Below are 41,573 nucleotides of genomic sequence, written 5' to 3' on the forward strand. Positions count from 1 at the left end.
CCCACGATCAGCTGCACGTGCTCGCGGGCGGTGTCGGCCGCCGCGGGCTCGGTGGAGTAGCCGAAGCCCTCGACGGTGCCGTTGACGGCGCGGACGCCTTGGGTGCCGCGCAGGTCGGCGGCCATCCGGGTGGCGAGGTCTTCGGTGGTGCGGTCGGCCCTGACGACGAGTTGGGCGCGCACCAGGTCCGCCCCGGTCGACTTCTCGAAGTCGACCTCGACGCCGGCGAAGAGCATCTGCAGTGCGATCGCGCCGGCGACGGCGACCATGACGCCGCTGACCGCGCGGGCGGCCGTGCCGCCGCTGAGCTGGAGCCTGCGGACCGCGAGCTGCCAGGGCACCGGCCCGCCCGTGAACCGCTTGACCAGCGCCTCCACCAGCCAGGGCAGCAGGGTCGTCAGCCCGATGAGCACCAGTACGGCGCCGGCGGCGATCGCGTACAGCTCCGCATCGGTGCCGGCGGGCCGGTCGGTGTCCCGGCTCACCAGCAGCAGCGCCAGACCGGCCGCCGGCAGCAGCAGTCGCCACCACAGCCGCCGCGGCTTGTCGCCGGTGTGCCGTACGACGCCCAGCGGCTCGATGGTGACCGTGCGCAGGGCGAAGAGGGTGACCCCGACGGCGGCGGCCGGCACCGCGACGACGACCAGCGCGCCCAGCGCGGGCAGCGGGACCACGTCGGAGGGGAAGGCCCCCATGCCGAACAGCCTGAAGGAGGCGGCGGAGGCCCGGACCACCGCGAACAGCCCGATGCCGAAGGCCAGTCCGAGCAGGGCGCCGAACAGCGCCTCGCCGGCGGCGATGCGCCGGGTCATCCGGACGTCGGCGCCGACCAGCCGCAGCGCGGCCAGTCTGCGGTCGCGGCGCTCACCGCCGAAGCGGACGGCGGTGGCCACGAAGATGGCCACCGGCACCAGCAGCACCACGCAGACGAAGACGATCAGGATCACCAGCACCGGGTTGAGCCCGGTGATCGCGGCGTACATCCCGTACCCCTCGACCCGCGTACCGCCGTTGTCGACGGTGAGGGTGGAGCTGCCGAGGTAGTAGCGCAGCTCGCCGGGGTCGAGCAGGCCCTGTTCGCCGACGGTGCCGACGATCCGGTGGTCCAGCCGGTCGGCGAGCGCCTTGCCGTCGGCGGAGCGCAGCAGTTCGGCGAGGGCCGGCGAGACGACCATCTCGCCCGGCCCCGGGATCCGCTCGACGCCCGGCGGCAGGACCGGATCGGCGCCGTCCGCGCGCATGACGTCGCCGGTGACCTCCACGTCGCGGTACTCGGTGTTCGCCGAGGCGAGCACCACGGTGGAGTCGGTGGGCACGGCCGGCGCCGCTGCGGCCGGGATCCAGTAGCGGGACTCCTCCCGGTCGTCCTGGTTCTCCACCATGCGGGGCACGGAGGCGGCGAAGAGCAGCGTCGCGACGCCGACGCCGACGCCGAGCGCGGTCAGCACGGTGCGGGTCCAGCCCTCGCGGCCACCGGTCGCCCCGAAGCGCAGGCCGAGGGCGAGGTCGCGCGCCCAGTCCCGTACGGCCATCCGCCGTCGTGCGCTCATACGGCGTGCTCCAGGTCCCGGGACTTGCCGTCGCGCACCACGATCTCGCGGTCCGAGTAGGCGGCGACGCGCGGCTCGTGGGTGACGAGGACGACGGCGGTGTTGGCGGCGCGGGCCGCTTCGGTGAACAGCTCCATGACGCGTTCGCCGTTGAGGGAGTCGAGCGCGCCGGTGGGCTCGTCGGCGAAGAGCACGCGCGGGGAGGTGACCAGGGAGCGGGCGACGGCGACGCGCTGCCCCTGTCCGCCGGAGACCTCGCCGGGGCGCTTGCCGCCGACGTCCGCGACCTCCAGGCGCTCCAGCCACTCCCGGGCCACGGCCTCGGCGGGCTTGCGCTTGGCGCCGGCCAGCCGCAGCGGCAGGGCGACGTTCTCCAAGCACGTCAGCTCCGGGACCAACTGCCCGAACTGGAAGACGAAGCCGAACTCGGTGCGGCGCAGCAGGCTGCGCTCGCGGTCCGACAGGTCGGTCAGCTCCCGGCCCTGGTAGCGGATGGAGCCGGAGTCGGGGCGGACGATCCCGGCCAGGCAGTGCAGCAGCGTGGACTTGCCGGAGCCGGAGGGCCCCATGACGGCGACGACCTCGCCCGCGTGGATGGAGAAGTGCGCGCCGTCGAGCGCGGGCGTGGACCCGTACGTCTTGTGCAGGGCCTCCGCGGCGAGCAGGGAGCCTTCCGGGGTCATGCGCCGACCTCCTTGGCGAGCTTGTCGAGGCGGGCGGCGGCCAGTTCCAGCCAGCGCAGGTCGGCCTCCAGGTGGAACAGGGCGTGGTCGCAGATGAGCTGGTCGGCGAGGTCGCCGCGGCGCTTGCGGTCGGTCAGGACGCGCATCGTCCGGATGTGCTCGGCCCGCTGGGTGTCGAGGAGGTCGGCCGCGCTGCGCCCGGTGAGCAGGGCGAGGACGACCTTGGTGTAGAGGACGGACTGGAGGTACGGCTCGGGGGCCTCGGGGCGCGTCAGCCACTCGCCGACGTCGGTGATCCCGGCGTCGGTGATCGCGTACCGCTTGCGCTCGGGTCCGTCCCCGGCCTCTATCCCGTCGACCTCGACGAGGCCGTTCTTCAGGAGCCGGGACATGGTCGAGTAGACCTGGCCGTAGTGCAGGGGCTTGTCGTGACCGAACTTCTCGTCGAAGGCGCGCTTGAGGTCGTAGCCGTGGCGGGGGCCCGATTCGAGAAGCCCGAGGAGGGTGTGACCGATGGACATGCCGATGACTATACACACCCCGTATACATCGTGTGTATACACGGAAGGGATAGCCCCTGAGCTGCGACGGAGCTTTCGCCTGTCGGAATGACGCGCCGTCCGCCGCGACGGACACCCGGAGCCCGCAGCGGCTGGCCACGCCCGGATATCACCGACACGACAAGTGGGAATCGACTGGGAGTTGGCCGGATCGCACCCCTACGATCGCAAGGTGATCTACCTCATTGGCGGCCCTCCCCGCGTCGGCAAGAGCACCCTCGCCTGGATGCTCCTGGAACGGGCCGGACTCCCGAACCTGCCCACGGACACCCTGGTCTCGATGCTCCAGCACGCCGCCCCCGAGCACGGCGTCCGGCACGGCGACCACCCCGACAAGGCGGTCCCGGCCCAGCCCTTCCTCCACGCCTTCCTGCGCGCGGTGGCCGAGAGCCTGGACGCCACCGACCCCGCCGACGGGTACGTGGTGGAGGGCGACGTCGTCACCCCCGCCACGGCTGCCGCCCTGGCCGCGGACGGGATACCCGCCACCGCGGTCTTCCTCGGCAGCACCACCCTGACCGCCGATCTCCTCTCCGCCGCGCCGGACGACTGGCTCGCCGGCTCCCCCGCCGCCGAGTACGAGCGCACGGCGGCCTGGATCAGGGAGCGCAGCATCGCCCTGCGCACCGAGTGCGAGAGCGCGGGCCACGTCTTCGTCGACACCGGCCGCGCCCACCAGGAGGCGCTGGAGTTCGCCTACGAAGCCCTGACCGGACACGCCTGAGCGCACGGCTCGAACGCCCGTCGAGCACCTCACCCGAAGGGCCGCATTGATCGGGCGAGCGAATCACACTGACCAGATTGATCAATTTCACCGGCGATCGGGGTTGTGACAGGGTGGCTTTTGTCCAACCCCTCAGCACCATGGAGTGACCTGTGCTCACTGTCGGCGACCAGTTCCCCACCTTCGAATTGACTGCCTGCGTCTCCCTGGAGAGCGGCAAGGAGTTCGAGGTCATCAACCACAAGTCCTACGAGGGCAAGTGGAAGGTCGTCTTCGCCTGGCCGAAGGACTTCACCTTCGTCTGCCCGACCGAGATCGCGGCCTTCGGCAAGCTGAACGACGAGTTCGCCGACCGCGACGCGCAGGTGCTCGGCTTCTCCGGCGACTCGGAGTTCGTCCACCACGCCTGGCGCAAGGACCACGCCGACCTGCGTGACCTGCCCTTCCCGATGCTGGCCGACTCGAAGCACGAGCTCATGCGGGACCTCGGCATCGAGGGCGCCGACGGCTTCGCGCAGCGTGCCGTCTTCATCGTCGACCCGAACAACGAGATCCAGTTCACCATGGTGACCGCCGGTTCCGTGGGCCGTAACCCCAAGGAGGTCCTGCGGGTCCTCGACGCCCTGCAGACCGACGAGCTGTGCCCCTGCAACTGGAGCAAGGGCGAGGACACCCTCGACGCCGTCGCCCTGCTGGCCGGTGAGTGACGCATGTCGCTGGACGCCCTGAAGTCCGCCATACCGGACTACGCCAAGGACCTGAAGCTCAACCTGGGCTCGGTCATCGGCAACAACGACAAGCTCTCGCAGCAGCAGCTGTGGGGCACCGTCCTCGCCACGGCGATCGCCTCCCGCAGCCCGATCGCGCTGCGCGAGCTGGAGCCCGAGGCGAAGGCGAACCTCTCCCCCGAGGCGTATGACGCCGCCAAGGCCGCCGCGGCGATCATGGCGATGAACAACGTCTTCTACCGCACGCGCCACCTGCTGTCGGACCCGGAGTACGGGACGCTGCGCGCCGGGCTGCGGATGAACGTCATCGGCAACCCGGGCGTGGAGAAGGTCGACTTCGAGCTGTGGTCGCTCGCCGTCTCCGCCGTCAACGGCTGCGGCCAGTGCCTGGACTCGCACGAGCAGGTGCTGCGCAAGGCGGGCGTGGACCGCGAGACGGTCCAGGAAGCGGTCAAGATCGCCTCCGTCGTCCAGGCCGTGGGCACCACCCTCGAAGCCGAGGCCGTGCTCGCCGGCTGAGCCGACGCGACGCACCACCGCGAAGGGCCCGTACGACTCCGGTCGTACGGGCCCTCCTGCTTCCGCGGCGCCGTCAGCCGCGGCGGGCGGCCAGCGCGTGCACCGTGCCGTCCTCCGTGAGCGCGACGAGCAGGTCACCGCTCACGGCGAGCGCCGACGCGACTCCGGCGCCCAGGTCGTACGAGGCGAGCTGACGGCCCGTCGCCCGGTCCAGGACCAGCAGCCGGCCGTCCCACGTGCCGACGTAGACGTGCCGGTCGGTCACCAGCGGGTGCATGGCGGGCGATCCGTCCCCGACCGTGCAGCCCGCCGCCGCCCGCCACGGGTCGTCCAGCGGGCTCTCACCGCGCAGGTACCCCGTCCTCGTCTGCCACACCGGCTTCGACGGGTCGGCCGCCGCGGTGTCGTAGGCGCGCACGACGCCGTCGCGGCCCGCGACGTACGCCGTGGTGCCGTGCACCGCGGGACCGGTCAGCGGGGCGCGGCCCGGCTCGCAGACGCTGCCGCCGCCCGCCTTCGCCTCCCACCGCACGGCGCCGGTCTTCGGGTCGTGCCCGCGGGTGCCGTACGCGGTGTGGGTGACCAGCTCCCCGCCGTCGGCGGTCAGCGCGGGCGACGAGTGGCTGTCGATGTCGCCTGCGGTGTCCTTCACCCACAGCTGTCGACAGGTCGCGAGGTCCATCGCGAGAACGGTGTTGGACGAGGACGCGTGCAGGTACGCGGTGTTGCTGCCCGGCACCCGCACCGCCGTGCTGTGGCTCTGGCCCCAGGACGCCGCCGCGGAAAAGCCGCCGGGCAGCGGTTCGCCGGTGCGGGCGTCGCGGCAGCGCACCGCGTCCCAGTCCTGGTAGACGGCGACGGAACGGCCGGCCCCTGCGCCCTCGCCCGCGACGTCGAAGACGCTCACCGGCCCGCCCGCGCGGCCGTAGCGGCGCACGGTGTCCCCGGCCTTCGTCTCCCGGTCGACGCCCTCCCACGCCACCCGCCCGGTCTTCGCGTCCAGCGCGTAGATCCGGCCGACGCCGGTGGTCAGGTACACCCGTCCGCCGCTGAGCGTGGGCGCGGACTCCGCGTCGCCGTCGAGGTAGCTGCGCCACAGCTCGCGCCCGGACGTCAGGTCGTAGGCGAGGGCCATGCTGTACGGGGAGTCGAAGGCGCGCGAGGTGACGATCAGCCGGCCGTCGGCGACGACGGACCCGTTGAGGTTGAACTGCTCGCCGGTGTGCCGGATCCAGGCCGCGTCGAGCACCGCTCCCGGTGCGTCCTTCGACGCGGCGCCGCCGCTCTCGTCGCCGCCCTGGCGCAGCCAGTCCTGCCCGCCGCGGGGCTTCGCCAGGTCCTTGTCGGGCACGACGCGGAAGGTGGCGCGCCGGCGCGGGAACTCCTCGCCGCGGGTGTCGCGGATCCGGACCTGCGCGGTGTACGTCCCCGGGCGCAGCCCGGTCAGCTCGCCGCTCGCCCGCGTCCAGGCGCCGCGCGCGGCGGGGCAGGGCTCGGCCTTCGCGGCGCCCGGGGCCCGGTAGCAGTTCTCGATCCGGGGCCGGGCCGCGTTCGCACCGAAGCGGACGGTCTCGGTCCGTACGACCTTCTCGCGCCGGTCGCGCACGGTCACGGTCGCGGTGGCCGGGGTGCGGCCGTCGTCCTCCGCGTACACCTCCACGGGCACGCCCGCCTTCGCGCCGTGGACGGCGCCGTCGGCGGGGCTGACCAGCGCGGAGTCGTCGTCGACGTCGAACTGTCGGTGGACGCCCGCCACATGGCCGGTGTCCTCGTCCTTCTTCGTCCTCGGGTCGTCGGTGACGCCGCTGAAGTCGAGGACCTTGTAGTCGGGGCGGGCGCCGTCGATGCCGTACGTGCCCTGGTTGTTGACCTCGACGGAGCGTTGGAAGGCGCCGCGGCGGAACTCGGACTGCTGGTTGTGGCCGGCGGCCGTCATCCGCACGTCGTACTTGGCGAGTTCGTCGACGATGGGCTGCATGCCGGCGCCGGGGCCCCACTGGGTGAACAACGAGCGGTGCGCGAAGACGAGGACCTGCTTGCCGACCGCGTTGCGGGCGAGGTCCCGCTTGAGCCACTCCAACTGCGGCTTCAGCCCGCTGGAGTCGTAGTTGTCCTCCAGGACGACGACGTGCCGGCCGTTGCGGTCGAAGCTGTACCACTCGGGGCCGAGGTTGCGCCGGTAGTACTCCATGCTGCCGGCATAGCCCTTTTGTGCCCCGGCCGCGGTACCGCCGAAGTCGTGGTTGCCGATGACCGGGTAGAAGGGGTGGCCGAGGCGCCCCTGCTCCAGGCCCTTGCGGAAGAGGTCGTAGCCGCCCTGGCGGCGGGGTTCGGCCGCGTAGTCGGTGACGGTGAGGTCGCCGGTGGCGATCTGCATCGTGGCGCCGTCGACCTCGGACATGGCGCGGACCTGGCCGGTCCACTGCGGCAGGACCCGGCGGGCCTCGTCGTCGGTGCGGTTGCCGACCTCGGTGTCGGAGTTCATCACCCACGTCTCGGTGGGGTTCGCGGCGTTGCGGTCGGGGACGAGGGCGAAGTCCACGCCGCGCGCACCGGTCTCCGGCACCCGGTGGAAGAAGCGGGGGATCCAGTCCTCGCGCAGGACGGGGGTGTACCCGTCGGGCGAGACGACGTGGACGAGGTCGGTCTCGCGCCGCTCGGGGTCGATGGCGATGGTGTACGTGCCGTCGGCGCGGCTGGTGGCCCACGCCGCGCCGTCGGTGACGTCGACGCCGCCGATCGGGCGCTCGCCGCGGTCCCGCCTGCCGTTGCCGTTGGCGTCCTTGAAGACGGTGCCGGTGACGGTGACCGTGGCCGGTTCCGGCTCCGTGCCGGGGGCGGCGACGGCGGCTTGCGGTGCGAGGGAGGCGAGGGCGAGGGTTCCGACGGTCACGACGCGGACGCGGCGTCGGGCGGCCGGGTGCCCGCCGCGTACCAGCCGGGGCAGGAACCAGGCGGCGAGCAGCAGCGCGAGACCGGCCGCGGCGACGAGGGCGACGGCGGGCCAGGGGAAGACGGGCCGCTCGTGCGCGCCCCGGGCATCGACGAGCGGCGTCGCCGCGGTCGCGTCCGCGGTCGTGCCGTCGAACTCGCTGACGACCTGGGTGAGTCCGGCCGCTGCCAGCAGTGCGGTGAGGTCGAGGGAGGCGACCTCGCAGTCCCAGGTCAGCTCCACCACGACGCCGTCGTGGACGCCGCCGGCGTCGCCGGGGGTACCGGTTCCGGTGGCGGTGCAGCCCTCGGTCGGGGCGGTGAGCAGGCCCGCGGCCCAGGCGCCGGCCCGGTCGGCGGGCACGACGTCCCGGTGCACCACGAGCCGGCCGCTGCTGGTCGGGTCACCGCTGGTGACGACGAGTTCGGCCTGGTCGCGGGCGATGTGCGCGGCGGCTGGCTGGGCTGCGGGGCCCAACAGCAGGAGCAGCAGCCCGAGACAGAGCCCGGCGGCCGTACGTATGCGTCTCATAAGGCCGGACGCTAGCCAGCGAGCAGCCCTTTCCAGCCAAGGTCGAAACGACCTTCACCGCGGCGCCCGGAACTGTTCAATCAGGCCACCGGGATGTCATCTCCGCGTCGCCCGAACGGGGAGAGGGGTGCGTCACGCCCCGCTCTTCTTGAGTTCGGTCAGCAGTGCCCGCGCGTCCGCCACCAACAGGTCCCCGCTGTCGGCGAGGTCCGGCAGCGGCTCCGACTCCGGCTGTCCCGTCGGGCCCGGCGGCTCCGTCCGGTACATGTCGAGGGACATCCGCACCACCGCCTGCCCGTCGAGGACCTGGAGCGTGACGTGCCCGTCGCCCTTGATCAGATAGGCGCGTTCGCCGAGGTCCGGCACTTGCCGGGAGGTGCTGTGCATCATCTCGGACTCGGTGGCGACGACCCCGTCGAACTCCGGCCCCGGGTCGGTCTTCTTGTGCAGGACGTACACGGCGGACGCGCTGACGCTGAGGCCCGTCCCGGGGTCCTTCTCGGTGGAGGGGCCCTGGAAGAAGGCGTAGCAGGACGCCCGGTCCAGCGCCTCGTGCACGCGGGTGTCCGGCTCCCGCGACTGGACCTCGCCGTAGATCGCGGTCAGCGCCTTCAACTCGGTCTTGGGGCACAGGTCGTCGACGGTGCCGTACGGGCCGGTGCCCGGGCCGCCGTCTTCGGCGGCGTGGTACGCGTAGAGCCCGCCGGCCCACAGGGCGGAGGCGACGACGGCGCCGCCGAGCCCCCACAGCCAGGGGCGCAGCGGCGGGCGGCTGCGCGGTGCGGGCTCTTCCGGCAGCGGCACCTCGAAGGCGTGCCCGCCGTCGCCGCCGACGAGTTCGGGTTCGGAGATCATGCGCCTTCCTCCGTGGCGGGCCTGGTCGGGGCCGCGGTCGTCGGGGCGGCTGCTGCGCCGGCCGGAGCGGGGACCGCCCCAGGCGCGGCGGCGTCGGTGACGGATGCGGCGGGCGAGGCGCCGACCGCCGTCGAGCCGTGCGGCGGCGGGGCACCCCGCAGCGACTGTTCCTTGCCGTACGCCCGTAGGTAGCCCACGACCGTGTTGGTGACGGCCACCAGCGGCACGGCCACCACCGCTCCCCCGATGCCGGCGGTGATGCCGCCGACCGCGACCGCGAGGACGACGGCGAGCGGATGCACGCGTACGGCCCGGCCCAGGATGAAGGGTTGCAGGATGTGCCCTTCGATCTGCTGCACCGCGAGCACCACCGCGAGCACCAGCAGCGCGGTGAACACGCCCTGGGTGACCAGCGCGACGACGACCGCGAGGGCGCCCGAGATCACCGCGCCGACCAGCGGGATGAAGGCGAACAGGAAGATGAAGACGGCCAGCGGCACGGCCATCGGGACGTCGAGGAAGTAGATGCCGAGGCCGATGAAGATGGCGTCGATCAGGGCCACCAGCACCGTGCCGCGGACGTAGGCGGTGAGGGTGCGCCAGGCCCGCGGCCCGGCGCCCGCGACGCCCTCGCGGGCCTGCGCGGGCACCAGCTTGAGGAACCAGTTCCAGATCCGCTTGCCGTCGTACAGCAGGAAGAGCGTGGAGAACATCGCCAGCACCATGCCGGTCAGGATCTCCACCATCACGGTCACGCCCTGCAGGCCCGCGGAGGTGATCTCCTGGGTGTTGGAGCTGATGGTCTCGCTGAGGTTCTCCGCGATGTCGTTGATCTGGCTCTCGGTCACGTGGAAGGGGCTGTCGAGCAGCCACCGCTTCAGCTCTTCGATGCCGTCCCTGACCCGCTCGGAGAGCGTGTCCAGGTTCTCCATGACCTGCCACACCACGAACCAGCCGACCAGGCCCATCACCACGAACCCGGCGACGGCGGTCAGCGCGGTGGCCGGGCCGCGCGGCATGCCCCACCGCTTGAGCCGGGCCACGGTGGGCTGGAGCAGCGCCGTGATCAGCAGCGCCGAGGTGAAGGCCAGGACGACCAGCCGGACCTCGCTGATGACCCGCATCAACACCCAGAGGGTGCCGGCGATGACCAGCAGCCGCCAGCCGGCCTCTGCGGCGACCCGCATGCCCCACGGCACGGCGGAGACGGGGTCGGGGCGGGCGGGCACGGCGGGGGCGTACGCGACGGGCGCCGACCCGGCCTCGGACGCGGGCACGGCCCCAGGGTCGGTCTTCGCTGGTTCGGCCGCGCCGTCGGTGACGGCTGTCGAAGGGCCGGCCGTCTTCGCGGCGCCGGCGTCCCGTTCGGCCACTGCCTCGTCCCGTCGGGCGTCCAGCCGTTCCGACACCCGGGTCAGGCCGGCGCCCAACCCGGCGAGCCACCGTGGCAGTCGTGACATGTTTCCCCCCATGCTTCCCGGAGCCCCGGAACCGAGAACGCTACAACACGCGCGGAGCCCCTCACCGAAGGACGGTGAGGGGCTCCGTGGAGTTGAGCGCGCTGCCGGTCTCAGTACCAGCGGTTGGCCTGCCAGAACTGCCAGGCGCCGCAGGGGCTGTCGTACCGGTTGTTCATGTAGTTCAGGCCCCACTTGATCTGGGTGGCCGGGTTGGTCCGCCAGTCGGCGCCCGCGGAGGCCATCTTGGTGCCGGGCAGCGCCTGGACGAGCCCGTACGCACCGGAGGAGGGGTTCTGGGCGGTGTAGCGCCAGCCCGACTCCTTCTCCACGATGTTGCTGAAGCACTGGAACTGGTCCGCCGGAATCATCTGCCGGGCCATCTCCTTGACCTCGGCGATGCTGTACGAGGACTTGGCGGCGAAGCTGGAGGCGTCGCGCTGCTCGTCGCGGCTGGCCCGCTCCTTCGCCTCGCGCTCCTTCTTCTCCTTCGCCTCCTTCTCCTTCTTCGCCTGGGCGTCCGCTGCGGCCTTCTTCTCCTTGGCGGTCTCCGCCGCCTGGAGGCGCGCGGACTCCTCGACGGCCTTCTTCGCCGTCGACTCGGCTGCTGCGGCCTGCGCATGGGCCTGGTCGGCCAACGACAGGGACTGCACCTGGGCCTGCTGGCCCATGGGCACCTCTGCGAGGAGGGTCGTCGCGTCGGACGCGGTCGTCTCCAGGTTGTCCGAAGTGGACGGGGAGGAGTTGCCCGAGGCAACGCCGACGACGGCTCCGACGGTGGTGACCGCGGTGGCAGAGGCCACTGCGAATCCCCGGACCGAGATCCGGCTCACACGGTTTCCTTCCAGCATCGCCCGCACAGGTGACCCCGCGGGCGAATCGTGCCCCTGGCACGGGCCTCCGTTGGCGTGGGTCACAGGAGGCGCTGGCCCGTGGCCGGTTCCCGGTGTTTCACGGGAGCGGCCGGTCGATCTCTCGGGCGGCACACGACGGCAGGTGTGGAGTTGTGGGTGTTGCGGTGCACCACGAGTGGTACGGGTGTGCCGTGTGCGGGGCCTGACGGAAGCAAGACTTTGCCGGAACTCAACGCCGCAAGGCAATTCTCCGTTGCGTGTGAAAGCTCACATGTGCCCTGCGGCGAGTTTTTCCGCCGTTCGGCGGTACGGAACGACGCCGCCCCGCTAGGCTCTTGCGCCTTCGGCGGGACGGCGTCGCAGATGCACGCAGACCTGTCAGAACCGTCAGATCTGGCTGTCCTCCAGCATTTCGGTCACCAGTGCGGCGATCTGGGAGCGCTCCGAGCGGGTGAGCGTGACGTGGGCGAAGAGCGGATGGCCCTTCAACTTCTCCACCACGGCGACCACCCCGTCATACCGTCCGACGCGGAGGTTGTCCCGCTGGGCGACGTCGTGGGTGAGCACGACGCGGGAGTTGGCCCCGATCCGGGAGAGCACCGTCAGCAGCACGTTCCGCTCAAGGGACTGCGCTTCGTCGACGATGACGAAGGCGTCGTGCAGCGAACGGCCCCGGATGTGGGTGAGCGGCAGGACCTCCAACATCCCGCGCCCCAGCACCTCCTCGATGACCTCGCGGCCCGCGACGGCCGAGAGGGTGTCGAAGACGGCCTGCGCCCAGGGGCTCATCTTCTCGGCCTCGGTGCCGGGCAGATAGCCGAGTTCCTGGCCGCCGACCGCGTACAGGGGGCGGAAGACCATCACCTTCTCGTGCTGCCGGCGCTCCAGGACGGCCTCCAGGCCGGCGCAGAGCGCGAGCGCCGACTTGCCGGTGCCGGCCCGGCCGCCGAGCGAGACGATCCCGACATCCTGGTCCAGCAGCAGGTCCAGGGCGATGCGCTGTTCGGCGCTGCGGCCGTGGATGCCGAAGACGTCCCGGTCGCCACGGACCAGCCGGACGTTCCCCTCGGGGGTGACCCGACCGAGCGCCTTGCCGCGCTCGGACTGGAGGACGAGGCCGGTGTGGACGGGCAACTCGGCCGCCTCGGGCACGTACAGGCTGTCCTCGCCGTACAACAGGTCGACCTGGTCGGCGCTGAGCGTGAGCTCGGACATCCCGGTCCAGCCGGACTCGGTGATGGCCAGCTCCGCGCGGTACTCCTCGGCGAGGAGGCCGACGGAGGACGCCTTGATCCGCAGCGGCAGGTCCTTGGAGACGACGGTGACGTCGTACCCCTCGGCCTGGAGGTTGCGGGCGACGGCGAGGATCCGCGAGTCGTTGTCGCCGAGGCGGAAGCCGGCGGGGAGCACTCCGGGGTCGGAGTGGTTCAGCTCCACTCTCAGACAGCCGCCGAGGTCCCCCAGGGGGACGGGGGCGTCCAGGCGTCCGTTCCGGATGCGGTGCTCGTCGAGCAGGCGCAGGGCCTGGCGTGCGAAGTACCCCAGCTCCGGATGGTGCCTCTTGGCCTCCAGTTCGGCGATGACCACGATCGGGAGCACGACCTCGTGCTCGTCGAAGCGGGTGAGCGCGTTCGGATCGGCCAGCAGGACGCTGGTGTCGAGAACGTACGTGCGCCGGTCGGGCGTGCGGCGCTTGGTGCTGCTGTTCACCACGGAAGGACGTACCCCCTCGGAAGAGGTCGACGGTGCGATGCCGTCGCGGGCCAGGGTCCACCTGTCTCGGGTGTCAGGGGACCGCCCCCGCCGTCGGGCGGGGATGGGAGCCGGGCTTCGGGCCGCAGTGCGCGGGCCGAGCGCCGGCCCTCTCCGTGGTCCGCACGGCGGGTGCGTTCCGTCGAGTGCAAAGGGCCTCCCGGGCGGGCGGGTGGGCCGCCCACTGAGATACGACGTTCGTGGACCGGACGTCGACCTGGAAGGAATATGCCCTCGATCAAGCGCCGCCATGCCGGATCACCGGGCGACGCGTGGGTGAACAGTAAGTTCAGCCGCCGTAGCGGCGGTGGCGGGCGGCGTAGTCGCGCAGCGCGCGCAGGAAGTCGACCTTGCGGAAGGCGGGCCAGAAGACTTCGCAGAAGTAGTACTCGGAGTGGGCGCTCTGCCAGAGCATGAAGCCGGACAGGCGCTGCTCGCCGCTGGTGCGGATCACCAGGTCGGGGTCGGGCTGGCCGCGGGTGTAGAGGTGCTCCGAGATCAGGTCGATGCTGACGGTCTCGGCCAGTTCGTCGAAGCTGGCGCCCCGCTCCGCGGCGTCGAGCAGCAGGGAGCGGACCGCGTCGGCGATCTCCTGCCGGCCGCCGTAGCCGACGGCGACGTTCACGAGTATGCCGGTGTGGTCGAGGGTCGCCTGCTCGGCCTCCTTGACCACCGTCTGGGTGCGGGCCGGCAGCAGGTCGAGGGTGCCGACGTGGTGGACGCGCCAGCGGCCGTCGGCGGCGAGGTCCCGCACCGCCTGCTCGATGATGCCGAGCAGGGGGGTGAGCTCCTCCTCGGGCCGGTCGAAGTTGTCGGTGGACAGCATCCAGAGGGTGACGACTTCGACGTCGGTCTCGGCGCACCAGCCGAGCAGTTCCTGGATCTTGTTGGCGCCGGCCTTGTGTCCCTGTTCGGCGGTGCCGCCCGACGCCTTCGCCCAGCGCCGGTTGCCGTCGAGGATGACTCCGATGTGCTTGGGCACCTGGGAGTGGTCGAGTCGGCCTTCCACCCGGCGTGCGTAGAGCCTGTACACCAGGTCCCGCAAGTTCACAGAGTCCACCTCTCGGTCTTGATCGGGCTCACCGACCCGGTCCGGGGCTCGTCGGACCTGGGAGTCGGGGACCGCGGGGTCTCCCCTGGGTCCGTGCGTGGGCGACGCGCACCGGTCCCGGCCCGCGCCCGCGCGGGGGTGCCGCGGGGTGCGGCGTTCGGGCCGTGCGGCGATCCCCTGAAGGCGCCACAGTACTGCGCACGGGCCACCCCGGCCCAACCCGGTCTGTCACAAGTCCGTGATAAGGAGGGATACGTGACTGAATCCTCCGCACATCTGCCCTATCTCGCCGACGCCGATCGGTACGGGACCATGGAGTACCGGCGCAGCGGTCGCTCCGGGCTGAAGCTGCCCGCGGTCTCCCTCGGCCTCTGGCACAACTTCGGCGACGACCGCACGCTGGACTCCCAGCGGGCGATCCTGCGCCGCGCCTTCGACCTGGGGGTCACCCACTTCGACCTGGCGAACAACTACGGACCGCCGCCCGGCTCCGCCGAGCTGAACTTCGGCAAGATCTTCGCCCAAGACTTCGCTCGATACCGTGACGAACTGATTATTTCCACCAAAGCCGGATATTTGATGCACCCCGGTCCGTACGGCGAGTGGGGCTCCCGGAAGTACCTGCTGTCGTCGCTCGACGCGTCCTTGCGGCGGATGGGCCTGGACTACGTCGACGTCTTCTACTCGCACCGCTTCGACCCGGACACCCCGCTGGAAGAGACCATGGGCGCGCTCGCCTCGGCCGTCCAGCAGGGCAAGGCGCTGTACGTCGGCGTCTCGTCGTACAACGCGGCGCAGACCGCCGAGGCGGCCCGGCTGCTGAAGGAGATGGGCGTCCCGGCCCTGATCCACCAGCCGTCGTACTCGATGATCAACCGCTGGATCGAGGACGACGGGCTGCTCGACGCCCTGGAAGCGGCCGGCATGGGCTGCATCGCCTTCGTACCGCTGGCGCAGGGCCTGCTCACCGGGAAGTACCTCAAGGGCATCCCGGAGGGCTCGCGGGCCACCCAGGGCAAGTCCCTGGACCCGGATCTGCTGTCGACCGAGGTCGTCCGGCGTCTGAACGGTCTGAACGACATCGCGGCCGGCCGCGGCCAGTCGCTGGCGCAGCTGGCGCTGAGCTGGGTGCTGCGGGATCCGCGGATGACGTCGGCGCTGATCGGCGCGTCCAGCGTGGGCCAGCTGGAGGAGAACGTCGCGGCGCTGACCGGGGCGCCGCTGACGAAGGAGGAGTTGGCGGCGATCGACGAGTTCGCCGTGGACACCGAGGGCGCGAACATCTGGGCCCGTCGGGGCTGACGGCCCCTGATCCGCCCCGGGCCGGTGCCTGCGGGCGGAAAAGAAACCGGGCCGGTCCGTGGGGGGGGATACGGACCGGCCCGAGGGGGGGTTTCCACCATAACGCGTCGGGGGCGGTGTCCGGCGCCACGCCACGGGGCGCCCTGCCTGCGGTGTCGTCCCGCTTACTGCGAACGGCGGGGCGCACGCGGGCGCAGGGCCCGTGGTTGCTGGCGAGTGGGCCCAGGACAGCCCGGGTGCGGGTCGATGAGCCCCCCGAACGGGTGATCCCCCGAAGGGGGAAGGCGCAAAAGGCGGCGGGTTGACGCGTGTCGCGCGCGCCGCGCCGCGCGGGCTCACGCCACCTTCGGCTCTTCCTTGTTCGCCACGATCTGGTCCTTGTAGACCTCGCCCCAGAGCCCCAGCGGCACCAGTGCGGCGTTCAGGGACTCGCCCATGCCGGTGAGGGAGTACTCGACGCGGGGCGGCACCTCCCGGTACACCTCGCGGTGCACGACCCCGTCCGCCTCCAACTCCCTCAGTTGCTGGATGAGCACCTTCTCGCTGACGCCGTCGAGACTGCGGCGGAGGGCGCCGAAGCGCATGGGTGCGTGGGCGTGCAGGGCCCACAGGATGAGCGGCTTCCACTTGCCCCCGACGACGTCGACCGCGGCGTCGAGACCGCACTGGTACTCCGGCTTGCGACTGGCCACGTCGACTCCCCGTCAAAGCTGACTGCGTTCCCGTCCGGCCAGTACACCACGAACCCCCTGCGGCCCGGTGGTGGGCTTGTCGCGCAGGTGGGCCAACGGCGAGGTTGTCCGGGGGCGCGGCGCGGCGCGAAACGGCCGGGGGTCAGCGGTGCAAGGGCGCGGGGGACGGCGGGGGACCCAGCTTGAGGAGGGTCACGCCGTCCCGCTCCGCGACCTTGCGGTACCCGTAGCGGCGCTGCGCCACCTCCAGCTCCGCCGCCTGCTGCTCCGGCGGATACGGCCAGTGCCCCGCCTGATAGGGCCACGCGGGCGCCGGCCGGCTGTCGTGCACGATCCACTGCGCCGTGGGCCGCGGCAGTTGCGCCCGGTCGTACCGGTACAGCCGGGAGTGCACCGGAAAGGTGGGAAAGAGGACCACGTCGCAGCGCGAAGTGAGCTGCGGCACGAGCCGGTTGGTCGCCGCCACGGTCGCACCGTCCGGAATCCGCGCCAGCAGCTCCCGCGCCGCCTCGACGTGCGCCCCGGTCCGCCACGTCGCCCGCTGCGCCAGTTGCGCGAGGGGGAAGCTCGGCAGCAGCACCGCGGTGACGGCGAGCGCCGTCGCCAGGGACGCCCGTACGTGCCGGGCCGCCAGCGGGTGGTCCACGGCGCGCCAGCGGCGCAGCGCGTCGATCAGCCCGGCGGCCACGATCGGCATCAGGACGGCGCTGTAGTGGAAGGACGTGCCCCAGTGGAAGGCGTTCTGGGAGAGCATGCGCCAGGCCAGGGTCGGCACGGCGAGCAGCGCCAGCGGGGAGCGCAGCGCGAGCAGCGCGGAGGGCGCGAAGACCAGGATCAGGGTGGTCGCCTTGACGTCCGGGCGCAGCGCGTCGAGCGGGGCGAAGGCGATGGTGGTGAGCAGGGAGGCGTGGGCGCCCTCGCCGAGGTTCTCGCCGTGCGCGTAGCCGCCCGCCGGGTTGAACGCCGGCAGCAGCAGCTTGATCTCGACGACGAACGCGACGAGCCCGGCGAGCGCGGTGAGCAGCCCGAGCCGCCGCGGCCCCTTCCAGGCGACGTACGCGCCGAGCGCGGCGAGGGTGAGCCCGAGGTCCTCCTTGACCAGGACGAGGGGCGCGGCCCAGGCGACGGCGGCGCGGAAGCGGCCCTGGCCGAGTGCGACGACGGCGTACGCGATGAGCGGTACGGCGAGGGCGACCTCGTGGAAGTCGAAGGCGACGGCGGAGGAGACGCCCCAGCTGAGCCCGTAGGCGAGGGCGACGGCGTGGGCGGGCCGGCGGCCGAGGGCGCTCTGTGCCCAGCCGGCGAGCGGGACGACCGCGACGGCCAGCAGCGCGGCCTGGGCGAGCAGCAGCGTGATCGGGGAGGGCCAGATCCGGTAGAGCGGCGCGAGGACGGCGAGGGCGGGGTGGAAGTGGTCGCCGAGGAGGTTGAAGTCCTCGCCCCGCAAGGGGACCAGCGGCGGCTGGAGTTGGGCGTAGGCACGCACGGCCTGCTCGAAGATGCCGAGGTCGAAGCCGGTGGTGCGGATCAGCAGGTGACGGCGTACGGACACGGTCGCGTAGAGCGCGAAGAGCGCCGCGGCCCAGGCCCAGGGCAGCAGCGCGGCGGGGAAGCGGGCAGCGGGGCGGGAGTCGGGCTCCGGCGAGGGCGCGGGGATCCCGGGGACCGCGGGGGTGCGTGCGCGTGTGCGCAGCGCACCGCGCCACCCCACCCATCTGTCAGTAAATGTCCGCATGCATCCGGATGCTAAGGGCCTGCCCCGTGATCCCCGGCGAACCTGCGTACGCCGTGTGCCGCGTGCCGTACGGCGTCACGCGGGCGCGGCCAGGGCGCCCAACAGGACTCCCGTCAGCGCGCCCACGATCATGAACGGTCCGAACGGGATCGCCGTGCCGCGCCGGGCGCGCCCGGCGACCAGGAGGCCGAGCCCGTACGCCGAGCCGAACAGGAACCCGGCGAACGCGCCCGCGAGCAGCACCGTCCAGCCGTACCAGCCGAGGACCACGCCGAGCGAGAGCGCGAGTTTGACGTCGCCGAAGCCGAGGCCGTCGGGGTGGAGCAGGAACAGCAGGAGGTAGCCGCAGCCGAGGGCGAGCCCGCCGAGCAGCGCGGTGCTCCAGGAGCCGGCCGCGCCCGGCAGCGGCGACACCGCGCCGAGCAGCAGCGCGGACGCCCCGGCAAGCGGCAACGTCACCTGATCCGGCAGCCGGTGCACCCGCAGGTCCACCAGGGCGAGCAGCACCGCGAAGGGCGTCAGCAGCAGCCAGACGGCGAGTTCGGGCCGCGGGCCGGTCGCGGCGGCCAGGACGACGCACGCCAGCACGGTCGCCCCGGGGGCGCCCAGCACGACGGACCGGGCCTTGGGCCCGCACCCCGGCGGCCCGCACGAGGGCCCGCCGAGCCAGCCGGCCGCGGGGCCGGTGAAGCGGTGTCCGACCGGGCAGGCGTCGCGCCACGCCTGTTCGGGTTCCACGGCGAGCCGGAACGCGGCACGGGGCACCAACAGCCCCGCACCCGCGCCCCACAGGGCGGAGACGGCGATCAGGGAGGCGTACGACAACACGGCAGAGAGGTTAAGCCGGCGCGTGCGCGGGGGTCGTGCGCCCCGGCCACTTCCGGTCCGCCGGGCTGCCGCTACCGTCCCCTTCATGGGGCGAGGACGTCAATGGCGGTGCGGCACGGGCACGTTGCGGGTGCCGGGGGGCGAGGCGGGCGGGGTCGCGGTGGAGATCGCCGCGTCGTACGGCACGCGGCGGCGCGGTCTGCTGGGGCGGGACGGCATCGCCGGTGCGCTGCTGCTGACCCGGTGCAACTGCGTCCACACCCTGGGGATGCGCTTCGCGATCGACGTGGCCTATCTCGACCGGGAGCTGCGCGTCGTCGATCTGCACACGCTCGTCCCGGGCCGGCTGGCGCGCCCTCGGCTGCGGGCGCGGCACGTCCTTGAGGCGCGGGCGGGCGCGTTCGCCGAGTGGGGCGTCGTGGTCGACGCCGTCCTCACCGTGTCCACGACGCCCGACGACTCGTAGGCCGCGCCTCGCCGTGCGGCGGGCTGTGTTGCGGCGTCTGCGGCCCGTCTGTGGCTTGTCGCGCAGTTCCTCCCCCTGTGCCCTGCGGGCACGGGGCCACCCCACCTACGCCTCAGAGGGCGTGGGGGACCCCCAGCGCCCCAAACACCCTCGCCGTCTCCCTCCGGGAATCATGACCACCGCGGCCCGGTGGTGGGCTTGTCGCGCAGTTCCCCGCGCCCCTGTTTCGCTTCCCCTGCGATTCACCTGCAGGCCGAGGAGTTTGGGGCGGCGGGGGTCCGCCACGCCCTCTGGGCGTGGGTGGAGTGCCCCCGTGCCCACAGGGCACAGGGGGAGGAACTGCACGATCAGCCCACCGCCGGGCCGCAGGTGACCGACGAGGAGGGCGAAACCGGGGTGCGAGGAACTGCACGGCAGCCACAGACGGGCCGCAGACGCCGCAGACAGAGCCCGCCGCACGGCGGGAGCGCGTCAGGGGTTCCAGGGGGTGGGGGGCGTCGTGGAGCGGGAGCGGCGGGACACCGCCGTCCAGGCGGCGAGGCCGAGCACCAGCGCCGAGCCGAGGCCGATGCCCGAGTAGCCGACGATCCGCATCGTGGCGCTGCGGTCGGCGTCGCCCGCGGGGCCGCCGGCGCGGGCGCCCAGCCGGTCGCCGGGGGTGACGCCGAAGCCCGCGGCCAGCGGGTCGCCGTCGTACGGCGGGGCCTCGGCGGGCTCGCCCTCGATGCCGACGCCGAGGGTCAGCGGGACGGGGGCGGCGACGTCGCGGGCGAGCGAGACGCGGACGTAGTACCAGCCGGAGAAGCGCATCGCCCCGACCTCGTTGCGGCTGACGACGCGGTTGTCGAAGGCGGCGGGGGCGGTGTCGAGGGTGACGGAGCGGTCCGGGTGGTCCGCGTCCACGCTCTCGACGAAGCCGCGCGCGGTGTTGTAGAGCGCGATCTGCACCCCGTCGGGCACCTTCTCCCCGTCGCGGGGGCTGTCGCTGCCGTCGCCGTCCCGGCCGCCGTAGCCGAACGTCGCATCGAGGAAGAGGCGTTGTCCCCAGTCGAGCGGCACCTTGTAGTAGTGGCTGTCGCCGGGGTTCAGCACGTCGCGCCAGCGGCCGTGCCCGATGGCGCGGGCGTCGTTGAAGCCGGTGCCGCCCTCAGCTCCCTTCGGCGCGCCCTGCGGCGGCTGCGGGGTGCGGCCCTGGCCGGGGCCCTCGGCGGACGGCGCCGAACTGCCCGCCTTCAGGCCGGGCTCCAGCATGAACCTGATCTCGACGGGCCACTTCCGCGCGCCGGAGCCCGCCCCGATCGCCTCGACCGTGAAGACGTACTCCCCCTCGGCCTGGCACTTGCGGCCGGGGGCGATCCGGCGCGTCGCGTAGTCGGCGACGGGCCGGGGCGTGTTGCCGCCGAACGTCACGTCCGTGACGTCGCTGCACTGCGTGCCGCCCGCGTCCACCAGCTCGATCCGCATGCCGTCGGTCGCCGCGACCGTATCACCGGGCGGCGGCGCGAGCACGGCGGACACATAGGCGTTGGAGCGGTCGTCGAGGCGGACGCGGTAGTGCTTGCGCTCCCCTGCCGGGAGGGCGTCGGTGTACGTCCCCGGGCTCAGCGACGGCGCGCGGTCGCCCGAAGCGGCGCCCGTCACGGCGCGCGCGCCGTCGGCCGTCTCGTACGGCCTCGCCGGCCAGTCGGGCCCGTCCGCGGCGGCTGCCGGCGGCGCGGACTGCGCCAGGACCTGCGCGGTGGCGAGGACGAGACAGACTCCGGCCCCGACCGCACGCACGACCTGCCCCATCCGTCCGCTCCCCCTCGGCCCGCCGGGGCCGCACCCGGTCGACCCGCGCGGTCGACGACCGGCCGCAGCGTACTGCGGCCGGTCCGCCGGGCGGACGACGGGTGGGGTGATCGGTGTGCTGACGAAGGAAGCTGACACGGTCTCAGGCAGGGTCCCCGCCGGCGCCCGTGGGGAAGGTGACCTCGACCCGGCGGTTCTTGCGGCGGCCCTCTTCCGTCCCGTTGTCGGCGATCGGGTAGTCCTCGCTGTAGCCGCGCACGTCGTATCTGATGCCCGGATCGTTCAGCTCGCCGCTCAGCAGGTCGTGCACGGCGTCGGCGCGCTCCTTGGAGAGCACCTTGCCGTGCTCGTACGTGCCGAGGTCGTCCGTGAAGCCGAACACCCGCACCGCCGACGGCTTGTGCTTCTTGACCTCCGCGGCGATCGCGGCGACCCGGCTGTTGGCCTGCGGGGTGAGCTTCGCGCTGTTCTTGCCGAACAGCACCTCGGCCTGGAGCGCGAACGTCAGCGAGGTCGTGGTCTCCTCGCGGCGCTCCTCGCCGCCCTCGGTCTCCACGATGGAGACGATGTCCAGCACGCGCGCGTCCGCGAGGGTGGCGCCCTCGCGCATCCGCAGCCCGGGGTCCTTGCGGTCGACCGGTGGCGGCGTCGCGTCGGGCTCGGTGCCGGGCGGGGCGCTGGGGCCGCCGTCGGCGGAGGCGGCCGGCGCGGCGGTCAGTTGCACCCCGGTGACCAGGACCAGCACGGCGAGGGAGGCCGCGAGGGGGTGGCGGTGGCCGCGCGTCATGACAGCCCGATCGTGACGGTCGGCATCAGCGGGATCTGCACGTCGACGGCCTTCGTGCCCTCGGGCGGCGCGGGGAACTGGGCGAAGAAGTCGATGCTCTGGCCGGACTGCATGGTCGTCAGGCCGGTGGTGGTGAGCGGGTACCCGTCGGTGTCGCGCAGGACGTAGTAGCGCTTCTTGCCGGTCTTGTCGACGAGCGTCATCCCGGCGAACGAGGGGCCGGTCTGGCTGACCTTGGTCTCCTGGCCGTTCCACTGGAGCGGCGGGAACTGGCTCTTGCCGCTGGTGTTCTTCAGGACGCCCTCGACGGTCAGGAACCCGCCGCTGTCGCGCTCCGCGGTGCGGATGGTGATCTGGAAGCCGTTGGAGCCGTTGATCGTCGCCAGGGGCTCGGAGGACTGGGGCTCGGCGCTGCCGCCGCCCTTGGGTCCGTCCGTCGACCCGTCCGCCGGCGTCGACGCCTTCGGCGCGTCCTTGGCGCCCTTCGCGTCGTCGTCGCCCCCGCCCCCGCACGCGGCCAGGGAGAACGAGAGGGCCACCGCCACCAGGGCGGCCGGGACCCCTCTGCGGGTCTTCGCTCCGTGCCGGGTACTCATCTCAGTGCTGTTCCTTTGCGTCGGTCGCGTGCGTCGGTCGCGGAAGGTCAGTCGCGGAAGGTCAGTCCTCGGCCAGCCGTACGGCGAGGAGGTCGGAGATCTCGGGCAGGCCGTCGGGCTCGTCCGGGTCGAGCTCGAAGGACTGGCCGTCGCAGCGGAGTTCGCCGAGGGAGGGCGCGTCGTCGTCTTCGCCCGGGGGTGCGCTGCTCTCCGCCGGGTCGGGCGGCTGCGGATCGTCGGAGCCGCCGGGGCTCGCGGGAGCTTCGGGGGTGGGCGCGGGGTCGAAGTCGCACTGCGGCTCCACGACGGCCGTTGCGGTGGCCTCGGCGTGGTCGTTCTCGGTGCCCGGCAGGACGGTGTCCCCGACCGGGTTCACCGCCCGGACCCGTACGGTGAAGCCCCAGCGGCCGTCGGCGAGCCGGCCGCAACTCACCACCGTGGCCTCGTTCTCGCCGGCCAGCCGGGCGGCCACGGCGCACGCCGCGCCGCTCTCGCCCGACGCTTCACCGGTCAGCAGCCGGCGCAGGAAGTCGACGTCGACGGGGGGCGCCCACAGGTCCTCGCCCAGCAGGTCCCGGGACTCCTGCGCCGCGGCGAGGGCGGCGGCGTCGGCGGCCGACTGGGCGCCGTTGCGCGCGGCACCCGCCTGGCCGACGGCGAAGAACGCGAGGGCGGCGAAGAGGACCAGCGCCACCATCGCGATGTAGAGGGGGGCCGCCTGGCCCTCCTCGCGACCGCGACCGCGTCCGCGTCCGCGACCGTCGCGGGGGACGCCGGGAACGCGGACGCCGGGCCGGCGCGCTACTTCCCGCCGCCCGTGTTCAGGACGTCCGCCACCTTGTTCTTGAGGCCCGTGGCGATGTCGTTGGCCACGCCCGAGCCCACGATCGCGGCGATGATCAGCGCCACCAGCACGATCACCCCGACGTACTCCACCGCGCCCTGTCCCCGGTCGCCGCGCTCCCGCATCGCGCGCGCCGTCGCCGCCGTCCACGTCCCGATGTACACCCGGGCCCTGACCACGGCCTTCAGCGTCACGTTCGACATCGTCTTCCCCTTCGGCGCCGACGGCCCGATGCCCGTCGGGGTCGTACCGGTCTCTGGCGCCACCCGTCGTGACGACTCCCTCGCGGTACGTACGGATGGCAGCGTCTGCACTGTATGCCGAGGCGCGGCGGAAACGAATAGGTCCCAGGGCCCAACGTCGGGCAGGAAGGGGGAGTTGATCCGCAAAGGGGTGGTTTCGCTCGTCGACTTCGTGACCGCAGGAGGGTGGCGCGCCGCACGGGCGTTCGCCCGCCGCGCTCCGGTGTTCGTTCGTCATGGGCCGACCTCCTGCACCTGCCGGGCCCCGTGCGACCGGTCAAGCACCACGGGCCCGGGTTCCGTGCTCGAATGTCCCACATTCGATTGCGAAAGCGAAGGCCGTCCGACGAACTCGACGACCCCGGCTGGTGCCTGTCTGAAGTCCGGGTGTTGGTGCAGCACGGCGGCTGCCTCCTCTCGGCAGGGGCTCGGCGGGCAGGGCGGGGCGTTCGCGTACGGAACCGCCGGTCGGGCGCGGTGGCGAAGGTCGTCGGGGGGATCCGGCTCAGCCGCCGAGCACGTCCCCCAGGTCCACCCCCGACCCGTAGTAGAAGCTCATGACGATCAGGATCATGGTGGCGGGCAGCATGACCAGGGTGACCACGAGCGTGGACTTGGGGACGGCCTTGGCCGCCTCCCGGCGCGCGCTCTGCGCGTCGGTGCGGCGCATGTCGGTGGCGATCTGGATCAGGGTGTCCACGATCGGCGCGCCCAACTCCTCGCCCTGCTGGAGCGCGGTGACGAACATGGAGACCTGCTCGGAGTCGTTGCGCCGGCGCAGTTGGTCGAAGGCGTCGCGGCGGCTGACGCCCATGTCCATCTGGCGCAGCGTGATGCGGACCTCGTCGGACCAGGGGCCCTCGTACTTCTCCGCGACCCGCTCCAGCGCCTGGCGGAAGCCGAGGCCGGCGGAGACGACGACGGCGAGGACGTCGAGGAAGTCGGGGAGGGTGCGTTCGATGTCGGCGCGGCGGCGGCGGATCGCGGCGCGGATGACGACGTCGGTCCACACCAGCCCGAAGGCCAGGGCCGCGATCGCCACCAGGAACTGGCCGCGCAGCAGCATGGAGAACGCGGCGAGGACGCCGAGGACCCCGTACACGGCGCGTCGGGCGGCGTAGCGGTCCACGGTCATGCCGCCGGGGTTGCCCGCCATGTCGAGCCGGCGGCGCAGCGCGTCCACCCGCTTGGGGCCCATGGCGCCGAGCACGGCGGGGGCGTAGCGCATGCCGAGCCGGTCCAGGCCGGAGCCGACGGCGCTGGTGCGGCTGGCGCCGACCTCCAGGGCGAGGGCCAGGTCCCCGGGGAGCTTGGCGTCGGCGCGGTACATCCGGACGCCGTGGAAGATGCCGTACACGGAGAGTCCGAGGACGAGGGCGAGGAGGAGCGAGATCATCGGGTGGTCCTCCTCAGACCTGGATCCTGGACATCCGGCGGATCAGGAGCCCGCCGACGGTGTAGAGGCCGACGGCGATCAGGGTGGCGACCTGGCCGGTGAAGCTGCCGGTCATCTCGTCCAGGGCGCCGGGGGTCATGGTGTTGATCATCAGCAGGAAGCCGAAGCCGAGCAGCGGCACGGCGAGTGCGGTGACCTTGATCTGGGAGAGCATGGTGGTGACCTCGCGCCGGGTCTCCTTGCGCTCCTCCAGGGTCTGGGTCAGGTTCCGCAGGGAGCTGACGACCTGTCCGCCGGCGCGGTTGGCGAGGATCAGGGTGGTGACCAGGACGATGAGTTCGCGGGAGGGGAGCCGTTCGCCGAGTTCGCCTAGGGCGTCGTCCAGGCTCTGGCCGACGGCGAGTTGGTCGGCGACGATGCCGAGTTCGTGGCCCGCGGGGTCGTCCAGTTCCTCGGCGGCCATGGCGAGCGCGGTGCGCAGGGCGAGGCCGGCCTGGGTGGCGTTGGCGAGGACCCGGGTCAGCTCGGGGAGCTGGTTGATGAACGCTTCGGTCCGCTTCTGCTGCTGCCAGTTGAGGAAGGCGCTCGCGCCCCAGGCGCCGGCCAGCGCGGCGAGCACCCCGAAGTAGGGGGTGAGGACGGCGGCGACGACGACGTAGACGGCGAGGAGGACGAGGGCGGCGTAGACGACGTACTCGCCGGGGGTGACGTCCAGGCCGGTGGTCTTGATCCGGCGTTCCAGGCGCTTGCCGGGGCGGGTCCGCCGCACCCTGCGGTCGACGGCGGCGAAGCGGCGGCGCCGGCCGGGGAGGGCCGCGGGCAGTCCGGTCTGCGCCATGCGTTCGACGAGCGCCTGCCGCTGGGCCCGGCCCCGGGACCAGTGGTGCACGCCGATGACGCCGAGCACCCCGGCGACGAGGGTGGCTCCGATCGTCAGGAGCGGAAGGGTGTTCATGTCGGGCGGGGACCTTCTCCGGTAGGGGGCGGCGTGTGGGGCACTGGGGGCGGCTTATCCGGTCCTCGTTCCGCGGACGACGAGTTCCCCGTCCGAGTCGGCGACGCCGAAGACCAGTGGCAGGACCTCGTTCTTCAGGTGCAGCCGCTGGGCGATCCGGCGCGGCACCGGGTGGTACGCAAACCTGCCGTGCACCCGCCCGTCGGCGGACATCGGCTGGGCCTCGAAGCGGCAGACGGAGACGATCCGGTACTCCTCGCGCCCCGCGGAGTCGACCACGGCGATCTCGGTGACCCGGCGGGAGCCGTCGGCGTGCCGGGTGAGTTGGACGATGACGTCGACGGCGCTGTTGATCTGGTCCTTGATGGCGGCGAAGGGGATCTCCACCTCGGACATGGACGCCAGGGTCTGCAGCCGCATCAGCGCGTCCTCGGCGCTGTTGGCGTGGACGGTGGCCAGCGAGCCGTCGTGGCCGGTGGACATCGCCTGGAGCATGTCCAGGGTCTCCCCGCCGCGGACCTCGCCGACCACGATGCGGTCGGGGCGCATGCGCAGGGAGTTGCGGACCAGGTCGCGGATGGTGACCCGGCCCTTCCCCTCGACGTTCGGCGGGCGGCTCTCCAGGGTGATGACGTGCGACTGCTGGAGTTGGAGTTCGGCGGAGTCCTCGATGGTGACGATCCGCTCCCCCTCCGGGATCAGCCCGGACAGGGTGTTGAGCAGGGTGGTCTTCCCGGTGCCGGTGGCCCCGGAGACGATCACGTTGAACTTGGCCCGCACCAGGCTCGCGAGCAGCAGCGTCATCTGCTCGTCCAGGGAGCCGATGGCGATCATCTCCTGGAGCGTGAAGGCGCGGGGGAAGCGGCGGATGGTGAGGACGGGGCCGCTGAGGGAGAGCGGGGGGATGATGACGTTGACGCGCTCGCCGGACGGCAGTCGGGCGTCGACCATCGGATTGGCCTCGTCCACCCGGCGGTTGACGGTGGAGACGATCCGTTCGATGGTCTGCATCAGCTGCTCGGTGGAGGAGAACCGCATTGGCAGCAGCTCCAGCCGGCCGGCCCGCTCGACGTACACCTGCTCGGGCCCGTTCACCATGATCTCGCTGATGGAGGCGTCCTCCAGCAGCGGTTCCAGGATGCCGAGGCCGAGTGCTTCGTCGACCACGCGTCGGATGAGCTGGGCGCGCTCGGCGGTGGAGAGCACCGGGCCCTCGCGGCTGATGATGTGGCCGAGCACCCGCTCCAGGCGGACGCGCCGGTCGGCGGCGGCGAGCGCGGACATCTCCGCGAGGTCGATCTCCTCCAGCAGTTTGGCCCGGTAGACGGCGACGAGACGGTTGACCTCGCCCCGGCCCTCGACCGGTTCGGGGCTGCTGATGCGCGCCCGCAGGCTCATGTCCTCATCTCCCAGGTGTCGCGGGGGTCTTGCCGGCGTTGGTACGGAGGTGGCGGGGCTCAGTCGCAGGGCATCGTCACGGTCCTCACGGCGGGGTCGAAGTCGAGCATCGGCAACAGCGCGGGCACCTGGACGGTCGCGGTCACCGAGATCTCGTCGTCGCCGTCGCCGCACCGTCCGGCGTCGAAGTCGGTGCCGTCCGCGAGCCAGCCGCTGATCGCGGCCCGGCCCGCGGGCACGGCCCGGCCGCCGCCGTCCGGTGCGGCTGCGGCGCGGGCTGCGGCGCGGGCCGCGGTGCCGGCCTGCTGCGCGGCGTAGGCGACGATGCCGAGCTGGATGGCGGCCAGGGCGAGGAAGACGAGCAGGGCGACCATCCCGGCGTACTCGACCGCGGCCTGTCCGCGGTCGTCCCGGCGCGCACCGGCCCCCGCTGCGGGTTCCCGCGCCCTCACCGGTCCCGCTCCTCGTTCGGCGCCGCGGCTTCGCCGGGGACGGTGATGGGCAGGTCGATGCCGCCGGGGAAGAGGGCGGGCACCCGCAGCTCCACGGTGGCCCGGTACATCTCGCCGTCCACCCGGCACTGGGTGTTGACGCCCTGCCACGCCCCGGAGAGGGTGCGGCGGGCGGCTGCGGCGCAGGCGTCGGCCCCGCCCACGGCGCCGGCGCGGGCGGCCTCGTCGGCGGCGTTGCCGGCGAGGGCGAAGGTGTAGCCGGTGAGGGCGGCCTGCCACAGCAGCCCCACGGTGACGAGGATGATCGGGAGCGTCCCGACGAACTCGACGGCGGCCTGTCCGCGGTCGTTGTGGTTCTCCCGCGCCTGCCGGACGATCCGCAGCCGACCGCGGACGCCTGCCGCGGGCGCGACCCGGGGCCGGCTCGCGCCCGGTGCGCCGGGGATCCGCGACCGCCGTCGCGCGCCCTGACCGCCGCTCATCGCCCCGGCCACCTCCTCGACGCCGTCCACGCGTTCACCGACGCAGTCCGCCCGCTCAGCGACGCCGTCCACGCGTTCACCGACGCAGTCCGCGCGTTCACTTCGACCGCGTCCGACGCAGGCCGATCGAGCCGCGGTCGCCGCGGAACCGGCTCTGCTTCTGCTGCGGCTCCAGGGCCTGTGCGCGGACCAGTCCCAACTCCCCCGCCAGGCTCCACAGCGCCTGCTTCACCGTCGACTTGGCCTCCAGGTCCTGCATGCGGCCCGCGTCCACCACCGGCTGGAGCTCCTTGAAGCCGGCCGGCACGGCCGACTTGGCGACCCGGGTGCCGGTGATCTTCTCGATCAGCGGCGGTTGGATCTCCGTGCCGCGGGTGTGCCGGTTGACGACGACGACCGTCTCCTCCGCCTTGCGGATCTGCAGCCGCTCCCACATCCGCACCATGCGCTTGGCGGCGCGCACCGCGACCACGTCGGGCGTGGTGACCAGCAGCGTGGTGTCGGCGCTCTCGATCGCCGCCGCGCTCCCGGTCGTGACCTGGGTGCCGCAGTCCACGACGACGACCTCGTACCGGCTGCGCAGCGCGCTGATGACCTGTCGTACGGCCCGGTCGCCGACCTCCTCGCCGCGCTCCCCCTCCGCGGGCGCCAGCAGCAGCCCGATGCCGGTCTGGTGGGCGAAGACGGCGTCCTGGAGCACCCGGGGCGAGATGTCCTGGATGGCCGCGAGGTCGGCGATGGAGCGGCGGAACTGCACGTCGAGGTAGGAGGCGACGTCACCGGCCTGGAGGTCCAGGTCGACCAGGGCGACGGCACGGCCCGAGGCGCGGGCGGCCAGGGCCAGTTGGACCGCGGTGACGGTGGCGCCGGCCCCGCCCTTGGCCCCGCTGACCGTGACGACGGTGCCCCCGGGCCCGGACACCAGCTCCGCGCCGTGGCCGAGGTGGCGCCGTACGCCGGTGGACCAGCCCGCCGCGGCCTGCACGCGCTGCGCCAGGTCCTCGTACGACAGCGGCATCCCGAGCAGCCCGCGCGCGCCGGAGTCCATGGCGGCCGAGTACAGGCCGGGTCCGGCGTCGACGGTCACCAGGACCACGCCGACGGCGGGGAAGCGCAGCGCCACTTCCCGGATCAGCTCCAGCGCCGGCACCGGGCCGATCCGCTCGTGGACCAGCACGACCTCGGGCAGTTCGTCGAGGGACTCGGCCGCCAGCCGGGCCAGCAGGTCGAGCAGCGAGGTCGAGTCGCCCACCGCGGGCGCCGGCTCCACGTCGGGCAGCTGGCTCAGCAGGGTGGTGATCGACCGGGCGGCGTCCGGGTCGCCGACGGCCGGCAGGATGCGTGTGGTCATACAGCACTCACCTGTTCTTGTCTTCGTCGAGGGTGTAGGTGCTGTCGCCGGGGCGCAACGATGCCGCGGTCCCCTTGGCGAGAAGGGCGAGCCGGACGTTCTCGGCGAAGGACTCCGCGTACGCGACGCGCTGGGCGTCCGCGGTGGTGAGGGCGAAGGTGATCGGCACCGCTTCGCGGGCGGCGTCGCGGCGCTCGCTGCGGCCCGCGCCGATCGGGGTGAGCTCGCCGACGTCGAGGACGCGGGCGCCTGAGACGATGATCCGCGACTCGTCGGGGTCGCTGTCGCGCTTGCCGGCGAAGGTGGCGAAGATGTTCACCAGGTCACCGGGGCTGATCTTGCCGGCGACCCCGGTCGCGGCGTCGACCATGATGGCGATCTCCTGCTCGCCGGCGTTCAGCGCGGGCCGCTTGACGATCATGTCGTCCTGGAGCAGCGAACCCTTCTTGAGCCGGGTGACGGCTATCTTCCCGTTGACCTGGGCGACGTCCCGGACGGCGCTGTCGGACAGCCAGCGCTCGGGAATGGCGACCTTTTCGAACTGCTGGGGGGTGAGGGCGGTGTACGGGGCCACGTCGGACTTCAGCCGGTAGGCGGACACCTCGGGGCCGACCTTCGAATTCACGTCACCGATCACGGAGACCACCCCGGCGACGGCGGCGAGGGCGCAGAGGACCGAGAGGGCGATCAGGATGACGCCTCGGCGTTGACGTGAATTCATGAGCTGGGGAACCTCGTTCGCTAACGGTCGCTAACGGTCACGGACGGGAGGGCGGGTGGCAGAGGTGGCAGGGGTGGCAGGGGGTCAGCCTGCGGGCGTGCCGCGGCCCGGTACACCGGAATGGTGGAACTGCCCCTGATCGAGGTGGCGGCCGTTCGCGGCCGGGGCGAGCGGGGCCGAACAGAAAACGCAGACGTCACCGATGAGTTCGATTCCGCACCAGGTGCACACCTCTCTGCGGACGGACGAGACCAGTTGGTAGAGAATCGAGACGTCGGGCAGGAAGGCGGCGAATTCCACGAGTTTCCCGGTGCCCCACCAGGTCGCCGAAGCGGCGGGCAGCGGGACCTCCTCCACGCCCTGGACCTGCCACTGGGGCGCGAGGGTGCCGGTCACCCAGTCGGTCTGCGCCTGGCCCTTCGCGACCACCAGACGGGTGGCGAAGTCGGGCCCGGTGAGCTGCTGCGACGGCAGGTCACCGGCGCCGCCCGCCCCGGAGCCGAGCTTGACCAGCTCGGGCGTCGGGTGGGCGAGCACGCCGAACTGGGCGCCGGGGACCCAGGACTTCGCGTGGGACTTCAAGGTGACCGGGACCCGGTCGAGCCGGGCCACGGAATGCAGTACGGCGCCGGCGTGCACGTAGTGCGAGAGCAGCCGGGCGGCCGAGGCGACTATTCCGGCGCCGAAGTCGCAGATCGACAACTGCCGCAGCTGCCGTACGAGTACGGCGACGGCGAGCGGCGGCAGGTCCAGTTTCAGCAGCGCGATGCGATTGCTCTCCAGCACCGAACGCACGGTGTGCAGGCGCCGTTCGTGCGCCACGGGAATCGTCGCGGGATACAGGGCGACGACATATCCGTACTGCTCCAGCAGTACGGATATGTCGGTGAGGGCGCTCTCCAGCGGGGCGTCGTCGGGCGACGCGAGCAGCGCGGCCGTGGGCGTGTGCGGATCCATCGGCGGTAGCACCAGATCTGCGCTGGTGACAGCTATTGCGGTCGGCACGCTGGTTCCCCGTTCGGACAACGGTCTCCGGGGGTTCCGTGACCGCGGATACGTACTGCTCGCTGCTCCTGGGCAGCACTTTATCCACGACGTCAGAGCCAGAGAACACCCTGCTGGAACTCACAGCCGCGCTGCGAGCACGCTCCGCTCATGCCAAAGCGGACCAAACCCGGATGTTCCCCTATGCGGGGGTCGGCGTCCACCCCGGTGCGGGGCGTGCGGCGGGAAACTTCCCTTCCACGCCAGGGTTTTGGCCGAAAGTCATCGTAAGCCCCGGAGTGGGGCGCCCGATTGCCCCCGAAGTGCCGACTGCATGCCCGTCGCATGTCGGCCAGCGCACGGCCGGTCGTCGCGCCGGCCGCCACCTCGGCACCGAGGGGCCGCCGTCGGGCACGAATCGATGCCCGAGGTCTTGACAACCCTATTGGTCTGGACCAGTTTTACGCCCAGCGGGGGCCGCCGTCTCCGGTCCACCTCCTCCTCGCGTCCCCCGCTCCCACCCCCCCACGCACCTCTTCGGTTCCTCCACCCCCACCCCCCACACTCCTGGAGGCAGTACGTGGAACCCACCAGACGTCCGCGCAGATGGCTCGGCGGGGCACTTGCGCTCGCCGTCGGCGCCGGCCTCACCGTCCTGGGCACCGCGGCACCGGCCCACGCGGCTGACGTCAACAACGCGAAGAACGCCGGATTCGAGTCGGGCCTGACCAACTGGTCCTGTTCCGGCGGCACCGGCGCGAACACGTCCACCCCCGTCCGCACCGGCGCATCGGCGCTCAAGGCCACCCCCGCCGGCCAGGACAACGCCCGGTGCAGCCAGACCGTGGCCGTGAAGCCCAACTCGACGTACACGCTCAGCGCCTACGTCCAGGGCAGCTACGTCTACCTCGGCGCCACCGGCACCGGCACCACGGACGTGTCGACCTGGTCGCCCGGCAGCACCGGCTGGAACCAGCTCTCCACCACGTTCCGCACCGGCGCGAGCACCACGTCCGTGACGGTGTACACGCACGGCTGGTTCGGCCAGAGCGCGTACCACGTGGACGACGTCTCCGTCTTCGGCCCCGACGGGGGCGGCGGACAGGACCCCGACCCGGTCGTGCCCAATGCGCCCACCGGGCTGACCGCGGGGACCACCACCTCCTCGACGGTCCCGCTGAACTGGACCGCGGCCACCGGTGCGACCGGCTACAACGTGTACCGGGACGGCGTGAAGGTCTCCTCGGTGACCGGCACGTCGACGACCGTGACGGGCCTCGCGGCGAACACCTCGTACAGCTTCGAGGTGACCGCGACCAACTCCAAGGGCGAGTCCCCGAAGTCCACCGCGGTCACCGCGCGCACCCAGAGCGGTGGCCAGAACCCGAACCCCGTGGTGCCCAAGCACGCGGTGACGGGCTACTGGCAGAACTTCAACAACGGCGCGACCGTGCAGAAGCTGCGCGACGTCAACCCGCAGTACGACATCATCGCGGTCGCCTTCGCGGACGCCACCACCACTCCGGGCGAGCTCACCTTCAACCTCAGCCCGGCGCTCGGCTACGCGAACGCCGCCGAGTTCAAGTCGGACGTGGCCGCGAAGAAGGCGGCGGGCAAGTCGGTGATCATCTCCGTCGGTGGTGAGATCGGCAACGTCACCGTCAACAGCGACGCCTCCGCGACGGCCTTCGCCAACAGCGCGTACGCCCTGATGCAGGAGTACGGCTTCAACGGCGTCGACATCGACCTGGAGCACGGCATCAACTCCACGTACCTCACCAAGGCGATCCGACAGCTGTCGGCCAAGGCGGGGACGAACATGGTGCTGACGATGGCCCCTCAGACCCTCGACATGCAGTCGACCGGCACCGAGTACTTCAAGCTGGCGACGGCGGTCAAGGACATCCTCACCGTCGTCAACACGCAGTACTACAACAGCGGCGCGATGCTCGGCTGCGACGGCAAGGTGTACTCGCAGGGCTCGGTGGACTTCCTCACCGCGCTCGCCTGCATCCAGCTCGAAGGCGGCCTCGACCCGTCCCAGGTGGGCATCGGGGTGCCGGCCTCCAGCCGGGGCGCCGGCAGCGGCTACGTCTCCCCGTCGGTCGTGACCGCGGCGCTCGACTGCCTCACCAAGGGCACGAGCTGCGGCAACTTCAAGCCGACGAAGACCTACCCGGGTCTGCGCGGCGCGATGACCTGGTCCATCAACTGGGACGCGACGGCGGGCAACGCGTGGTCCAACGTCGTGGGCCCGCACGTCCACAACCTGCCGTAGCCCTCCGGGCCGGACGCGAGGGGTGTGTGCCGCCGCAACCCTGCGGACACGTGCCCCTGCGCGTCTGGACGGCCCCGCCGTAGCCCCTGCGGGTGGCGTTGGTCTCCGCGGGCCGGTAAGTGGCTTGTCGCGCAGTTCCGCCCCCTACGCCCAGAGGGCGTGGGGGGACCCCCAGCGCACCAAAGACCTTCGCCCGGCCCGCAGACAAATGACGGGGGCAGCGAAACAGGGGCGCGGGGAACTGCGCGAGCAACCCAGCACCGGCCCGCAGACGCCACACCGCAGCCCGCCGCACGGCGAAACCGCGCTGGGCCGCAGACTGGCCGCAGACGCCACAGCTCAGCCCGCCGCACGGCGAAACCGTCGCGAACTCGTCGTACGCATTGCCCCACCAACCCCACGCCCGGGGCCGTACGACACCCAGCAGCGCCACCGATCTGTCCCGGTGGCGCTGTTGCGCGTTCACCGTCGGACGCCGTATTGACCGGAGCATGTCAGAGCTTCACCATGTGCGGTGCTGGCACCCCCACCCTCACCTCCAGGAGACAGCATGGGACTTCGCACCCGCGGCAAGGGCCGGGGCGCGCGGACGGCGGCGCTCACCGCGCTGCTGGCCCTCGCGCTCACCGCGCCCTTCACCGCCAACGCGGCACCACCGGAGCCGTCGGACGCACGCAACAGCTCCGCCGCGCGCACCACCGCGGCGGCCGAGGCCGCCGAGCGGATCACCCAGTACGAGGTCAAGGACGTCACGGGGGTCGCCGAGCGGACCTCGCTCGCCGCCACCGGCGTCTCGATCGACGAGGTCGACGCCCGCTCGGTCGTCGTCAGCGCGGACGCCGCCCAGGCGAAGCGGCTGAGGGCGCTGGGGTACGAGCTCGCGGCCCTGCCCGGGCCCCCGGCCCGCGGCGCCACCGCCGGCGCCGACGTCCGCCCGCTGGACTTCCCGCCCGCCGACTCCCGCTACCACAACTACGCGGAGATGACGGCGGCCATAGACCAGCGCATAGCGGCGCACCCCACGATCATGAACAAGCGGGTCATCGGCAAGACCCACCAGGGCCGCGACATCGTGGCGATCAAGGTCAGCGACAACGTCGGCGTCGACGAGAACGAGCCCGAGGTGCTCTTCACCGCGCAGCAGCACGCGCGCGAGCACCTGACCGTGGAGATGGCCCTCTACCTGCTGCGCGAACTCGGCGAGGACTACGGCACGGACTCCAGGATCACCAACGCCGTCAACGGCCGGGAGATCTGGATCGTGCCCTCCCTCAACCCGGACGGCAGCGAGTACGACATCGCCACCGGCTCGTACCGCAGCTGGCGCAAGAACCGGCAGCCCAACACCGGCTCGACCGCCGTCGGCACCGACCTCAACCGCAACTGGAACTTCCGCTGGGGCTGCTGCGGCGGCTCCTCCACCAACCCCGGCTCCGAGACCTACCGCGGCCGGGCCGCCGAGTCCGCGCCCGAGGTGAAGGTGGTCGCCGACTTCGTGCGCGGCCGGGTGGTGGGCGGCAAGCAGCAGATCACCGCCGGCATCGACTTCCACACCTACAGCGAGCTGGTGCTGTGGCCGTACGGCTACACCACCGCGGACACCGCGCCCGGCATGACGCAGGACGACCGGAACGCCTTCGCCGCGATCGGTCAGAAGATGGCCGCCAGCAACGGCTTCACGCCGCAGCAGTCCAGCGACCTGTACGTCACCGACGGGTCCATCGACGACTGGCTGTGGGGGAACCAGAAGATCTTCGGCTACACCTTCGAGCTCTATCCGACCGGCTTCGGCGGCGGCGGCTTCTACCCGCCGGACGAGGTGATCGAGCGCGAGACCAGCCGCAACCGGGACGCGGTGCTGCAACTCCTGGAGAACGCGGACTGCATGTACCGCTCCATCGGCAAGGAAGCGCAGTACTGCGCCTGAAGGAGCGGTGAGACACCCGACGCGAGATGACGTGAGCTGACGTGAGATGACACACGTCCGGCGCGCGGCCCGACAACGGGTCGCGCGCCGCCGCGCGGGGACACGGTGCGTTAATGCCGGTATCACCGCTGTGATGAAGCCACTGACGGCCGAAACGCCGACGGTCGACCCTCCGCCGCCTCCCCGCGCCCACCGCTTCCGCCCCCGAACGACCGAGGTTGTCCATTGATGTCGCTGGTGGAGCCGTCATCTGTTCTATAAGGTCCCGGGAGTTGAGCAATTCCGCACGCGTCTCCCCGTGCCCGAGGAGCAGTTGATGGCCGTCATCGGCGTCGCCTCAGTCGCCGCCCTCTTGATCTGCGCCGCTTTGGTGGCGATGCTGGTCCACCGGGCACGCGCCCGGCGCGCCGGCGCGCACGCCGCCGCACTGGCCGCCGAGGCCGAGCGGTTCGCGGAGCAGTCCGTTCCCGCGCTGCTCGCGGCCGTACGACAGGGGGCACCCGCACTCGCGGCGCTCTCCTCCGTGCCCGCCCCGGCGAACCCGGCGTACCAGCGCGCGTTGCGCGCGGTCGCCGAAGAGGCGGAACACATCGAGCGCCGGCGGGCCGCCGCCGCCCGGGAGGCGTCCCTGGGCGAGAAGCGCCGGGCCGCGGCCATGGCCGCGTGCGCCAACGCCGCCGGCCGCATGCAGGCCATGACCACCGGCATGCTCGCGGACCTGCGGGAGATGGAGCACCGGCACGACGACGAGGACGTACTCGCCGACCTGCTGCACCTGGACCACCGCACGGCGCAGGCGGGCCGGTTGGCCGACAGCATCGCCGTCCTCAGCGGCGCCCGCTCGGGCCGCCGCTGGGCCAAGCCCATCCCGATGGAGTCGATCCTGCGCGGCGCCATGGGCCGGGTCGCGGGCTACCAGCGGATCCGGCTGCGCTCGGTCGCGGACATCGCCGTCGCGGGCCACGCGGCGGAGGGCGTGATGCACGTGCTGGCCGAACTCCTCGACAACGCCTGCAACTTCTCCCCGCCGACCACCGACGTCCACGGCTACGTGGCGGAGGTGCCGGCCGGCGCGGTGATCACCGTCGAGGACAGCGGGCTCGTGATGAGCGAGACCGCGCTGCGCCGCGCGGAGCGCGCGGTGTCCGGCGAGGCCGGCGACCTGTCGACGCTCGCCGGTACCCGCCTCGGGCTCGCCGTGGTGGGCCGGCTGGCGAAGAAGCACGGCCTCACGGTCTCCTTCCGGCCGTCCGCGATCGGCGGCACCGGCGTGGTCGTGATGATCCCGCAGGAGCTGATCACCCGCAGCAGGCCGGAGGAGCCGCAGCCGGCGGCGCTGCGGCGCCCGCTGGTGACCGCCGGCGGCCCCGCCGCCGCGGACCGCGACACCGGCCGCGCACTCGACCGCGGACGCGACCGCGGCGCCGGGTACGACCCCGACCGCGGGCACGAACGCGGCACCGAGCACGACCGGGCGGACCTCGCCCGCCCCGCCGCGGCCGGCGCGCTGCCCAAGCGGCGCCGCGGCCGTACGCTGGCGGCGACCCACCCCGAAGGACTGCCCACCTCCGCCGTGCCGCGGCAGCCCGACCCGACGTCCGGGACGGCCCGGCCGCGCTCCGCGGGCGCCGGCGCGCGGTTCGGCGCCTTCCGGCGCGCCGTCACCGGTCAGGAGGACGGCGCCGCCGACGGCTCCGACCCCGCCCGGGGCACCGCGGAGACACCCCCCGTACGCACTGCATCTCCCCTCTCGGAGGACGACCGATGACCGCATCCGCCACCGGTGCTACTGGCCTCGGCTGGCTGCTGGAAGGACTCCTGGAGCGCACGCCCGGCGCCCGGCACGCGCTGGTGCTGTCCCGGGACGGCCTCAAGCTCTGCCACACCTCCGAGTTGAGCGAGGACCGGGCCGACCAGCTCTCCGCGATCTCCGCCGGCATCCAGAGCCTTTCGCACGGCGCCTCCGTGGAGTTCGGCGACGGCTCCGGCGGCGTGCGCCAGTCGATGACCGAGTTCTACGGCGGCATCCTGTTCATCGCGGAGGCCGGCGCGGGCAGCCACGTGGCCGTGGTCGCCGCCGAGGACGCCGACGCGGGCCTGGTCGGTCACAACATGCTTGAGTTGGTCGAGCAGTTGGGCGAGCACCTGAGCGCGCCGCCCCGCTCCGGCCCCGGTTCGGGCGCCGCGGAATGAGCGGCGCGGCCCGCTTCTCCCGGCACGAGAACCCGGATCGGCTCTACACGCTGACCGGGGGCCGCAGCCGGCCCAGCCGGGACGACTTCGACCTCGTCACGCTGGTCGTCGGCGAGTGCGAGCCGGCCCGCGGGATGCAGTCCGAGCACGCCGCGATCCTGCGGCTGTGCCGGCTGCCGGTGGCCGTCGTGGAGATCGCGGCGGAGCTGCGGTTACCGGTGAGCATCACCAAGATCCTGCTGTCCGATCTGCTGGATGCGGGCCGGATCACCGTCCGCCATCCGCGGACCGCCGCGTCGTCCTCGCGGCTCCCCGACCACGCGACCTTGGAGAAGGTGCTCGTTGGACTCCGGCAACTCTGACCGCGCCGAGCCGCGCCAGGCATCCCGCACCCCGCTGAGCCGTACGGCGGACAACGGGCTGAAGATCGTCATCGTCGGCGGCTTCGGGGTGGGCAAGACCACGCTGGTGCGCTCGGTCAGCGACATCAGGCCGCTGAACACCGAGGAGACCATGACCCAGGCCAGCCAGTACGTCGACGACCTGCGGGCGGTGCCGGACAAGTCCGCCACCACGGTCGCCTTCGACTTCGGCCGGATCAGCCTGGACGAGCGGACGGTGCTCTACCTGTTCGGCGCGCCCGGACAGGAGCGCTTCTGGTTCCTGTGGGACCGGCTCTTCAGCGGCACGCTGGGCGCGGTCGTGCTGGTGGACGACCGTCGGCTGGCGGACTCCTGGTACGCCATCGACCGGCTGGAGCACCACGGGACCCCGTTCATCGTGGCCCGCAACGACTTCGGCGGCCCGCCGCACTCCGCCGAGCGGATCAGGGAGGCCCTGGACCTCGATCCGCACGTGCCGCTGGTCGACTGCGACGCCCGCTCGCGCGACTCCAGCAAGAGCGTGCTCATCTCGCTGGTCCAGCACCTGCAATCCCTCGTCGGCACTTCGGAGACGGCCTTATGACCACCCCAGAACCCGCCCGGGAAGGCGGCTGCCCGGTGCACGCCGGCGACGGCGCCGTGCCGCTCAGCGGCCCCCGATTCCACACCGACCCGCACCAGCTGTACCGCGAGATGCGCCGGGAGCACGGCCCGGTGGTCCCGGTCGAGCTGCCCGGCGGCTTCCCCGCCTGGCTGGTGATCGGCTACAGCGAGATGCACCAGGTCACCAGCGACCCGGAGCTGTTCCCGCGGGACGCGAGCCTGTGGAACCAGTGGGACCGGGTGCCCGCGGACTGGCCGCTGCGCCCGATGATCGGCCAGCCCATGCCGTCGATCTACTTCACCGCCGGCGAGGCGCACCGTCGGCACGCCATCTTGGTGGGGGCCGCGCTGGAGGAGGTCGACCCGGTCGAGCTGCGCGGGATCTGCGAGGAGTTGGCGGATCAGCTGATCGACGCGTTCTGCGGGCGCGGCGAGGCGGAGCTGCTGGCGGAGTTCGCCAAGCCGCTGCCGGTGCTGGCGCTGGCCCGGATCGTCGGCTTCCCGGACGAGGAGGGCATCGTACTGGCCCGGGTGCTGGGCGAGTTGGCCGACGGCGGCGAGGGCGCGCAGCAGGCGTACCTGGCGTACATGGAGCAGATGCAGCGGTTGGTGAAGGCCAAGCGGGCGGAGCCGGGCGAGGACGTGGTGTCCTGGATGCTCGCCAACGGCGAGGGCTTCACGGACGAAGAGGTCATGCTCAACGTCAAGGACGTGACGGCCGCCGGGTTCCTGCCGACGGCCGACTGGATCGGCAACACGATCCGGCTGATGCTCACCGACGACCGGTTCGCCGCGGCGCTCGGCGGCGGTCGGCACAGCATCGGGCAGGCGATGAACGAGGTTCTGTGGGAGGACACCCCCACCCAGATCCTGGCCGGTCGGTGGGCGGCCCGGGACACCTTCCTGAGCGGTCGGCAGCTCCGCGGCGGCGACATGCTGCTGCTGGGCCTCGCCGCGGCCAACGCGGATCCGTTGATCCAACAGCAGTTCGCGCCGTCGCAGGGCGGCAACAGCGCCCACTTCTCCTTCAGCCACGGGGAGTACCGCTGCCCCTTCCCGGCGCAGGAAATCGCTGAGATCATCGCCCGGACGGGCATCGAGGTGATGCTGGACCGACTGCCCGACCTCGATCTCGCGGTGCCCGCACGGACCTTGGTGCGGCGCCCGTCGTCCTTCCTGCGGGGGATGACGGCCGTGCCCGTACGCTTCACGCCGATTCCCCCGACAGGAGACCGTCCGTGAGCCCAGCCCGCGCCGCCGTGGCGCCCGCCGTCGTCCTCGACCCCCTGGTGCGCGACCTGGCCGGGGAGACCGCGCGGCTGTGCGCGGACGGTCCCTTCGTACGCATCGACCTGCTGGGCGCGCCCGCCTGGACGGTCACCCGGCACTCGGTGGCCCGTCGGCTGCTGACGGACCCGCGGCTGGTGAAGGACATCGGGGCGTGGGGGCTGTGGCAGTCGGGGGCGGTGACCCGCGAGTGGCCGCTGATCGCGATGGTGGACCCGGGCCGTTCGATGTTCACCGAGGACGGCGAGGAGCACCGGCGGCTGCGGGCGAAGACGGCGCAGGCGATCACCCCGCGGCGGCTGGACGCGCTGCGGCCGGTGGTGGAGCGGCTGACCGAGCAGCTGCTGGCGGACGTGGCGGCCGTCGCGCGCACCGCGCGGGAGCGGGGCGAGGGCGCCCGGGTGGACCTGAAGACCGCGTTCGCCCAGCCGCTGCCGATGGGCGTGGTCTGCACGTTGATGGGGGTGCCGGAGGACACGATCCCGCACCAGATGCAGCTGTGGAAACGATTCTTCTCACTGGCGACCTCACAGGAGGAACGCCTCGCGGCACACCGCGAGTTGTGGGACCTCTTCCGGGCGTTGGTACGGGAGAAGACCGAGCGCCCCACCGACGACCTGACCAGCGCGCTGATCTTCGCGGAGGACGGCGGGGCGCGGCTGACGGAGGACGAGGTGGTGGGCAACCTCACCGCGATGATCGGGGCGGGCCACGAGACCACGGTGGGCCTGATCCTCAACGCGGTGCGCGGACTGCTCGCCCACCCCGACCAGTTGGCCCTGGTGCTGGCCGGTGAGGTGTCGTGGGATGCGGTGGTGGAGGAGACCCTGCGCTGGGACCCGCCGGTGACGCACCTGCTGATGCGCTTCGCGACGGAGGACGTCGAGGTCGACGGCTTCGTCATCGAGAAGGGCGAGTCGCTCGTCGTCTCGTACCGGGCGATCGGGCGGGACGCGGAGCGGCACGGGGCGGACGCGAATGCGTTCGACGTGACGCGGGAGGGAGCGAACCGTCACATGACCTTCGGCCACGGCCCGCACATCTGCCCGGGCGCGGCGCTGTCCCGCCTGGAGGCGACGGTCGCCCTCCCGGCGATCTTCGCCCGCTTCCCGGGGTTGCGGCTCGCGGTCCCCACGGATGAGCTGCGCAACCTCCCCGTACTCACCCAGAACGACCTGGAATCCTTCCCGGTCCTCCTCCACGCCTGACCGCAGGCGCCGCTTCCCTGCGGTCCCGTTCCCGGCCTGCGGCCCGGTGGTGGGCTTGTCGCGCAGTTCCTCGCGCCCCTAAAGGCCCTCGCCGTTTCCTGCGGGACTGTTGTTCTCTGCGGGTGCATCGTGGCTGTGCGCGCAGTTCCCCGCGCCCCTAAATGCCTTCGCCCGGCCCGCAGACAAGTGACGGGGCAGCGAAACAGGTGGCGCTGGGGGTCCCCCACGCCCTCTGGGCGTGGGGGGCGGAACTGCGCGACAAGCCACCCATGGTCCGCAGACAGCAACGGTCCCGCGGGGAAACGGCGAGGGCTTTTGGGGGCGCGGGGAACTGCGCGAGCAGCCACAATGCGCCCGCAGAGGTACGGCTATGGGCGTCGGGGGGGGGGGGGGGGGGGCCCCCCCCCCCCCGGGGGGGGGGGGGGGGGGGGGGGAAAAAAACCCCGCGCCGCCCGACCCCCGGCCAACACCCCCAC

37 protein-coding genes and 1 pseudogene (1 of these 38 cut by a window edge) are annotated in these 41,573 nt (G+C 72.4%); 13 read left to right on the forward strand and 25 right to left on the reverse strand.

What is annotated here, in order from left to right; all coding sequences use genetic code 11:
* The 3 genes in view from ABZ842_RS01695 to ABZ842_RS01705 are tightly spaced (each overlapping or abutting the next) and all read right to left on the reverse strand, a layout consistent with a single transcriptional unit that may run on beyond the window.
* A protein-coding gene (locus ABZ842_RS01695) for an FtsX-like permease family protein (protein ID WP_361529826.1) crosses the window boundary here: on the reverse strand, positions 1-1,550 show its 5' portion. Its footprint begins 844 nt before the window's first position; only the first 1,550 of its 2,394 coding nucleotides appear in the window; its start codon is at positions 1,548-1,550; the stop codon falls past the left edge of the window.
* Entirely contained in the window at positions 1,547-2,233 is a 687-nt protein-coding gene (locus tag ABZ842_RS01700) for an ABC transporter ATP-binding protein (protein ID WP_361529829.1), read from the reverse strand. Before ABZ842_RS01700 ends, ABZ842_RS01695 begins: the two co-directional genes overlap by 4 nt.
* A complete protein-coding gene (locus ABZ842_RS01705) occupies positions 2,230-2,754 on the reverse strand; it encodes a PadR family transcriptional regulator (RefSeq protein ID WP_361529832.1) in 525 nt (174 codons plus the stop codon). Before ABZ842_RS01705 ends, ABZ842_RS01700 begins: the two co-directional genes overlap by 4 nt.
* A 211-nt stretch (positions 2,755-2,965) precedes the next feature.
* On the opposite strand from ABZ842_RS01705, the gene ABZ842_RS01710 reads away from it, so the two are divergent.
* The 3 genes from ABZ842_RS01710 (at position 2,966) to ABZ842_RS01720 (ending at position 4,764) form a co-directional block, all read left to right on the forward strand.
* On the forward strand, positions 2,966-3,517 hold the full coding sequence (locus ABZ842_RS01710) for a hypothetical protein (protein ID WP_361529835.1): 552 nt from the start codon (positions 2,966-2,968) through the stop codon (positions 3,515-3,517).
* Between the two features lie 152 nt (positions 3,518-3,669).
* Positions 3,670-4,224: a peroxiredoxin gene (locus ABZ842_RS01715; RefSeq protein ID WP_361529838.1), complete on the forward strand. Its 555-nt coding sequence runs from the start codon at positions 3,670-3,672 to the stop codon at positions 4,222-4,224.
* 3 nt (positions 4,225-4,227) lie between these two features.
* The gene (locus tag ABZ842_RS01720; protein ID WP_361529841.1) at positions 4,228-4,764 is read left to right on the forward strand and encodes an alkyl hydroperoxide reductase; all 537 of its coding nucleotides are present in this window, start codon (positions 4,228-4,230) and stop codon (positions 4,762-4,764) included.
* A gap of 73 nt (positions 4,765-4,837) precedes the next feature.
* On the opposite strand, the gene ABZ842_RS01725 is transcribed toward ABZ842_RS01720, so the two are convergent.
* The 6 genes from ABZ842_RS01725 to ABZ842_RS01750 all read right to left on the reverse strand — a co-directional run bounded on the left by ABZ842_RS01725 (position 4,838) and on the right by ABZ842_RS01750 (position 14,196).
* The gene (locus ABZ842_RS01725; protein WP_361529844.1) at positions 4,838-8,227 is read right to left on the reverse strand and encodes a PQQ-binding-like beta-propeller repeat protein; all 3,390 of its coding nucleotides are present in this window, start codon (positions 8,225-8,227) and stop codon (positions 4,838-4,840) included.
* Positions 8,228-8,359: 132 nt separating this feature from the next.
* Positions 8,360-9,082, reverse strand: coding sequence for a hypothetical protein (locus ABZ842_RS01730; RefSeq protein ID WP_361529847.1), 723 nt, complete (start codon positions 9,080-9,082; stop codon positions 8,360-8,362).
* The gene (locus tag ABZ842_RS01735; RefSeq protein WP_361529850.1) at positions 9,079-10,542 is read right to left on the reverse strand and encodes an AI-2E family transporter; all 1,464 of its coding nucleotides are present in this window, start codon (positions 10,540-10,542) and stop codon (positions 9,079-9,081) included. The genes ABZ842_RS01730 and ABZ842_RS01735 overlap by 4 nt, the downstream gene beginning before the upstream one ends.
* Before the next feature lie 110 nt (positions 10,543-10,652).
* The gene (locus tag ABZ842_RS01740; RefSeq protein WP_361529853.1) at positions 10,653-11,372 is read right to left on the reverse strand and encodes a transglycosylase SLT domain-containing protein; all 720 of its coding nucleotides are present in this window, start codon (positions 11,370-11,372) and stop codon (positions 10,653-10,655) included.
* Positions 11,373-11,780: 408 nt separating this feature from the next.
* Entirely contained in the window at positions 11,781-13,103 is a 1,323-nt protein-coding gene (locus ABZ842_RS01745) for a PhoH family protein (RefSeq protein WP_361529856.1), read from the reverse strand.
* 331 nt (positions 13,104-13,434) lie between these two features.
* Positions 13,435-14,196: an isoprenyl transferase gene (locus ABZ842_RS01750; protein ID WP_361529859.1), complete on the reverse strand. Its 762-nt coding sequence runs from the start codon at positions 14,194-14,196 to the stop codon at positions 13,435-13,437.
* A gap of 255 nt (positions 14,197-14,451) precedes the next feature.
* On the opposite strand from ABZ842_RS01750, the gene mgrA reads away from it, so the two are divergent.
* Positions 14,452-15,498, forward strand: coding sequence for an L-glyceraldehyde 3-phosphate reductase (gene mgrA, locus ABZ842_RS01755; RefSeq protein WP_361529862.1), 1,047 nt, complete (start codon positions 14,452-14,454; stop codon positions 15,496-15,498).
* Positions 15,499-15,833: 335 nt separating this feature from the next.
* Here the strand turns inward: mgrA and ABZ842_RS01760 are convergent, their stop codons facing one another.
* The 3 genes from ABZ842_RS01760 to ABZ842_RS01770 form a co-directional block, all read right to left on the reverse strand.
* On the reverse strand, positions 15,834-16,190 hold the full coding sequence (locus ABZ842_RS01760) for a helix-turn-helix domain-containing protein (RefSeq protein ID WP_361529865.1): 357 nt from the start codon (positions 16,188-16,190) through the stop codon (positions 15,834-15,836).
* Positions 16,191-16,332: 142 nt separating this feature from the next.
* Positions 16,333-17,925 (reverse strand): DUF2079 domain-containing protein, encoded by a 1,593-nt coding sequence (locus ABZ842_RS01765; RefSeq protein ID WP_361529868.1) that lies wholly within the window; start codon positions 17,923-17,925, stop codon positions 16,333-16,335.
* Between the two features lie 75 nt (positions 17,926-18,000).
* Positions 18,001-18,753: an A24 family peptidase gene (locus tag ABZ842_RS01770; protein WP_361529871.1), complete on the reverse strand. Its 753-nt coding sequence runs from the start codon at positions 18,751-18,753 to the stop codon at positions 18,001-18,003.
* 85 nt (positions 18,754-18,838) lie between these two features.
* On the opposite strand from ABZ842_RS01770, the gene ABZ842_RS01775 reads away from it, so the two are divergent.
* Positions 18,839-19,219 carry a DUF192 domain-containing protein gene (locus tag ABZ842_RS01775; protein WP_361529874.1) on the forward strand — a complete coding sequence of 127 codons (381 nt, stop codon included), beginning with the start codon at positions 18,839-18,841 and terminating at the stop codon, positions 19,217-19,219.
* Positions 19,220-19,690: 471 nt separating this feature from the next.
* Here ABZ842_RS01775 and ABZ842_RS01780 read toward each other — a convergent pair whose 3' ends face one another.
* The 13 genes and pseudogenes from ABZ842_RS01780 to ABZ842_RS01840 all read right to left on the reverse strand — a co-directional run bounded on the left by ABZ842_RS01780 (position 19,691) and on the right by ABZ842_RS01840 (position 31,191).
* On the reverse strand, positions 19,691-21,010 hold the full coding sequence (locus ABZ842_RS01780; protein ID WP_361529877.1) for a hypothetical protein: 1,320 nt from the start codon (positions 21,008-21,010) through the stop codon (positions 19,691-19,693).
* A gap of 142 nt (positions 21,011-21,152) precedes the next feature.
* Positions 21,153-21,797 carry an OmpA family protein gene (locus tag ABZ842_RS01785; protein WP_361529880.1) on the reverse strand — a complete coding sequence of 215 codons (645 nt, stop codon included), beginning with the start codon at positions 21,795-21,797 and terminating at the stop codon, positions 21,153-21,155.
* Complete coding sequence (locus ABZ842_RS01790) at positions 21,794-22,393, reverse strand: hypothetical protein (RefSeq protein WP_361529883.1); 600 nt, start codon at positions 22,391-22,393, stop codon at positions 21,794-21,796. The genes ABZ842_RS01785 and ABZ842_RS01790 overlap by 4 nt, the downstream gene beginning before the upstream one ends.
* Before the next feature lie 61 nt (positions 22,394-22,454).
* A pseudogene (locus tag ABZ842_RS01795) lies at positions 22,455-23,105 on the reverse strand (pilus assembly protein TadG-related protein); the annotation flags it as partial.
* Between the two features lie 89 nt (positions 23,106-23,194).
* Positions 23,195-23,440 carry a hypothetical protein gene (locus ABZ842_RS01800; protein ID WP_361530002.1) on the reverse strand — a complete coding sequence of 82 codons (246 nt, stop codon included), beginning with the start codon at positions 23,438-23,440 and terminating at the stop codon, positions 23,195-23,197.
* Between the two features lie 544 nt (positions 23,441-23,984).
* Complete coding sequence (locus tag ABZ842_RS01805) at positions 23,985-24,872, reverse strand: DUF5936 domain-containing protein (RefSeq protein ID WP_361530005.1); 888 nt, start codon at positions 24,870-24,872, stop codon at positions 23,985-23,987.
* Between the two features lie 16 nt (positions 24,873-24,888).
* A complete protein-coding gene (locus ABZ842_RS01810; protein WP_361529886.1) occupies positions 24,889-25,830 on the reverse strand; it encodes a type II secretion system F family protein in 942 nt (313 codons plus the stop codon).
* 54 nt (positions 25,831-25,884) lie between these two features.
* Positions 25,885-27,228, reverse strand: coding sequence for a CpaF family protein (locus tag ABZ842_RS01815; protein ID WP_361529889.1), 1,344 nt, complete (start codon positions 27,226-27,228; stop codon positions 25,885-25,887).
* 59 nt (positions 27,229-27,287) lie between these two features.
* Entirely contained in the window at positions 27,288-27,680 is a 393-nt protein-coding gene (locus ABZ842_RS01820) for a TadE/TadG family type IV pilus assembly protein (protein ID WP_361529891.1), read from the reverse strand.
* Positions 27,677-28,234, reverse strand: coding sequence for a TadE/TadG family type IV pilus assembly protein (locus tag ABZ842_RS01825; RefSeq protein WP_361529894.1), 558 nt, complete (start codon positions 28,232-28,234; stop codon positions 27,677-27,679). The genes ABZ842_RS01820 and ABZ842_RS01825 overlap by 4 nt, the downstream gene beginning before the upstream one ends.
* Before the next feature lie 25 nt (positions 28,235-28,259).
* On the reverse strand, positions 28,260-29,513 hold the full coding sequence (locus ABZ842_RS01830) for an AAA family ATPase (RefSeq protein ID WP_361529897.1): 1,254 nt from the start codon (positions 29,511-29,513) through the stop codon (positions 28,260-28,262).
* A 7-nt stretch (positions 29,514-29,520) separates the two neighbouring features.
* Positions 29,521-30,234, reverse strand: a complete 714-nt coding sequence (gene cpaB / locus ABZ842_RS01835; RefSeq protein ID WP_361529900.1) for a Flp pilus assembly protein CpaB — start codon at positions 30,232-30,234, stop codon at positions 29,521-29,523.
* Positions 30,235-30,318: 84 nt separating this feature from the next.
* Positions 30,319-31,191 carry a hypothetical protein gene (locus tag ABZ842_RS01840; RefSeq protein WP_361530008.1) on the reverse strand — a complete coding sequence of 291 codons (873 nt, stop codon included), beginning with the start codon at positions 31,189-31,191 and terminating at the stop codon, positions 30,319-30,321.
* A gap of 607 nt (positions 31,192-31,798) precedes the next feature.
* Between ABZ842_RS01840 and ABZ842_RS01845 the strand changes: the two genes are divergently transcribed.
* From ABZ842_RS01845 to ABZ842_RS01880, 8 genes are all read left to right on the forward strand, one after another.
* Positions 31,799-33,496, forward strand: a complete 1,698-nt coding sequence (locus ABZ842_RS01845) for a glycoside hydrolase family 18 protein (protein WP_361529903.1) — start codon at positions 31,799-31,801, stop codon at positions 33,494-33,496.
* Positions 33,497-34,046: 550 nt separating this feature from the next.
* Entirely contained in the window at positions 34,047-35,423 is a 1,377-nt protein-coding gene (locus tag ABZ842_RS01850; RefSeq protein ID WP_361529906.1) for a M14 family metallopeptidase, read from the forward strand.
* 316 nt (positions 35,424-35,739) lie between these two features.
* Positions 35,740-37,191, forward strand: coding sequence for an ATP-binding protein (locus ABZ842_RS01855; RefSeq protein WP_361529909.1), 1,452 nt, complete (start codon positions 35,740-35,742; stop codon positions 37,189-37,191).
* Complete coding sequence (locus tag ABZ842_RS01860) at positions 37,188-37,616, forward strand: roadblock/LC7 domain-containing protein (protein WP_361529912.1); 429 nt, start codon at positions 37,188-37,190, stop codon at positions 37,614-37,616. Before ABZ842_RS01855 ends, ABZ842_RS01860 begins: the two co-directional genes overlap by 4 nt.
* Positions 37,613-37,978, forward strand: coding sequence for a DUF742 domain-containing protein (locus ABZ842_RS01865; RefSeq protein WP_361529915.1), 366 nt, complete (start codon positions 37,613-37,615; stop codon positions 37,976-37,978). Before ABZ842_RS01860 ends, ABZ842_RS01865 begins: the two co-directional genes overlap by 4 nt.
* Entirely contained in the window at positions 37,959-38,582 is a 624-nt protein-coding gene (locus ABZ842_RS01870; RefSeq protein WP_361529918.1) for an ATP/GTP-binding protein, read from the forward strand. Before ABZ842_RS01865 ends, ABZ842_RS01870 begins: the two co-directional genes overlap by 20 nt.
* The gene (locus ABZ842_RS01875) at positions 38,579-39,844 is read left to right on the forward strand and encodes a cytochrome P450 (protein ID WP_361529921.1); all 1,266 of its coding nucleotides are present in this window, start codon (positions 38,579-38,581) and stop codon (positions 39,842-39,844) included. The genes ABZ842_RS01870 and ABZ842_RS01875 overlap by 4 nt, the downstream gene beginning before the upstream one ends.
* Positions 39,841-41,097 carry a cytochrome P450 gene (locus tag ABZ842_RS01880; RefSeq protein WP_361529924.1) on the forward strand — a complete coding sequence of 419 codons (1,257 nt, stop codon included), beginning with the start codon at positions 39,841-39,843 and terminating at the stop codon, positions 41,095-41,097. The genes ABZ842_RS01875 and ABZ842_RS01880 overlap by 4 nt, the downstream gene beginning before the upstream one ends.
* The last annotated feature ends 476 nt before the right edge of the window (positions 41,098-41,573 follow it).

The sequence above is a fragment of the Streptomyces sp. NPDC047315 genome (assembly GCF_040643215.1).
In the GTDB taxonomy this organism is placed as follows: domain Bacteria; phylum Actinomycetota; class Actinomycetes; order Streptomycetales; family Streptomycetaceae; genus Streptomyces.

Excerpts from the sequence above, each read along its gene's own strand:
- ABZ842_RS01700 (WP_361529829.1), bottom strand. The coding sequence starts at position 2,233 with ATGACCCCGGAAGGCTCCCTGCTCGCCGCGGAGGCCCTGCACAAGACG.
- ABZ842_RS01800 (WP_361530002.1), bottom strand. The coding sequence starts at position 23,440 with ATGTCGAACGTGACGCTGAAGGCCGTGGTCAGGGCCCGGGTGTACATC.
- cpaB (WP_361529900.1), bottom strand. The coding sequence starts at position 30,234 with ATGAATTCACGTCAACGCCGAGGCGTCATCCTGATCGCCCTCTCGGTC.
- ABZ842_RS01850 (WP_361529906.1), top strand. The coding sequence starts at position 34,047 with ATGGGACTTCGCACCCGCGGCAAGGGCCGGGGCGCGCGGACGGCGGCG.
- ABZ842_RS01790 (WP_361529883.1), bottom strand. The coding sequence starts at position 22,393 with ATGAGTACCCGGCACGGAGCGAAGACCCGCAGAGGGGTCCCGGCCGCC.
- ABZ842_RS01765 (WP_361529868.1), bottom strand. The coding sequence starts at position 17,925 with ATGCGGACATTTACTGACAGATGGGTGGGGTGGCGCGGTGCGCTGCGC.
- ABZ842_RS01865 (WP_361529915.1), top strand. The coding sequence starts at position 37,613 with ATGAGCGGCGCGGCCCGCTTCTCCCGGCACGAGAACCCGGATCGGCTC.
- ABZ842_RS01725 (WP_361529844.1), bottom strand. The coding sequence starts at position 8,227 with ATGAGACGCATACGTACGGCCGCCGGGCTCTGTCTCGGGCTGCTGCTC.
- ABZ842_RS01855 (WP_361529909.1), top strand. The coding sequence starts at position 35,740 with ATGGCCGTCATCGGCGTCGCCTCAGTCGCCGCCCTCTTGATCTGCGCC.
- ABZ842_RS01720 (WP_361529841.1), top strand. The coding sequence starts at position 4,228 with ATGTCGCTGGACGCCCTGAAGTCCGCCATACCGGACTACGCCAAGGAC.
- ABZ842_RS01830 (WP_361529897.1), bottom strand. The coding sequence starts at position 29,513 with ATGACCACACGCATCCTGCCGGCCGTCGGCGACCCGGACGCCGCCCGG.
- ABZ842_RS01705 (WP_361529832.1), bottom strand. The coding sequence starts at position 2,754 with ATGTCCATCGGTCACACCCTCCTCGGGCTTCTCGAATCGGGCCCCCGC.
- ABZ842_RS01780 (WP_361529877.1), bottom strand. The coding sequence starts at position 21,010 with ATGGGGCAGGTCGTGCGTGCGGTCGGGGCCGGAGTCTGTCTCGTCCTC.
- ABZ842_RS01785 (WP_361529880.1), bottom strand. The coding sequence starts at position 21,797 with ATGACGCGCGGCCACCGCCACCCCCTCGCGGCCTCCCTCGCCGTGCTG.
- ABZ842_RS01810 (WP_361529886.1), bottom strand. The coding sequence starts at position 25,830 with ATGAACACCCTTCCGCTCCTGACGATCGGAGCCACCCTCGTCGCCGGG.
- ABZ842_RS01840 (WP_361530008.1), bottom strand. The coding sequence starts at position 31,191 with ATGGATCCGCACACGCCCACGGCCGCGCTGCTCGCGTCGCCCGACGAC.
- ABZ842_RS01815 (WP_361529889.1), bottom strand. The coding sequence starts at position 27,228 with ATGAGCCTGCGGGCGCGCATCAGCAGCCCCGAACCGGTCGAGGGCCGG.
- ABZ842_RS01875 (WP_361529921.1), top strand. The coding sequence starts at position 38,579 with ATGACCACCCCAGAACCCGCCCGGGAAGGCGGCTGCCCGGTGCACGCC.
- ABZ842_RS01860 (WP_361529912.1), top strand. The coding sequence starts at position 37,188 with ATGACCGCATCCGCCACCGGTGCTACTGGCCTCGGCTGGCTGCTGGAA.
- ABZ842_RS01735 (WP_361529850.1), bottom strand. The coding sequence starts at position 10,542 with ATGTCACGACTGCCACGGTGGCTCGCCGGGTTGGGCGCCGGCCTGACC.
- ABZ842_RS01775 (WP_361529874.1), top strand. The coding sequence starts at position 18,839 with ATGGGGCGAGGACGTCAATGGCGGTGCGGCACGGGCACGTTGCGGGTG.
- ABZ842_RS01730 (WP_361529847.1), bottom strand. The coding sequence starts at position 9,082 with ATGATCTCCGAACCCGAACTCGTCGGCGGCGACGGCGGGCACGCCTTC.